Source organism: Streptomyces sp. NPDC021356 (assembly GCF_040641015.1).
Taxonomy (GTDB): domain Bacteria; phylum Actinomycetota; class Actinomycetes; order Streptomycetales; family Streptomycetaceae; genus Streptomyces.
In genome coordinates, this window is record NZ_JBFACU010000032.1 from 57,672 (window position 1) to 104,014 (window position 46,343).

The following is a 46,343-nucleotide window of genomic DNA, read 5'->3' on the forward strand; positions in this document are numbered from 1 at the left end:
AGGTCCGCGGTGTGGCAGCGGGTGGGTCCGGTCCTGGCGGTGGCGGCCGAGGCCGGGACGGCGGTTGCGGCGGTGCCGGCGACGACGACGGCCGCCAGGGCCACAGCGGTCAGCTTGCTCTTCATGAGTTTCGGTTTCCCCTCGGATGTGAAGCGGCCACGCGAGGTCAGTGCGCGCCTACGCTCCTGAAGATGTGCGATACCCGGGGGTGGTTCGGTGCGCCGGGAACCGTTTTTCGGCGGCCGGGCTCCCGAGGGGCCCTGTACGGAAACTCGTTCGGTGCGGGCCGTTGCGGCGTCGTGGGGAGGAGGAGGCCCGACCCGGGGAGGCGTGGTGCACGCAGCCACACGTGTTCGACGGGCGGCCGTACAGCCCTCTGGCGGCGGCCCGGGACGACCCGCGGAGCAGCACTCGGTCCTCCTCACTCCCCGCCGGGTGCGCCTGCGCGGCCGGCTCGCCGATGAGGCCGTTGGGCAGAATGGGGGCGGCGGTTGACAGACGGTGAGGCGGGAGACGGGTATGGCGGCGACGGCGGTCCTGTGACACTGCGCGGGATCGCGGAAAGGCTGGGACTGCACGTATCGACGGTCTCCCGAGTCCTCAACGGGCCTACCGGCGAACAGGGCCGCGCGGCATCGGGCGAGACGGCGCGACGGATCCGGGAGCTGGCCGAGGAACTCGGCTATCGGCCCAACCCGCACGCCACGAGCCTGCGCACGCGGCGCAGCAATCTGATCGGAGTGCTCTTCCCCCGGCTGTCGGAGATCGTGGTGGCCACCATCTACGAGGGGGTGGAGGAGGAGGCGGCCCTGCGGGGCCTGTCCGCTTTCGTCACCAATACCCATGACGACCCCGCCACGCAACGCCGGCGCATCGGGATGGTGCTGGAACGCCGGGTGGACGGCCTCATCATCGGCGACGCGCACCCGGACGGCTCCGCGCTGGCCGATCCGGCCCTGGACGGCACGTCCTTCGTGCTGGTCGCCGCCGCTGACCGAGCAGGCGCGGGCCCTCGTCGCGGAACACACCGCCCTGCCGGCGACGCGGCACTTCCGGACGCTCGCCTACACCCGGACTCCCGACCTCGAAGCCACCGCACGGGAGCGTCGCAGGGCGGAACGGGCAACCGATCCTGGCTGCCCACCCTGACCGCTCCGCGCGTGGCCGCGTCCGTCGCCACGCCGGTCCGAGTACGGCCGCGTGGGTGCCCTCGGGGTGGTGCTCCGTCGGCGCGCGGGAGCGTGGTCCGCATGGCCTGTCTGTTCTGTCAGCACGGAAGACGTGCACGTTTCACCGCACCGCAGGTCGAGGCGGCGGAGGAACCCGCGTCGTTCCGAGGTGTCCCCGGCGCTGCGCCGTCCGGGGGACGCCTCGGCATCAGCCTGTGCGCTCGGTGGTAGGCCTGGCCGGTGTCCGGACGCGTCAGCGTGGGTCCCCGGTCACTCAGCCGACGATCAGGAGCGCAGAATGCCCTCAGTCCCCGCGTCCCGGCCCTCCCACAGCCACCGGCGCCTCCGTCTGCGGGAACGCTGGCACAGGGCGCTGTACGACCACACCGTGCCCACCCAGCGCTCGCTCATGGCGGCCTGGCTCGGCTTCGGCTGCACCTTCGGCGCGGCACGGCTGATCACCCACGGCATCCGGGGCGGCTGGCTGCCCTGGGGGAACGTCTCCGCCGGCCAGACGCACCTGCACCACTACAACTTCGGTATCGCCACACTCGCGGGCGTCGGGCTGGTGGCTGTCCGCGGCGACCAGCCCTACGTCGGCCACCCTGGGATCGGCGCCCTGTACGGCGCGGGTTCGGCACTGGTCGCCGACGAGTTCGCCCTGCTGCTCGATCTCAAGGACGTGTACTGGGCCAAACAGGGACGCGTGAGCGTGGACGTCTCCCTGGGCATCCTGAGCGCACTGGGCCTCTACCTGACCGCCGTGCCGTTCTGGCACGAGATCACCAAGGCCACCCGAGATCACCTCCGCGAGCGCCCCGCCGCTGCGGCCTGACGCGGACGACCGACCCAGAAGGGAAGTCGCAACCCGCGACGACGTCACGCCTGCGGAGCGCGCGGGGCGGCGGTCTCCAGTTCGGCGACGCTGCCCGACATGATCGTCCGCACATGCTCGGTGATGTGCTCCGCGGGCCAGTCCCACCAGGCCACCGCCAGCAACCGGGCGACGTCCCGGGCCTCGTAGCGGGTGCGGATGAGGCGGGCCGGGTTGCCGCCGACGATGCCGTAGTCGGGTACGTCGGCGGTGACCACGGCGCCGGCGCCGATGATCGCGCCGTGTCCGATCCGTACGCCCGGCATGACCGTCGCACCGTGACCGAACCAGACGTCGTTGCCGACGACGGTGTCCCCTCGGCTCGGCAGGCCGGTGAGCAGGTCGAAGTGTGCGGCCCAGGAGCCGCCCATGGTGGGGAAGGGGAAGGTCGAGGGGCCGTCCATCCGGTGGTTGGCGCCGTTCATGAGGAACTTCACGCCCGTGCCCAGCGCGCAGAACTTGCCGATGACCAGCTTCTCCGGCCCGTAATGGTAAAGAACGTTGCGGGTCTCGAACGCGGTGGCGTCCTCCGGGTCGTCGTAGTAGGAGTACTCCCCGACCTCGATCAGCGGTGACTTCACCAACGGCTTGAGCAGCACCACCCGGGGCTGCTCGGGCATCGGGTGGAGGAGGGTCGGGTCCGCGGGCGCAGGCATGGGATGAATTCCTCGTCGGTGGCGGGTGATCGGGGCCCGTCCATGATCGCGCCGCCGGTGGCTTCAGGACACCCATTTACCAGGGCCCGCGACACAGGGCGGTTCCGGGCAGATATACTTCGGAGCACGATATATGCTCGTCGCATGACACGACAGAAGCCGTCCCTGACGGAGCCGCAGTACTTCATCCTCGCTGCGCTCATGGACGGACCCTTGCACGGTTACGGCATCATCAAGGCTGCCGAGCAGGCCACGGGCGGGCGGCTCCGGATCGCCGTCGGCACGCTCTACGGCGCGCTGGAGCGGTTGGAGCGCGCCGGGATGGTGACCGCCGGCGACGAGGAGATCGTGGACGGACGGGCGCGGCGGTACTACCGGCTCACGACGGACGGCGCCGAGGCGCTCGGCCGGGAGGCGCTGCGGATGCAGCAGGCGGCGGCGCTCGTCATCGGGCGCACGCCGGACGCCGGGGCGGCCCCGGCATGAACCGTCTGCTGCTCGCGGTCTTCCCCGAGCCCTACCGTTCCCGGCACGGCGAGGAGTTGCTGGCCTGCCTGTCCGAGGCGTATCCCGGCCGCTCCTGGCCCCCGCCGAAGGAGGCCGCCGCCTTGGTCCGCGCCGGAGTGCAGACCCGGGCCCGGGCCGTCGCCGACGACCCGGCCCGGCCCTGGTGGCTGGACGGCATTCAGCTGAGCGCCCTCGTCCTCGCCGCGCTGGCGCTGGTTCCGTACCTGCAAGACGTCTGGCACTGGGCGCTGCACATCGATCCCGGTCGGCGCGCCATCGCCTTCCACTTCTCCGGCTGGTATCCCTGGGCGCAGGGCCCGCACACGCAGACGCGGCTGCTGCCCTACGGGCTGCTTCCGCTGGTCTGCCTCATCGCCCTGCTGCGCGGCAGGCCGTGGATCGCGCTGCCGGCCGCGGCCGCCATGATCTACGCCGGTTCCACGTACACCAGCACGACCCTCTTCGGTGACGAGGGCAGGGCGGGCCTGGGCTACTACGGGCTGGGCGCTCCGCTCACAGCTCATGACCTGGTGCTGTCCGGCGTGCTGTGCACCGCGTGTGCCGTGCTGGCGGCATGCCGTCCCGGCCGGCTGCGGCGCCACTCGTACCGGTGGCTGGTCCCCCTCGTGCTCGCCATGTTCATGGCCGGAAGCCTGGACATCGTCTCGACCAGTCCGACCTTCCAGCGCGGCCTGTTCGGCCTCGAAGTCGTCGCGCTGTTCGCCGCGTGGGTGGCGACGGCCGCCACGGGCGACCACCGGTGGCTGATCCCCGTCGCCGCCTTCGCGTTCATCCGCACGCAGGCGATCGTGGCCCACCCGGACGGCTTCCTGCGGTCCCTGCCGGACCTGGTCGTCCTGTTCCTCCTGGTCGCCCCCCTCCCGGCCCTGGCGATCACCGCCCAGCACCGGCAGAACCGGGCGCTCCCCGGATAGGAGCGGGTGACCGGCGGACCGACCGGACCCGCCGGCCCACCGCCTGCCCTGGACGGCGGGCCACCGCACCGTTCCCCACGAACACCACGAACACCACGAAGACAGCGAAGACAGCGAAGACAGCGAGAAGACGATGACACGGCAAGACCGCTCGTCCCTGCCCACGCGCCCGGATCCCGGCAAGCTCCTGGGAACTACGGTCGAACCCAGCCACGCGCGGACGGTACGACCGCTGGTCCCGGCTCTGCTGTGCCTGCTGGGGTTCCTGGCGGTCTACCTGATCGCCGTCTGCACCCCGTTCGGGCAACGGGCGGAGAACTCCCTGATCTTCGAGAACGCCAGCGCGAAACCGGCGTGGGCCTACGCCTGGTCGGGGGTGGCCTACGGCTCGTCGGCCATGCCGCCCCTGGACCGGACCGCCATGCCCACCGTGTTCGTGGGCCTCGTGGTCATAGCGGCTGTCACCGTGGTGCGCAGGTGCTGGTGGCACGGCTTGGCGGCGGCCGGGATCGTCGTCGCCACGCTCGGCAGCAAGGTGCTGACCAGGGGCCTGCCCCGCCCCGACCTGGTGGGCGCCCGGGACTCCCTCCTCGAAGCCAGCTTCCCCAGCGGACACACGGCCATCCCCGCCGGGCTGGCCCTCGGCGCCGTCCTCGTCAGTTGCCCCCGCTCCCGTCCCTACGTCACCGCGGCCGGCATGCTCTGGCTCACCGTCACCGCGGCCGCCGTCCAGGCCACCTACCAGCATCGGCCCAGCGACGTACTGGGCGCCACACTGCTGGCCTGCGCCTGCTACGGCCTCGCGACCCGGTTGCTGCCACCGGCCGGCGCCCCAGGCGTCACGCGGCACCCTCGTGCGCTGCCCGCGGCCGCCCTGGCCCTGTCAGCGGCCGGGGCCCTCGTCGCCGGCGCGCGCGACGACTCCGTCACGCAATCACTGGTCTTCGCGGCCTCTGCCTTCCTGTGCTCGGTGCTGTTCTGGTTCACCACAGCGCAGCGGCCGGAGCGCATCCCGCGCCGCGCAGAGGGCTGACCACCCGGCCGACACCTGACGGCGTCGCCCCAGATCGCAGGCCGCCCACGAGCCGGACGGCGCGGTCCGTCCGGCCCGTGCCGTGTCTCGACCGACCCTGGTCGGGACGCGCTCGGGTTCTGCGCGCCGTGTACGGCGCGTGACCCCGCCTCCGCCGGAGGCCCCGGCTCACGCGGTGGAGAGGTGGTACCGGTGACTGCCGGCGACGCCTCACGCGCCTCCGCGTACGCTCTGGTGATCGCCTTTCGCAGCGCATGAGACTGACAGCCGTGGTTCAAGGAACACCACGGTGGACCCAGTGGAAAGGGAACAACTCCTATGCGCCGTGTCAGTTCGATCGCCATCGCCGCACTCGCCTTCGCAGCAGCCCTCGGCACAGCCCCCGCCGCCTCCGCTGCCGCTTCGGCCCCGGCCGCTCCGGAAGTAGCTGCCGCCGCCGCGGCCTTCCACTGCGACCCGGGGCACTTCTGCATCTACAGCGGCTGGGACGGTGGCGGCAGCCGCTGCCAGTGGACGGCGGAGAAGGTCGCGAACACCGCCGACCAGTGCTCCTTCATCCGCAACGGCAAGAAGGTGCTGTCCCTGTGGAACGGCACCGGCCACCGCGTTCAGTACTACACCCAGACCAACTACCATGCGCGCGTCGGCTCGACAGCCGCCGGCCACGGGGGCAACCTCCAGGGCAGCTACCAGATCCGCTCCTTCAAGAAGCAGTAGCAGGCCCGGAAGCGAGGAGCCGGCCGCAGGACCGTGAGCCCGGCAGACGGGTGGCGATCACGACGGCGACCGCGGGTGCGCGAGGCCATCAACCGCGACCGAGCCGGGATCTGCGGCCGACTGCGCGAAAGACGCCGTGGCGCGGGCAAAGGCTTCCGGATTGTCCAGCATGATGTCGTGACCGCAGTCCGGGATCGGCACCGCCTTCGCCCCCGCCTCGGTGAGCGCCTGGGCGCCCGGGAGCGGACCGTCGGCCTCGGGCACCAGGCAGGTGCCCGGAATCTCCAAGTCCAGCGGGAGTTCACGCATGGTGGGCACGGTGCCGCGGGTGAGGTGGACGGCGCTGCGGTGCAGGGCCTCGCGGCCGGCCGACGGCACCGCCGCCCGCACACCCGCCACGGCTACGGACAGGCCGACGCGAGGAGTGGCTCCGCCGGCGCGGGCAGTGCTCAGGCTCCGGACGCGCCGCCCGTGCACCAATGCGCATACAGTCTCAGAATGGACAAAACGTCCGGCGAACCTGCGGAGGCTCGGTGATGCGCGACAGCGCCGAGGACGATGAAGGTCACCCCGAGGAGCACGGCGTGCGCGACGGTGAACCCGAAGCCGGCGAGGGCGACGGCGAGTACGCCCGGTCCGGGGCGTACGACGACGAGGAGCCGGAGCATGAGGACCCGGAGGACCCGGAGGACCCGGAGTATGAGGAGGACCGGCTGGACGGTTACCCCGAACAGCCCGCCCTCCCCGGGGAGGGCCGTTCTGCCGACGCCGAGCCCGACGTGTACCTCGATGTCCCGCTGCTCAAGGTCGACGAGATCGACCTGGACGTCGAGGACCTGCGGGCCCACGTCTCCCTCCAGGCCGAGGTGCTGGACCTCCTGAAGCTGAACGTCGGCGCCGACGTCGCACTGGGCCGGGTACACCTGGGCATCTCGGGAGTGGAGGCCCAGGCCCGGCTCGAAGTGCGTCTTGACAACGTGGCGGTGATCATCAACCGGGTCCTCACCACGCTCGACCGCAATCCGCAGATCCTGGAGGACCTGACCCGAGGGGTCGGTTCGGCCGTGCAGGACGTCGGAGGCGGGGCGCGGCAGGCCCTCGGTGAGCTGGGCGCGGGCACGGGGCGAGCGGTCGGCGACATCGGCCGGGGAGCCGGCGCCGCCGTGCGGGACGTGGGGCGCGGTGCGGGCGAGGGGGTACGGGACGTGGGACGCGGGGCCGGCCGAGGGGTCGAGGGTGCGGGCCGCGGGGCCGGACAGGCGGTGGAGGGCGTGGGCCGCGGGGCCGGCACGGCGGTGGGGGATGTCGGGCGGGGCGCCGGGGGTGCCGTCGGTGATGTGGGGCGTGGCGCGGGACGCACCGTGGAGGACCCCGCGGGCGCGGTGAGCGGGGTCGTCGCCGACACCGGCGAGGCGGCCGGTGACGTCCCCGCGAGCGCGGCCGGGCAAGCCGCGCGTGCAGGCGGCGACATGACGGAGGGTACGGCGGGCCGAGGCGCCGGAGCCGTGGAGGACGTACCGGAGGCCACCGACGTGTCGGACGACGCGGATGTCACCGAGGTCGCGGACGTACCGGATGTGCCGGATCCGGCGGCCGGTACCGTCCGCCGGGCCGCGCCGCCCCGGCGGAGCGGGGCGCAAGGGCCCGACGACGAGCACCGTGACCCGGCCGTCCGAGGTCACGGCGGCACGCGGGGACGCCGAGTGCGCGGCGAGGACGGGAAGCTGCCGCCCCGGTCCCGTCGCCGCCGCGCGGCCGGCGAGGCTGACGAGCCGCCATGAACGGCCTGCGGTCCGGCTCCGGACGACGCCATCCGGCACGCGGCGGAGCCGCACCCGGCCTCCGGCACGCACCCGGACATCGCGTTCTGGGTCACCGTCCGTTCCGGCCGTCTCCGTTTCGAGGAGGACCCGCTGACAGACGTCCGCTTCCCCGGCACCGGGAAGCGGACGTCGATGTCCCGCAGCGAGCGCACGAACCTCCCCGACGTGGTCGTCGCCGGTGAGGAGTACCGCGACACCACGGTCACCTACCGCCTCGCGACCCGGCTCACCGGGCGACCGGAGGACGGCCGGGACGGCGAGGGCCACAGGAACGCGCAGACGGGTGCGGCGCGTCCCGATCCGCCCTGATCGCCGGCAGGCGGGGCGTGCTCATCGTCTGCCGGCGACCTGACGGCCGGGCCCTACTTCAGGTGGCGGGCGAAGAACCGGGCCGCGGGGTCCCCCTCGAACTGCGGGACGCCGGTGTGCCCGCCCATGTTGGCGTGCAGCGTCTTCTCCTTGGAGCCGAAGGCGTCGAACAGGTCCAGGGCCGCCTGCCGGTCGTTGCCTTCGTCGTCCCACTGCAGCAGGACGTGCAGCGGGATGGTGACCTGGCGGGCCTCCTCCAACAGGGCGGCGGGCACTAGACTCCCGGCGAACAGGACGGCGGCCGCGATGCGCGGCTCGACCGCCGCGAGCCGGATGCCGATGGAGATCACACCCCCCGAGTACCCGACCGGGCCGTCGATCTCGGGCAGCGACAGGAGGGCGTCCAGGGCGGCCTGCCATTCCGGGACCGACTTCTCGACCAGCGGGAGGACGAGGGCGTCGATGATCTCGTCATCGACCGGCTCGCCGGCCTCCATCACCCGGCGCAGGTCGGCGCGGGCCTGCTCGACGGCGGCCCAACGGGGCCGGTCACCGCTCCCGGGGAGTTCGATGGTGGCCGCGGCGAAACCGTCCGCTGCGACGTGCCGGGCCCGTCCCACCAGCCGGGGGTACATCCTGCGCAGCCCGAGCGAAGGGTGTCCGAGGAGGATCAGCGGCGCCGGTGCGGATGCGGAAGCGGACGCGGGAGTCCACAGGATGCCGGGGATCTCGCCGAGGGTGAATTCGCGTTCGAGGACGGCGTCGTCGAGACGCTGTTCAGAAGTGAAGTGCACAGTCGTGCCTTTCGGGAGTGCTCGTGAACGGCGCTCCCGGACGACCTATCGCCCGACCGTGACCCCGGAGGGGAGCACCCATGTCGATACGTTCACGGGTACCACCTCCTCGCTCTCCAGCACGGCCTCCGGAAACCTAGCAGTGGCCGCGGTGATCCGCCAAACGGTTATTTGCGCGGGCTCCGTGGCCGGATGCCGAGGAGCCGGACACCGCAGAGCTGCTTGCGCCGCAGCGGATCGTCGAGTGGAATTCGACGGTCCGCAACCCCGAGCGGTCTTCGACGCGTTCACCGAGTCCGCCGGCACCGCGCTCGCCGGTTACGAACGCGGCCGAGGCGACCACCACATGGACTTGATGCTGCCGTGGGTCAGTCCCCTGTACGAGGCCAACCGCGAACTCCTGGACGCCGGTCACTGGAAGCACGGCCTGCGGGCGGACAGGAGGACCATCGACGCCTTCCCGCGCTACGCGTTCGAGCAGGTCACCGACCGCCGGTACGCCTGCGAGGACCTGTTCCCCGACGAACTCCTCGACACGTGAGCACCTCGGCACACCCGTACGGCGTACGAGGGAGGCGCGGGCGCAGTGAAGGCCGCCAGGACCGGCTGATGCCGCGTGTCAGGCCGACGGCCTGCTCGCGCTCGGCAACGGCCAGGAATGGATCGCGCACCAGCTTTCCCCGAACGCCCACGTGCAGCCGCGTGACGTCCTGTGGCGCTGCAAGGGGGACGTGCCCTGCTGATCCGCCGCAGCGTGCGGCCGCGGACCAGGTGCGGGCAGTGAGCCGTGCTCCCCGTCATGGCAACCGTCCCACGCCCTCGCGAAGACGGCTCACGGCAAAAGGCCTCCACCAGGGCCGCGTTGAAGGCGGCCGTCCCGCTCCGTCCCCCCTCCCCCGCGCCGGGCTCGCGGTCGCCCTTCGGCGTCGCCGTGCTCCCAGCGCCTCCGTCAAATGGGGGGTGAGACACGGCGGTCGGCCGACCGCTGGGTCGCCCGCCTCGCGATCGGCCGCCTTCGGGAGTCCTTCCTACCCCTTGACGCCCTGGCGGAACAGCTCCCACACTAGCGACCAAATCGATTTGGCCCCTCGGTTTGGCTGCCGTCCACGGCTGAATCGCGGCCTGTGCCGGAGCGAGCCGACAGGAGCTCGAACGTGTCCAGATTCCGCAGCGCCCCCTCCCGGGGCGCGTCAACCGCACCCGCCTCCCCCTCCCCCGGGCCCCATCCCGTGGACCAGCGCCGCCCACTGAGCAGGATCGTGCTGTTCGGCGTGCAGCACGTCCTCGTCATGGCCGCCACCCCCATCTCGGCGATCTTCCTGATGAGCGCCACCCTCCGCCTCGATGGCCACCTCACCGTCGACCTGCTCTCCGCGGCCTTCGTGCTCTCCGGGATCGGCTCGCTGATCCAGTCCCTCGGACCCTGGAAGTTCGGGCCCAGGCTGCCGTTCGTCATGCTGCCCGGCGGCGCGCCCCTGGTCCTCTTCCTCGCCATCGCCCAGCAGCACGGTCTGCCCACCGCCGCCGGAGCCGTACTCCTCACGGCGGTCTTCACCTTCCTCGTGCTGCCCGTCTTCGCACGTCTGCTCAGGTTCTTCCCGCCCCTGGTCATCGGCACGATGATCGTCATCGTCGGCGTCAACCTGGTCAAGGTCGGAGCCCAACTGGTCACCGGCCCGTCCGGCGCCCCGGGTTTCGCCTCGCCCGTCCGGCTGGGCCTCGCCTTCGCCACGATCGGCTTCACCGTCGCCTTCTACTGGCTGTTCACCGGCGTACTGCGCCAACTCGCCGTGATGCTCGGCCTGCTCGCCGGCACCCTGCTCGCCCTCGCCCTCGGCCAGGTGGATCTCGGCCGGGCCGCGGGGGGAGGACTGCTGAGCCTGCCGCAGCCGCTGCCCTTCGGCGCGCCCGTGTTCGACCTGCTCGCCGCGCTGCCGCTGATGCTCTACAGCCTGGCGTCCATGGCGGAGGCCACCGGCCAGACCGTCATCAACGCCGAGGCCGTCGGCAAGGAGATCGACCCACGGCGCGAGGTGCCCCGCACCGTCCGTGGCGACGCCGCCACCTCGCTGCTCGGCGGCCTCTTCGGACTGCCCCTGATGGTGACCAGCGGGGAGAACATCGGCATCGTGCGCATCACCGGCGTACGCAGCCGCTTCGTGACCGCCGCGGCGGGGGCGGTGCTCGTCGTCCTCGGTTTCCTCGCCCCGGTCACCCGGGCGATCGGCGCGGTGCCGTCCCCCGTCGTCGGCGGCACCGCTCTCGTGGTCTTCGCCGTGGTCACCGTGCTCGGCATGCAGATGCTCTCGCGGGCCGACCTCGAACGGCATTCGCACACGATCGTCTGCGCGGTGGCCCTCGCGGTCGGCCTGCTGCCGATCCTCGTACCGGACATCTACCGCGGCTTCCCCTCCGGCGTGCGCATCCTGCTGGGCAGCGGCGTCGCCGTCGGCGCCTTCGCCGCGGCCCTGCTCAACGTGCTCTTCCACCACGTACGCCCGCGCCTGACGCGCACCGCGGCCGCGGCCCCCACCGCCGAACAGCCCGAACCCGGGCCGGCCCGAGCATTCTGACGGCCCGTCAACGCCGCTTGTCCGCGACCGTCAAGTCTGCGGCCGCCTCCCGGCACACCCCGCCGCCGCCCACAACTCCGCACGACCGCACGACCCCACCCACCAGGCCGCACCGATGGCCGTACCGAAAGGGAACCATGAACCACCTGACCCCGGACCAGCTCGGCGCCGAGGCGCTGCTGCTGGTTCCGGACGTGACCTTCACCCCCGACGGGCCCCGGGACCAGGACGCGGTGGTGGTGCGCCACGGCGCCTTCCACGACGTCGGGCCTCTCGAGCGACTGGCCCGCGCCCATCCGGACCTGACCCCGGTGCCGCTGCCGGGGCAGGCCCTGATGCCGGGCTTCGTGGACGTCCACCACCACCTGACCCAGAGCTTCGGGGCCGCGCTGGCCTTCGGCGAACCGTCGGAGATCTTCCGCCGGGTGTGGGTACCACTGGAAGGCGCGCTCGACGAGGAGTCGGCGTACGTGGCGGCCAAGCTCGCCGCGCTGGAATCGCTGCGCGGCGGTTTCACCACCGTGGCCGACGCCGGCACCCGCGCCACCGTCGACGTCGAGGTGGTGGCGGCAGCCGCCCGCGACGCCGGACTGCGCTGCGTCCTCGGGCTCGTCTGCAACGACCTCGGCCCCGCCGAGGAGGCCGCCGGGAACGACACGGACACGGTCCTGGCCCGCGCCGAGAAGCACCTCGCCCGCTACGCGGGCGACCCCCTCATCCACCCCTCGCTCGCCGTCTCGGTGCCCGAGGCGGCCACCGCGCGCACCCTGCACAACACCGCCGGACTCGCGGCGGAGGCGTCCGCCGTGGTCCAGATCCATGTCAACGAGCACCTCGCGGGCGTCGAGCGCGTCCTCGTCCAGCACGGAATGCGCCCCCTGGAGTACCTGCACCACACGGGCGCGCTCGGGCCGCAACTGCTCGCCGCGCACGCCACTCTGCTCACCCCCGCGGAGATCACCCTGCTCGCGGACACCGGCGCGGCGGCCGGCTACAACCCGGTCGCCAGCGCCTGGAAGGGCAACGCCGTCGCACCCGCGACCAGTTGGGCCGAGCGCGGGATCCGCTTCGGGCTCGGCACGGACGGCACCCGCGGTGACGGGTTCCGGCTGCTCGACGCCGCCGAGTTCGCGCAGCGCCTCGCCTACGGCCTGACCTGCGGCGACTCCTCGTGCGGCGCGGGATGGACCTGGCTGGAGCACGCCACGGCGGGCGGCGCCGACGCGGTCGGCCTCGGCGCCGTCACCGGCCGCGTCGCTCCCGGCCACGCGGCCGACTTCCTGCTGGTGGACCTGACGAACCCGGAGATGCACCCCTCGTGGGACCTGCCCTGGGAACTCGTACGGCGTGGCAATCGCGACCAGATCACCGCGGTTTTCGTGGCCGGCCGGCTGAGACTGTGGCAGGGCCGGCCCACCGAGTTCGACGGTGCCGCCCTGGTGCGCCGGGCCGCCGAACTCGGCGCCGAGGTGGTGGCCCGCGCGCCCGTCACGCGAGTGCACCCCACGTCCGCGGCCGCCCGGATGCGGAGTGCGGCGCGATGAACGGCGAGACGCTCACGATCCTGTCCCTGGTGGTGGCCGTCGCCGCCTTCGTGCAGGGCACCAGCGGTCTCGGCTTCGCGCTGATCGTCGCCCCCGTCGCAGGCCTGCTGGCACCCTCGCTGCTCCCGGTCTTCGTCCTGACGGCGATGATCCCGCTCAACCTGTACGTGGCATGGCGCGAGCGGCACAGCCTCGACCTGCGCGGAGCCCGCTGGATCACAGCGGCCCGGCTGCTGGCCACGCCCGGGGGGCTGCTGCTGCTGTGGGCGATCCCCGTCGGCAGCCTGGGCCTGGTGGTAGGGGTGTCGACGGTGCTCGCGGCGCTGGTCAGCCTGGCCGCCCCGGCGTTCACACCGGGGCGCGGGGCCTACCTCGGAGCCGGCATGATCACGGGTCTCACGGAGACGGCGACCGGTGTCGGCGGGCCACCGCTCGCCCTCGTCTACCAGCACCGGCCGCCCGGCGAACTGCGCTCGACGGTGGCCGTGTGCTTCCTCGTCGGCGAAGTCGCCTCCCTCGCCCTGCTGTTCGCCACCGGCCAGGGGCACCCGGCGCAGCTCGGCTGGGCCCTGCTGTCCCTGCCCGCGCTGATCGCCGGAGCGTGGCTGAGCCGGCTGGTGCACCAGCGGATCGACGCGACACGGATGCGGCTGTTCGTGCTGGCGTTCGCCCTGGTCTCCGGGGTGGTGCTCATGCTGGGTCCCTGACCGGCCGGTGCTGTGGGCGAGGGCCGACTCCCGCCGCGGGGCCGGCCGGCGGGGCGGTGGGCCGCTCGCCCGGGTCAGGGTCGCCGGGGCCGGCGCAGCGACGACGCGCGGACGACGACCCGGGGCTCACCGGTGTCCTCGGCCGCGGGCCGCTGCGCGCCCTCGCCCACGGGGCTGGTTCGGGCGTCGCCGGCTGCCGCGCCCGCCACGCCCATCCGGGCCAGCAGCAGCACCACGGCGTCCGCGGTGGCGCGGTCCAGGTGCAGGTCCACGGCGGTGAGCGGCGGATCGCAGGTACGGGCGCGCAGACCGTCGTAGCGGGTCACCACCATGACGTCCTCGGGTATGCGGCGGCCGGACTCGCGGATCGCGCGGACCGCGCCGACGGCGAATGCGTCCACCAGGACGCAGACGGCGTCGGTGGAAGGGTGCTCGGCGAGCAGCCCGGCACACTGTTCGTACCCCGCCTGCTCGCCGCCCTCCTCCGGCGCGGTCACGACGACCGGCTCCCAGCCGTGGGCGGCGGCGGCCCGTTCGTAGGCGGCCAGGGCGTCGACGGTGGAGTGCCGGGTGCCGGCCCCGACGAAGAGAGCGGGGTGCCGGGCGCCCTGCTCCCGCAGGTGGTCCAGGAGCAGCTCGGCGACGCGTCCACCGTGCAGGTCGACGTGGGGGGCGTCGTCCTGCGGGTCCGTGGGCCGGCCGAGGGTGACGTAGGGCAGTTGCCGCTCGCGCAGCTGCGCGACGGCCGGGTCCTGCGCCTCGGGCTCGACCACGATCGCCCCGTCGATGTCGACCGAGTACAGGGCGGAACCCGACCGGGCGGGCGGCAGCAGTACGAGTGCGTAGCCGTGGACGAGGGCGCACTCGGCGGCAGCGGCGGCGACCTCCATGTAGAAGCCGAGACGGGACGGGCCTCCCGCCACCGCGAACGGCATGGAGGAGGCCAGGGCGATCGCCTGGGACCGGCCCCGGCGCAGCCGCTGGGCGCGCAGGTTGGGGCGGTAGCCGAGGTCCGCGGCCACCTTCTTGATGCGCTCGCGGGTGCGCGGATCGACCTTGCCGATCCCGTTGAGGGCGTGCGAGACAGTCGTCCGCGACACGCCGGCGGCCTGGGCCACATCGGCGATGGTCGGCGGCCGGGGGCCGGAACGGGAGGTAGGCATGACGGTATCTTGACCGACCCGGCGGGCGGATCTCCAGCCCCGGCCGCCGGCCGAACGGACCGTACGCGCCGCCCTCTGCCCCGATCGGGAGGACGTCGTCCCCTGTCACCCGGCCGCCGCCCGGGAGGCGTCGTTGGCGCAACGGAAGCCGAGGTTGCCGGAGGAGGACTCCGGGGTGTTGGAGGAACGGGCCGCGACCCGGTAGCGGTTGCAGTAGGACTCGTGGCACAGGTAGGAGCCGCCGCGCATGACGCGTACGGTCCCGGTGTCCGGGCCGTGTGGGTCGTCCACGGGTGCCTGGGCGTAGTAGGAGGGCGAGAACCAGTCGGAGCACCATTCCCACACGTTGCCGGCGGTGTTCCACAGGCCGAAGCCGTTGGGGCGGTAGGACTTGACGGGTGCGGTGGTCAGGTGGCCGTCCTCCGCCGTGTTGGTGTGGGGGAAGCGTCCCTGCCAGATGTTGCAGCGCCACCGGCCGTCCGGGGTCAGCTCGTCGCCCCAGGCGTAGCGGCGGCCGGCCAGGCCGCCGCGTGCGGCGTACTCCCACTCCGCCTCGGTGGGCAGGCGCTTGCCGGCCCACTGCGCGTAGGCGGTCGCGTCGTTCCAGGAGACGTGGACCACGGGGTGGTTCTGGCGGCCGGTGATGTCGGAGCGGGCCCCCTCGGGGAGGCGCCAGTGGGCGCCCCGGACGTTGATCCACCAGGGGGCTCCGGCTGCGTTGCCGAGGACGTCGGCCGAGGGGGCGGCGACCGCGAGGTGGAAGACCGCCGAGGAGCCGTGGCGTTCGGCGTCGGTGACGTGGCCGGTGGCCTTGACGAAGGTGGCGAACTGGGCGTTGGTGACAGTGGTCTCGTCGATGTGGAAGGACTGCAGACGTACCGTGTGGACGGGTGTCTCGCCGTCGGCCGGGTAGCCCTCGTCGAAGGCGTCGCCCATCGCGAAGTCGCCGCCCGGCAGGCGGACCTGTCCGCGGGTCGAGCGCCTGCGGGTGGCGGGGCCCGGCGCCGGCGGGGCGGCCGGAGGAGAGACGGCGACGGCGCCCGGGGTGCAGCAGGGGTGGTGCTCGCTGGTCATGGTCGAAGTCCTCGCTTGCGGGGCCGGTGTCCGGGGCAGGGGGCGCCCGCGGGGCGGGGCGCCGGGCCGCGGGCCGGACTGCTCGGGCCGGGGGGTGCCGAGGCCGGTCCGGTCGGCGGGGTGGGGGCGCGGGCACCGCGGGCATCGCCGAGGCGCGCGGGAGGCGCGCGCCGAGCGGGGCCCGCGCGTGCCGGCCGGCTTGGCTACTTACGGTAGGTGGACTCGTCGAGGCCGCTCAGGGTCGGGTCGTGTGCCACCTCGCCGACGTCGTACATGGACGTCATCCAGTGGTAGAAGTTGTCGCCGCGTTCCCGCAGGACGTCGTACAGGCGGCGCATCATCCGCGAGCGGACCTCCGCCTGTTCGGGGTGGTCGTAGACGTTCAGCAGCTCGTCCGGGTCGGCCCGCAGGTCGTAGAGCTCGTTGACCGAGTCGGGGTTGACCACGAGTTTGTACCGGTCCTCGCGCAGCATGCGCTGCGGGTACGGGAAGTGGTGGCCGTGGAACTCGCAGACGATGTCCTCCTCCCACTCCACCGTCTCGCCGCGGACCAGCGGCAGCAGGCTGCGCGAGTCGACGGCGGGCTTCGGGTCGATGCCCGCCAGTTCGAGGATGGTCGCGGTGCAGTCGAGCAGGCTGACGAACTCGGTCCGCACGGTGCCGCCCGGGGCGCCGGGGACGCGGAGCAGGCCGGGTGTGCGGTAGATGTCCTCGTACATGGCGGGGCCCTTGTCGTGCAGCCGGTGGGCGCCGGTGAACTCACCGTGGTCGCAGGTGAAGAACACGGCGGTGTCGTCCACCAGCCTGAGCCGCTGCATCGCGTCCATGACCCGGCCGATCTGTCTGTCGATCAACGCCACGTAGCCCCAGTAGACGGCGATCAGCTTGCGGGTCGTCTCGACGGGCATGGTGTCGAAGGTCCAGTGCGCGCTGTAGTTGCGCTGGACCGGGGGTTTGCCGTGGAAGGTCTCCGCGACGGAACGCGGCAGTTCCACGTCGGCCGGGTCGACCAGGTCGAAGTACTCGTCGGGGAGGATGTAGGGCAGGTGGGGTCCGAAGAAGTGCAGGGCGAGGAAGAACGGTTGCTCGCGCTCGCGGTGGTCGGCCGCGTACCGTTCGAGCTGCTCGATGGCCCGGGTGGCCAGGTAGTGCTCGAAGGTGGCCTCGACCGGCTGGTGCAGCCGGGCGGCGAGGAGGTTCCCGGGGCCGCCGTTGGGCAGGGTGCCGCGGATGCGGTCGCTGATCTCGTAGGGCGGCAGGCGGTGTTCGGCGAGGTGGGCGAGGTAGTCAGGGTGGTCCACCGGGTTGTGCCAGCCGGGTAGCTCGGGACCGTCGAAGCCGTAGTCGGCCGCCGTGCGCCGGGTGCCCGCGTGCCACTTGCCGATGAGGCCGCAGTTGTAGCCGTGCTCGCGCAGGGCCCGGGAGAAGGTGAACCGGTCCTCGGCGAGGTCTTCCAGGTAGCCGACGTTGCGCTCGTGGTTGGCGAGCAGTTTGTGCCGGAAGGGCGCCTGGCCGGTCAGCAGGCTGGCCCGGGCCGGGGTGCAGATCGCGGTGGGCGTGTACCAGCGGTCGAAACGGGTTCCGGTGGCGGCGAGTTCGTCGAGGACGGGGGTGTGTGCCAGCGGGTTGCCGTAGGCGCCGAGGGTGTCCACCCGGTGCTGGTCGGTCATGAGGAAGAGGATGTTCTTCCCGCGCGCGGCGGACGTGCCGGGCGCGCTCACTTGCCCGCTCCGGTGAAGAGGGCGCCGGTGTAGTACGTCTCCGGGTCGACCGGGTGCTGGAGTTTGCCCGCCTGGACGAAGTAGTCGTTCATGCCCTTCAGCCATTTGTCGACGGTGCCGTTCTCGGTGAGCGTGTCCAGCTCGCCGACGGTCAGCAGCTTGTTGTTGGCGGCGTCCGCCTTCACCTGCCCCTCGGGGATGCCGAGTTTCGCGGCGGTGAGCTTGACGGCCTCGCCGGTGTGCGCGGCGCGGAACGCGATCGCGTCCCGCAGCACGGCGAGGACCTTCTTCACCTTCGCCGGCTGCTTGGCGACGAGGTCGTCGGCGGCGACGAAGGCGGTCGGGAAGGAGACCTCGTCGGCGAAGTCGGAGTTCTTCGCCAGTTCGGTCATGCCCGGCACCTGCTTCCTGATGGTCGCGGCTGCGGGGTACCAGAACCCGGCGGCGTCGACCTTCTTCGAGGAGAACGCCGAGACGATGGTCGACGGGTCCATCGGTACGGTCTTGACGTCGCTCCTCTTCATCCCCGCCCGCTGCAGGGCGAGGGTGAGGATCATGTCGCCGGAGGTGCCCTCGGGTACGGCTACGGTCTTGCCCTTGAGCTGCCGCATCGAGGTGATGCCGGGCTGCGCGATGACGCGGTCGGAGTTGCCGAGGGTGTTGATCGCGACGACCTTGGCCTTGCCGGAGGCCGGCAGCCACATCGCGCCGGGACCGATGTAGCCGAGGTCGAGGTTGCCGGTGCCCAGGGCCTGGATCTGCAACGGGCCGTTGGTGAAGACCTTGCTCTCGGCGGTGAGGCCGTGCTTGGCCCACAGCCCCTCGGCATCGGCGACGGCGATCAGGCTGGTGCCGTTGAAGTCGCCGATGTAGCCGATGCGCACCTTCTCACCGCCTTTGCCGGAGGAGGAGTCGGCGCCACAGGCGGTCAGCAGGGAGGCGGCGGCCAGGGCCGCGACCGTAGCGGTGAAACCTCTGCGGGAGGTCGTGAGCGGCATGGAGGGGGACGTCCTTCCGGTCAGACCGTCGTCGACGGCCGGGGGGCGGCCGCAGGGCCGTCCTGGTGGTAGACGGAGTGCCACACGCGGTTGCGCAGGGCGGCGAACTCCGGGCTGAGGCGGAAACGCTCGTCGCGCGCGGCGCTCCAGTCGACGTCGATGACGTCGTACAGGCGCCCCGGCCGGGCGGCCATCACGATCACGCGGTTCGCCAGGAAGACGGCCTCGTCGACGTCGTGCGTGATGAAAAGGACGGTTCGCTTGTCCTTGCTCCAGGTCTCCAGGAGTTGCTCCTGGAGCTTGACCCGGGTGAGCGCGTCGAGCGCGCCGAACGGTTCGTCCATCAGCAGGATCGAGGGGTCGACGGCGTAGGCGCGGGCGATGGCGCAGCGCTGACGCATGCCGCCGGAGAGCGTCTTCGGGAGCGCGTCGGCGAACTGTTCGAGCCCCACCAGGGCGATGAAGTGCTCGGCGCGCCTGCGGCGTTCGGCCTTGGGTACGCCTGCGGTCCGCAGGCCGAACTCGACGTTCTGCCGGACGGTGAGCCAGGGGAAGAGGGCGTACTGCTGGAAGATCACACCGCGCTCGGGTCCCGGCCCGGACACCGGTACGCCGTCGACCAGGGCCCGGCCCGCGGTCGGCTCCTCCAGTCCGGCGAGGATGTTCAGCAGGGTGCTCTTGCCGCAGCCCGAGGGGCCGACGACGGTGACGAACTCGTTGTCCGCGATGTCGAGCGAGAGGTCGTCGAGAGCGGTGAACGTGTCACGTCCCAGGGCGAAGGTCTTGGTGACGCCTTGGACGGATATCTTGGCGGCGGTGGTGGTCATCGGCGTTCCTGCCATCCGGTGAGCTTGCGTTCGGCGAGGAGGAGGATGCGGTCCATGAGCAGGCCGAGGATCCCGATCGAGATGAGGCCGACGAAGATCGTCGGCAGGTCGTAGTAGAGCTCGGCGTTCTGCATCCGGTAGCCGAGGCCCTCCTGGGCCGCCACGAGTTCGGCGGCGACCAGGGTCGCCCACGCCGAGCCGAGGCCCACTCGCATGCCGACGAGGATGAACGGCGTGGAGGCGGGCACCACGACGCGGGCGAAGATGACCAGGTCCCGGGCACCGAGCACCCGGGCGGCGCTGATCAGCGTGCGGTCGACGTCGACCACGCCCTGGAACGTCGAGATGACGCACGCGAGGAACGCGGCCAGGAAGATGACGAAGATCTTCGGTGTCTCGTCGATCCCCAGGACGACGATGGCCAGCGGGATGATCGCCAGGGGCGGGATGGTCCGGAAGAACTGGATCCACGGCTCGATCAGGCTGCGCAGCACGCCGTACCAGCCCATGAGGAAGCCGACCGGGACGGCCACGGCCGTGCCGAGCGCGAAGCCGATGAGCACGCGGGTCAGGCTCGCGACCGCGTCCTTGCCGAGCGTCCCGTTGCCGATCAGCGTCCCGGCCCGCGCGACGACCTCCGGCGGTGCCGGCACCTTGAAGCCCGCGGACGCCAGGGCCCACCAGAGCACGATGCCCAGCGCGACGGACACCGCGTTGAGGAGGAGGGACAGCCCGCGCCGGCCCGAGCGTGAACGCCGGGGTGCGGTCGTGGGGCCGTCCAGGGTGGCGGGGGCGGGAGGTGTGCCGGGCGTCTCCTCGGGTCCGGGGTCTCGCCGGCCGGCGCCCTGCTTGTCAAGGACGGACATGGGCGGCTCCTTCAGTGGTGGAGTCGGGTGCGTGGGAGGCGCCCTTCACCTCGGTGGTCTGCGGATATCTCGACAGGAGAGGGGAGCTGTGGAAGACCGCCGCGAGAGCGCCGATGGCGCCGTCGTCGTCCGACAGCCGCGCCGCCTCGACGACGGGACCGGCCGACGTGATCGGGAACAGCTCGCCCGCGAGGGTGTTGGCGACCTGTTCCACGATGACGGGTGCCAGCCGGGTGATCTCGCCGCCGATGACGACCTTCGCCGGGTTGAGGGTCATCGTCGCCGCTCCGACGACGCGTCCCAGCGCCGCGGCCGCCTCCCGCAGCACCCGGTCGGCGACGGGGTGCGCGCCGGCCACGGCCGCCGTCAGGTCCTGGAGGTTCTCCAGGCGGAGGCCGAACTCCCAGCAGGTGGCGAGGATGCCGGGGACCGAGGCGACGGTCTCCAGGCAGCCGCGTTTGCCGCACCGGCACGGCCTGCCCGCCGGCTCGACGGTGACGTGCCCCAGTTCGCCGGCCAGTCCGGCCGAGCCGGTGACCAGTTGGCCGCCGACGACGAGCCCGCCGCCGACACCGTCGGACAGGCGGACGTACACCAGGTCGGCGACGCTGTCGGCTCCGCTGATCGCCTCGGCGAGGGCGGCCAGGCGGGTGTTGTTGTCGACGATCACCGGAGCGTCGAAGCGCTCGGCGAAGGCCACGTCGACGCCTTCCGGGGCCGGGCGGAGCACCGTCGTCCCCGAGGCCGCGCGGGGCCAGGCGGTCCCGTCAGGTGCCGGATACGGGCCCGGCACGCCGATTCCGATGCCCTGGAGCGCCCCGAAATGGACGCCCGCCCTCTCGGTCAACCGGTCGACCAACGCGAGTGCCAGCTCGGTGCGCGCCTGCCAGGACGCCGTGTCGTCGTAGCGGACGGAGCCCGAGGCCATGATCTCGTGCGAGGCGTCGGCGATGACCACGTGTACGCGCCGGTGGCCGAAGTCGACGCCGATGAACTGCGCCGACGCCGGGTCGAGCGCCAGCCGCTCGGCCGGTCGTCCGCTGCCCTCGCGCCTGGAGGCATCGGTGTCCACGACGACGATGGCGCCTCGCTGGAGGAGACTGCCGGTGATCTCGGAGAGGGTGGTGCGGGACAGGCCGACGATCCGGGCGATCTCGCCGCGGCTCATGGCGCCGTTCTCCTGTAGGGCACGCATCACGCGTTCCTCATGGGTGCGCCTGACCAGTGCGTGCACTCCGGTGGGCATCTGCATGCCGGTCAAGGTAGGGAGGCCGGAAAATTCCGTCAACACTCCGACAGAAAAAAGGGATGACGCTTCCTCCACGCACCCGGCAGCCGCGCAGGGGTCACCGCCGTCCGGCGGGAGCGCCATACACGGGGCGCGGACGGCTCGGCCCTGGCCGGCCGCGGGCGCACCTCCCCGTTATCCGATCGTGACCTGGGCGCGGGCGGATGGTCGACTTCTCGCCAGAGCTGCGCAAACGCACCGGCGTACGCGGGTGGTGAAGTGCCGGGCGTCCCGGATTTTTCGTCCGGCCTGTTGACGGAAATGAACCGCCCTTCACATGCTGTGCGATGCCGGCCCCGTGATCGCCGGCAGCTCCGACTCCGCCCGGCCCAGGCGCGGTCGTGCGGCAGCCGAGCCGAACACCTGCCTCGGGGCTGGGGCGGGCGATCGACCTCGCCCGCCGCTCCACCGCGCCGGCCGCGGCCCACGGTGGGGCGCGAAGTCGCCGACACGGCGTACGAGAAGCAGCGGGCACCGGCACCCCGGGCGGTCCTTCCGGGCAGGGCACCGGCATCCCCGACGACGACATCCCGGACGACGACATCCCGGACGACGAAGGAGAACGTGACTGATGACCAGCACCGAGAACGGGTTCCGCCGACGGGCGCTCTTGGCCGGTGTCGCCGGCCTCGGAACGGCGGCCGCGCTGCCCACCGCCACCGCGCAGGCGGCGTCCGGGCCGGCACAGGCGGCGTCCGGGCCGGCACAAGCGGCGTCCGAACCCGCACAGGCGGCGTCGAGGGGACGCCACCCGTCGAACTGGCCCGACCCCGAGCCCTACGGCCTCGCCGACGCCAGGCCCGACCTGTGGCCACGCGAGGACAACTCCTTCGTCCTCCCGCTCGAACTGCGCCCCCGGGACGAGGAACAGGGCCGGATCTGGATGCGGGACACCTACGTCAACTGCTTCGTCGTCGACGGCCGCCCGGTCTACGTCGCCACGGGCACCACGCGCGTTCCCGGACTGAGCGCGGCCGCCCCGTGGAACGACGGCATCTTCGTATGGGTGGCCCACTCCCTCGACGGGCCGTGGAAGCTGGCCGACACGACCGGCATCCGGCCCGGTGCCGAGCGGGGCAAGGTGTGGTCGCCCGAGTTCGCCGGTGAGAACCGGCCCGGACGCGTGGTCGTCGCCCCTTGGCAGGAGTACTGGCACGACGACCAGTTCGGCAAGCGAGGCGAGGTCTGGGCGCCGGAGCTCCACTACTTCCGCGGGACGTGGTACATAGTCGCCTGCATGGGCGACCACTCCCGCAAGGTCGGTTCCTTCCTGCTCATCAGCGAGGGCGGCGTCGAGGGACCGTACCGGCTCGCCGAGGGCAACCACGACAAGCCCTTCGGCGACCCGTTCATCGGAGGGCCGAAGTTCATCGAGCCCGGTGCCTACCACCACATCGACGGCAGCCTCTACTCCGAGGGCGACGACGCGTGGCTCGTGCTCCACAACGACCTGTACGCGAAGTTCCGCCACGACATGGAGGACATCGTCCCGACCACCGACCTCCCGAAGTTCCAGCAGGCGCCCTACTCCCCCGACCCGTACCGCGAAGGCGTGTACGTGTTCAAGTACGGGGGCAAGTACTACCTCGTCCAGACCGCGTGGGACTGGACGTCGATCAACCCCGACGGCAGTCCGCGGTACGCCTACGACACCGGCGGACCGGGCCGCACGCAGTACCAGTACGACGCGGTCGTCGCCGTCGCGGACGCGCTCGAGGGCCCCTACTCCGAGCGGTGGACCGCGGGTGTGGGCATCGGCCACAACAACTTCTTCGCGGACCACCACGGCGGCCTGTGGTCGACGTTCTTCCGCAACCCGAACTTCGGCTACTGGTCGAATCCGGCACGCGTCGACCAGGCCGCCGTGCCCGGTGTCGTACGGCTGGAATGGACCGGACCGGCGAACCACCGGCTGTACGTCGAGCGCCAGGGCCGCGGTCGCACGATCGACGGGTGACCACGCCCCCTGTCCCGGCCGCGTGTTGCTCGTGCGAACCGGATGGCGGTCGCCACCGGCCCGGCCGCCGTCTGGACGCGGGGCCGGCCCGGGCGGTGGTGACCGGGTCGGCCGGGGAGCCGGGCCGTCTTCGGTGAAAAGGCTGCGCCGTCTCGGCTGCGTGTCGCACTATGGCTGCGATCGGATGATCCGTTGTGTTCCACCGGGCGGCCCGGGCTCGGCCGGCGGTCCGTCGCCGACGATCCGGGGGTGTGATGGGACGGACGTGGGGCCGGCAGGACGTCGTCCTGCTGGCGCGGTGCGCGCTGGAGGCGGTGGCTCCCGAGGAGCTCTGGCTGCTGGAGCCGACGGCCGCGGCGTACTTTCGGCGGCCGCGGCGGGGCCGGCGGAACCGCAGGACCGACGACATGCTGGGCTTCGGCCTGGGCGAGTCGGTGTCGGCGCTGACCATGACCGCCCTGGGAACGACCCAGGCCGTCGTGACCTTCCTGGCCGCGCAGACGGTCCAGGCGGCCCGCGAGGAGTCGTCGGGAGTGCTGAGCGAGTGGGTGAAACGCGTGTTCGCGAGGCTGCGCCCCGCTCGGCGCGCCCAGGACGACGGGGCGGCGGGCGACGGGGCTGCCCGTACCGGGGCGGCGGGTGCCGGTGCGGCGGGTGGCGAAGCGGCCGGTGGTCTCCCTACCGACGAAGTGCCGCTGGGCCAGACGGTGTTGCGTGAGATCCACAGTGTCGCTTACCACGAGGCAAAGAGGCTGGGTGTCCGGCACAGTCAGGCGGAAGTGATGGCGGCGGCCATCGTGGGCCGGCTCGCGATGGGCGAACAGGTGCCGGAGTGAGGCGGCGGCCGGCCGCGGCCGCCGATCCGTTCGCGGTGCCCCCGGCGCTCTGGCCGCGCTTCCTGCTGATGGCCGTCTCCGTCGTGGCGGCCGCCGCCGACCTCGCCGCCCTGCTCGCCGAGACGGTGCCGCCGAGCCCGCTCATGACGTCGAGCCGCTGCACGGCGATGCTCCTCACCGCCGTACGGGGGCCGGAGGCGAACAGCAAACTGGCCGAACTCATGGCGTACCACGACGAGTGCTTCATACCGCCCAACCCGCTGCCGGTCCCGCCGGAGCTGGCCGTCCTCCTCGTGGTCGGGACCGGATGCCTGCTCGCGTACTGGCTCACGCCCTACGCGATCGTCCTGCGCCGCGGCCTCGTCCGGATCGACCGTATGCCGGAACTGGGCCCGGAACTCGCGGACCTGGCGCGGACCGCCGGCATCCGGGTGCGGTTTCTCGGCGACCCGCTCAACCCCGGGGTCGGCGGCCTCGCTTTCGGACACGTGGGCGGGCGCCGCGTCGTGCTCAACCGCGGACTGATGGCGCTCGCCCTGACCGACCGGCCCGCGTTCCGTGCCATCGTGCTCCACGAGCTCGCCCATGTCCGCGGCGGCGACCTCGACGTCAGCTACCTCACGGTGACCCTCTGGCGCGTGTTCGTGGGTGTGCTGCTGCTGCCCCTGCTGGTCCTGTTCCACCGTCAGATCGACGGCGTGGACCGGTCGCCGCTGGGCGGGGCCGGCTTCTGGGGGCAGCTGATCGCCCTCGCGGTCGTGGTCCTCCTCAACCACAACGCCGTCCTGCGCGAACGGGAGTTGTTCGCCGATGTCCGGGCGGCGCACTGGAACGGCGGCGGGAAGCCGCTGCGCGCGGTGCTCGTGGCCGCCGGGGCGGCGCGGGACCGTACCGGCCCCGGGACGCCCGCACGCCGGAGGCGGTGGTGGCGGCCGAGGGTGCGGGGTCTGTTCGCGTTCCATCCGCCGCCGGCCTCACGCCTGCGGGCGATCGCCGATCCCGCCGTGGCGCTCGCCCCCAGCGTGTGGCAGTGCTTCGCCGTCGGTCTCACCATCGGCCTCACCTGGGCCCCGGTGCTCAAGAAGGTCTCGCTGGGCCTGGCGCACCTCGGAGTGCCTCCCAGCATGCGGTCGTACCCCCTGGAGGCCATGACGTCCCTGCCCGTGACCGCCGTTCCCGCAGGTGCCGTGGTGGCGCTGGCCGTGTGGCGGACGCTCCTCGCGGGGTACGGCCCGCGACCGCTGGCCAGGTCCCAGCTGTTCGGTGTCGCCGCGGGCGCGGGCATGACGGCCGCGGGCCTCCTCACCGACCAGGACGCCTTCCTGGGGCCGGGCATCTTCGGCCTGGGTCTGCCGACGCGCGCCGTGTGGTGGGGCCTGTTGACCCTGCTGAGCTGGGCGTGCGTGCTCTGGATGTCGCTGGCCGCCCTGGCGTGGCGGTCCGTGCCGCGGGGCTCCCGCTCGACACGGACCGTGTCCCTGCTCGGCTCCTCGCTGGGCGCGACGGTGTTCGGGCTGGTGCTGTCCTGGGCGTTCAGCCTCCGGGTCGACGTGGAGACGCTGGGCCTGCCCCCGCGAGAGTTCCTGCGGCAGTCCTTCCACGGCGCCGCGCACCTGCTGTCCCTCTTCCCCGGCCGCCCCGTGACGGTCACGCTCCTCGCACTGCTGATCGCCTTTCCGCTCGCCGGTCTCGCCTCCACCGCGGTGGTCCGCGTTCGCGGCCGTGACGGGGTCGGCTGAGGGGCGCCGCTCCGCCGGGCTGCCCGGAAACCCGCGCCGGGTCCGCACCGGCCGATGCCCGCCGCCCTGCCCTAGGGGGGGCGGTGCGGCGGGGGCGGGGCCGGCGGAACCGACTTCACCCGGTGACCCGTCTTGGGCAGCAAGATCAAGCAGCGCGGGAGGCCATGGTGGAGGGAGAGGCAGCGAAGTCCCGGTGGGCGCCATGGCGGTACGGGCCGCGGGCAGCGGACGGTCGCACGCGGCGGGGCCCGTGGTGCCGGCCGGCCCGGCGACGGGGGCGGGTGCCCGCCGGGCTCGCGGTGCTGACGGCCGGACTCATGGCCTTCCATCGGGCCGTGCCCAACTCCGTGGGCCGTGCGGGCAGTGCGCTGGAAACCTTCCTCCCGTGGCTCGGCCTGGTGGTCGTGGTGCTGCTCGCCGTGGCGCTGCTGCGCCGTTCGGCGACAGCGCTGGTGGCGCTGCTGCTGCCGGTGGCGGCCTGGACCCACCTCTTCGGCGGGCTGCTCGGGGCGGACCAGGACCCGCCCGACCTGGTCGTGGTGCAGCACAACGTCAGCGACGAGAACACCGACCCGGCGGGCACGGCCCGCGCCCTGGCCGGCGCCGAGCCCGATCTCATCGCGCTGGAGGAGCTGGTGCCACCGGCGCTGGCGATGTACGCGCGGACCCTCGCCCCCCGCTACCCTTACCACGCCGTCCGAGGCACTGTCGGGCTCTGGTCGAAGCATCCGCTCACCGGTGCCCGGACGGTGGACATAAGACCTCGGCAGATCCAGGAGCCCTGGAGCCGTGGGCTGCGCACCGCGGTCCACACACCGCACGGCGATGTCGCGGTGTACGTCGCGCACCTGCCCTCGGTCCGCGTCCGGGCGAGCGGCCTCGCCTCCTCACGGCGCGACGAGAGTGCCGGCCTGCTGGGCAGGGCCATCGCCGCCGAGAAGCTCGAGACAGTCCTCCTGCTCGGCGATCTCAACGGCACCGTCGACGATCGTGGACTGGCCCCGCTGACCTCCCGATTGAACACAGCGGAGCGGGGTTTCGCCCTCAGCTTCCCCACCGCCCTTCCGCTGGCCCGGATCGACCAGGTCATGGCCCGCTCGGCGACCGTCGGCCACATCCGCGCCCTGGCACCCACCGGCAGCGACCACCTACCGGTGGCCGCTCGGATCACACTGGACCGAAGCAGTGCTCCCGAAGAACACCGCTGAGTACCGGTGAGCGCCTGAGTACCGAACTGAGGAGGGCCGCTCAGGCCGGCGTCCGGCCGCGCGCCAAAAGCCGGGGCCATGACGACACCGCCCTCCGCCGCCTGCCCGCGGCCCCCGGCGCCGACGCCTCCGCTCCCCTCCGGGCAGCGGCGCACCCGGCGCGCATGGATCAGCGGCGCCGTCGGCGCGCTGATTCTGGTGCTTCTGGCCGGGGCGACGGCGTGGTGGCTGACGCAGGACGACGACAGCTCCCCGCCGGCGGGACGACCGCGGGTGACGGACACGGACACCGTGGCCGGCCTTTCGTACGCCGTACCCGAGGGCTGGAAGCGCAACGACGGCAAGGACCTCATCCACGCCTTCACGTCCTCCATCACCACGGCGGGACCCGACGGCCACGGCGGAGCCGCCGTGCTCGCCGGGCGGGGCGGGCCCGTCGACGTGTCCGCGCTGCGGCAACGGACGGAGACGGCGGCGCGGTCCAACGCGGAGTTCTTCCACCCGGACGGCAAGTCGACCGTGGAGGAGTCCCGGGCTGCGTCGGTGAGCGGCCGTTTCGCGTACACGGTGGTGCTGAGCGTGCACGACGAAAGCGGGAAGGCGGCCCGGATGCGTCTCACCGTCGTCGCGCGGAGCAGTGACCGATCGGCCTTCCTCCTCGGCATCACCGCGTCGCCCGAACCGACCGCCGACCGCGAGGTCGACGCCGTCCTGGCCGGCGCCACGGCGCGGTAGCAGCCAGTGCGCCGCGCCGACGCCGCCTGCCGGGGTCTTCCCGCGGCCGCCGCGGGCGGTGGGGCGGCTCGTGCGGCAGGCCTCCCGGCGCAGTGCGAAGGACCTCTTCAAGGGCCTCTTCAAGGGCCTCTTCAAGGTCCCTTCGGGGACCTCTTCGAGGAGCGGCGGGGCCGCTTCCATGTGCGGGCGGAGGCAGCAGCCGACATGCTGGAGGCGGCGCGGTCCGCTTGTGTTCGGGAGGACATGATGATGACGGCCAAGCAAAGCTCCGCCGGGAAGAAGGACCCGGCCAAGGGTGACGAAGTCGCCTGGCGCAGCCACGGCAGCCAGACCACGGGGCGGGTGGAGAAGAAGATCACCGAACGGACCGAGGCCGCCGGCCGCACAGTGGACGCCTCCCCGGAGGGGCCCCGGTACGAAGTCCGCAGTGACAAGACCGGGCGGTCGGCCGTCCACAAGCCGTCGGCCCTGAAGAGGAAGAAGTAGCCGCGGTGCCGGTCGGAGACCGACGCGAGACGTGGGACGCGTTCCGGGAACTGGTCAACATGACACCATCCGCGCTGCAGGAGTGGCTGGCGACCGAGGAGTCCCGGGCGGCCGGTCAGCACACGGACGGTGGCGAGTCGACCGGCCACGCCTCAGGGCGCCGCATCGTGTCCATCCTGCGCAAGAAGAAGGGGGAGCTGTCGCAGACGGACTACGAGCACATGCGCAAGGTGGTCGGCTACATCCGACGTCACCTCGCGCAGCGTCCGTCCGGTGACGTGCGCGGATCACGCTGGCGGCACTCCCTGATGAACTGGGGCCATGACCCGCTGAAGTAGTCCGGTCCGCCTCCACGTGGCCAGGGCTCTGAGGAGCGCACTCCTCCCCCGGTCCGGCACGGTCCACAGCGTCTGCCCCCGCACTCCCCACTGTTCCAGCAGGGAGTTGGCCGCGAGGAAGCCGCTCGTCGCCGCCCGCTCCATGAGCGCCACCGGCAGGCCGGTACGGACCATGTCGCCGGCCACCGCCAGTCGGGGGTGGGGGGTACGGACAGGGGGGCGGTCGGCGTAGCCGCCCACCGGGAAGAGGGGGCAGTCCTCGTGCCACTCGTGGCGGGCGTCGAGGACCGTGGCCGGGCCGGTCTCCGGGTAGACGCGGTGCAGTTGGCCGAGGAGACGCTTCTGCTCGACGTCCCGGGCGGCTCCGGGGGGTACGGCGTAGGCGTGCAGTTCGACGACGGAGCCGCCGGTGCGCGCGCTCCACCGGGCCGCCTCGTCCTCGTAACGGTCCAGCACGCTGATGTTGTCCAGGGTGCCGAAGCCGCTGGTGCCGAGGAAGCCGGGCCGGTCGGCTGCGACGGGCCGGTCCAGCCACAGCCGGCTGACCAGGAAGGGCGGGGCGGTGCGCAGGCGTCCGATCCGCTCGCGCCAGGGCGCGTCGCCCAACCGCCCGCACCGTGCGACCAGCGAGCGCAGCCCCGCGCTGTCCAAGGCCAGGACGACCCCGTCGTAGCGGCTCTCGTCCCGGTCGGAGGCGACCACGAGATCGCCGCGCGGGGTGGGCTCGACGTGCTCGACGGCCGTGCCGGTACGCACCTCGGCGTGGTGCCGGTCCAGATAGCCGGCGAGCGGGTCCCACAGAGCGGTCGGGAAGGGGCCGACGGGCACGTCGAAGAGAAGTCCCTCGGCGGAGCCGAGGAAGTAGATGTGGAACATCAGCGCCATCTCGGCCGCCGACAGTTCCCGCGGGTCGGCGAAGAAGCTGCGGGAGAACACCTCGAAGGCGAGGTGACGGGCGTTCTCGGGGAAGCGTACGGCGTCGAGGAAGGCGTGGGCGCTGGTTGCGTCCAGACGGTCGTACACCTGCGGCACGCGCACGTCGAGCAGCGGAAGGGCCGCCACCGGGTTCAAGGCGCGCAGGTCCGTGAGCCGGAAGGAGGGGCTGAGCGCCACGAAGCCGAGCGCACTGAGCGGCGGGGTGCGTGGAAGGCGGCGGAAGCTGTCGTGCAGGCCGTCGGCGTTGAGCAGCGGGTAGTCCGGCAGGCCGGTGAGCCGCTCCAGGCCGGGGTCGGTCCGGCGCAGCAGTCCGCGCAGGTTGTAGTACTGGCGGAAGAACGCGTGGAAGCCACGGCTCATGGTCACCGTGGCGCCGTCGCGCAGTGCGGTCGGCCAGCCGCCGACCCGCCCGCCGAGATACGGCCGCTTCTCGTACAGGGTGACGGCCACTCCCCGCTCGGCCAGTGCGGTGGCGGCGGACAGGCCGGCGATGCCCGCGCCGACCACCGCCACCGACGGCGGGGTCCCCTCCACCCGGGCCGCGCCGGGCCGGGCGGGCAGGAGCCGGGCCTGCCGGTCACGCCCCCGGGGCGGGGTGCTCCGGGGCGGGGTGCTCCGGCGTGGGGTGTCCCGAGGTGGGGTGTCCCGAGGCGGGGTCCTCATGCGCCCTCCCGCCGGTCGTGCGCCCGGCAGGCGACGAAGGTGTGGGTGATGCCCGTCTGCCAGCCCGGCAGCGGCAGGACGCGGACCTGCTCGAAGACGGCCTCGCCCAGCCGCCGCGCGAAGCGCCCGGCGGTGTCGAACTCCAGGACGCTGCGCCACAGGTGCCGGTACAGCGGGCCGTCCCCCAGCAGGGTCGCGACGGGCTGTACGAGCCCCCGGCACACCAGCGTCCACACCGCACGGTCGGCGCGCCGCCCGCGGAGGGTGTACTCGTGCACGCCGAGCCGGCCGCCCGGCCGCAGCAGTTGGCGCACGGCGGTGAGGACGGCGTCGGGGTCGGTGACGTTGCGGAAGAGGTAGGCCGCGAACACCGCGTCGAAGGGGCCGTGCACCCCGGCCTCGGACAGCCGCTCGGCGGAGGCGTGCACGAAGGTCACCCGGTCCGCCCACGGCTTGGCCGCGGCCCGCCGAAGCATGCCGGCCGAGGCGTCCGCGGCCGTGATGTCGGCGGCGGGCAGAACGGACCGCAGCGCCGCGGTCGAGGCGCCGGTGCCGCAGCCGAGGTCGAGGAGGCGCAGTCCCCGCCCCCGTCCGGGCAGGCCGAGCCGGCGTACCGAGCGGCGCAGGTGGGCGTGGTATCCGGGGTTGGCGGCCACGAGGGTGTCGTAGCTGCGGGAGGCGTGGTCGAAGGCGGCGGCGAGGTGCTCGTCGCGCAGCAGTGTCATGCGGGCTCCGTCGGGGGCAGGGGTGGGGCGGACGAGCCCGGCGCGGGGGGCGAGGGGGTGGCGGCGCGGGACGGCGGACCGGACGGCGCGGGAGGCGACGGAGACGCGGCACGGGACGGCGGACCAGAGGGCTCGGGAGACGACGGAGACGCGGCACGGGACGGCAGACCAGAGGGCTCGGGAGACGACGGAGACACGGCGCAGGCCGGCAGACCAGGGGGCTCGGGCAGTTCGAAGGGACGGCGGGGCAGGCGGGGCAGCTCCAGGGCGGAGCGCAGCATCGGCCCGACGGGCATCCGCAGGCCGATGGACAGATCCTCGGACAGGCGGGTGTCTCCATCGAGGAAGCGCAGCAGCCGGGCCGTGGGCACCCGTGCGAACAGGCGGCTGAACAGTTTCGGGCCGTCGACCCGGCCGCTGTCCAGGGCGCGCAGCAGGACGGCGTCCATCGCCCGGGAGCGCGGCGAGTGGGCGGCGGGCGGCACCGGGCGGCGACCGCGGCGCAGGGCGTCGGCGACGGCCCGGGTCTGGCGCTGCAGTCCGGCGAAGGTGTAGCCGGTGGCGGGCCGGGTCGCTCCGCCGGCGGCGCCGATACGGAAGACCGAGGCGCCTGTCTGCCGGGGGATCGGCGCGTCGGTCATCGGGATGACGCCGGTCTCGGTGGCCAGGACCTGCCGTTCGCCGAGCCGCAGCACGTCGTCGGCGTAGTGCCGTACGGCGGCCTCGTAGTGGTCGGGCTTGAGGACACGCGGGGAGAACTCGGTGTACTCCACGAGCGCCTCGCACGGCCCGGTGGGCAGCAGATAGCCGAAGGACAGGCCGTGGGCGGGCTGCGGGGTACGGAAGTCCATCAGCTCCACGGTGTCCGGGTCGAAGGCCGGGCGGGCGGTCCGCACGAACCAGCCGTGGAAGTGCTGGAGCAGGGTGGTACGAGCGGCCGGCAGGCTGCCCGGCGGGCGGGAGTCGAGCACCCAGCGGGCACTGAGCACTCGTACCCGGCCGTCGGCGTCCTTCAGGTGGACGTGCGCGCCGCCGGGCACGTCCTCGACCGCTTCGACGGTCGCCTCCAGGCGCCGGACGTTGGGGCTGCGGGCCAGGTCCCGGGAGACCAGGCGCTCGAAGTCGGGCGAGCGGATCATGCGGTAGCGCAGCGGGGCGGTGTCCCCCTCGACCGGGGAGCCGGTGCGCGGGCGTACCCTCATGCGCCGCCACTCGGCCCGCACCGCCGCGTCGAACCGGCCGGGTCCCGCAGCCCAGTAGCACCAGGTCCGCGGTGGTGGCCGCAGCGGACCGGGCGGCGCGTCCACCAGCACCACGGACGGCGTCCGCAGGCCGCGGACGCGCCCGGCGAGCCGGTGGGCGAGCGACAGCCCGGCGGCACCCGCCCCCACCACCGCGACGTCCGTCTCCGGCACAGCGTCTCCCTTCCCCGGTCTGCTTCCGGCGTGCGGAAGCCCGGACGGTCCCACCCGGGGACGTCCCCGCCACGCCTCGGCGTTGCGGCATGCGGCACCCTCTCCCGGACTTCCCTGACCGCCTTTCCCTCATGTCCGACTTTCCGCAATGTGTACACCGGCGGGCGCAAAGCCTCCCTCGGCCGCAGGCGGCCGCGCGCCCGAGAGGGCACCGTGGAGGGTGCGGACTCCGGCGGTCGCCGCGATCGCGCGGGGCGTCCGCGCATCGGTCCGCGTCTCCCGCACCGGTGCGAACGGGTGACGGGAGGGCCGGACACGACGGAGGGAACCGGGATGCGTCCTAGCTGCCGCGTCGGCATGGCGTCCCAGCCGCACGACGACGAACACCGCCCCGGCACGGCGCCCCATCCCGACCACGGCGGTGACCACGGCGGTGACGGCGGGGGTGACGGGGGCGGTGACGGTGGCCTCCGGGAGGGCGAGCCGACCTGTCCGGTCGCTCTCGCCCGTGCGCGAGCCGGGGCCGCCCGAGGCGGCGCCGCGATCGCCGTGCTGGAGCGGTCGCTCGGTGACGCGGCGCGCGCCGAGCGCCGCCTGGAGGAGGTGCGGGACGTACTGATCGCGACAGGGGCGCGCGCCACCGCGGAGTACGGGAGCGACCGGCTCACCGCGCAGGTGCCGCAGTGCCTCGGCAACACCACCCCGCTCGGCTTCGAGGGCGCCGCGCCTCCGCGCGGTCCGCTGCTCGCGGCGGCCGGGGCGCCGCCGGACGGCGACGCCGCCGTACGCCCGCGGTCCGCCGCCGGTCCGTGGGCCGGTCCGTGCGCCGCCCGGGCCCTCCGCAGGGCGGGGGCCGGCCGGTGATCCGCGCCCTGCCCGGCCCCACCGACCACGTGGTGGTCGTCGGCGCCGGACTCGCCGGGCTTTCGGCGGCGCTGCACCTGCTGGGCGCCGGCCGTCGCGTCACCGTCGTCGAACGCGAGGACCGGCCCGGCGGCCGGGCCGGGCGCCTCGACCTGGCCGGCTACCGGATCGACACCGGGCCCACCGTGCTGACCATGCCGGAGCTGGCGGACGAGGCGTTCGCCGCCGTCGGCGACAGCCTGTACGAGCGGGTCGGCCTGATTCCCCTGCACCCGGCCTACCGCGCCTGCTTCGCGGACGGCAGCAGCCTCGACGTGCACACCGGCGCGGACGCCATGGCCGCGGAGGTCGAGCGGTTCGCGGGAGCGGCCGAGGCCGCGGGCTACCTGCGGCTGCGCGACTGGCTCCAGCGGCTGTACCGGGTTCAGCTGCGCCGGTTCATCGACGCCAACTTCGACTCGCCGCTCGGTCTGCTCAACGCCGACCTCGCCCGGCTGGCGGCCCTCGGCGGCTTCGGCCGCCTGGACGCCCGGATCGGCGGTTTCCTGGGCGACGAGCGGCTGCGCCGGGTGTTCTCCTTCCAGGCCCTGTACGCGGGTGTGCCCCCGGCGCGCGCACTGGCCGCCTACGCGGTCATCGCCTACATGGACACGGTCGCCGGTGTGTACTTCCCGCGGGGTGGCATGCACGCCCTGCCGCGGGCCATGGCGGGGGCAGCCGCCGATGCGGGCGCCGAGCTGCGGTTCGGGGAGCGGGTGACCCGCCTGGAGCGGTCGGGCGGGCGGATCACGGCCGTGGTCACCGGTACCGGCCGCATTCCGTGCGACGCGGTCGTCCTCACCCCGGACCTGCCCGTCGCCTACCGGCTGCTCGGCCGCCGGCCGCGCAGACCGCTCGGGCTGCGCCACTCCCCCTCCGCGGTCGTGCTGCACATCGGCACGGACCGTACCTGGTCCCGGCTCGCCCACCACACGCTGTCGTTCGGTGCGGCGTGGCGCACCACCTTCGACGAACTCACCCGTACCGGACGGCTGATGAGCGACCCGTCGCTGCTCGTCACCCGCCCCACCGCCACCGACCCCGGTCTGGCGCCGCCGGGCCGCCACCTGCACTACATCCTCGCCCCCTGCCCCAACACCGACATCGGCCCTGACGCGGTGGCCTGGTCCGGCCTCGGGCCGCGTTACCGGGACACGCTGCTGCGGGAGCTGGAGCGGCGCGGGCTGGACGGCGTCGAGGCCGCCATCGAGGAGGAGTGCCTGGTCACCCCGGCCCACTGGGGTGCGCAGGGGCATGCCGCGGGGACTCCCTTCTCGGCCGCCCACACCTTCGCGCAGACCGGCCCGTTCCGGCCGCGCAACCTGGTGCACGGCACGGAGAACGCGGTTCTGGCCGGCTGCGGCACCACGCCCGGTGTCGGCGTGCCGACGGTACTGCTGTCGGGGAAGCTGGCCGCGGCCCGCGTCACCGGCGTACCCGGGCGCAGGAGCACCCGTTCGCGCGCGCCGGCGACCACCGCCCGCCCGGCGCGGACCGACACCCCGGCCCCCACGGGCTTCCACGCCCCAGCCGCGTCCCGAACCGCCGGACCGTCCGTGTTCACCAACGCCGGGCCGTCCACGTCCAGGACCACCGGGCCGTCCACGTTCGGGACCCCGGGGCCGTCCACGTTCGGGACCCCCGGGCCGTCCACGTTCGGGACCCCCGGGCGGGCGGCGACGGCCCTCCCGCGCACGTACGAGGCACCTCGCCCCTGCCCCGCCGGCGAGCAGGAGCCGTCGGCCGCCTCCTCCCCGAACCCGCACCCCCCGGCCGCCGCACGCCGGTCTCCCCTGCCGGACGGCCTCCCGGAATGCCTGCCGGACGGCCCCCCGCACGGTCCGCCGGACGGTCCGCCGGACGGCGCCACCGCCCCCACGCCGCCGCGACGGAAGGCAGGACAGGATGACTGATCGAGAGCTGGGCGCGGCGGGGATCACCGATCCGGCGCTGTGCGCCGCCTACCGCCACTGCCGCGCCCTCAACGCCCGGCACGGCAGGACGTACTTCCTCGCCACCCGGCTGCTGCCCGTCGAGCACCGGCCCGCCGTGCACGCCCTGTACGGCTTCGCCCGCTGGGCCGACGACATCGTCGACCGCCTCGACGCCGGCGCCGGAGCGGACGTGCGGGTGCGGGCGCGGGCGCTGACCCGGCTCCAGGAGGAGCTGGAGGAAGGCCTGCGGCGGGACGGCAGCGGCGAGCCGGTGGTGCGCGCGCTCGCCGACACCGCGCGCCGCTACGGCATCGAGCACGCCCACTTCCGGGACTTCATGTGCGCGATGCGCTCCGACCTGGTCGTGACGTCCTACGCCACCTACGCGGACCTGCGCGTGTACATGCACGGCTCGGCCGCCGTGATCGGTTTGCAGATGCTGCCGGTGCTGGGCACGGTGGTGCCGCGGGAGGAGGCCGCACCGTACGCCGCGGCGCTCGGCGTCGCCTTCCAGATGAGCAACTTCCTGCGGGACGTCGGCGAGGACCTGGACCGCGGGCGGGTCTACCTGCCCGCCGACCTGCTCGCCGCTCACGGCGTGGACCGGGAGCTGCTGGTCCACAGCCGCGCGACGGGCCGGCCGGACCGCCGGATCACCGCCGCGCTCAGGGAGTTCGAGGCGCTGACCCGCGGCGTGTACGGGACGGCGGTGACCGGCATCGAACTGCTCGACCCGGTGGCGCGGCCCTGCATCCGCACCGCGGCCGTCCTGTACGGCGGCATCCTGGACGCCGTGGCCCGCGACGGCTACGCGGTGCTGCGCCGGCGGTCGGTGGTGCCGCGGCGGCGCAGGGCGGTGGTCGCCGCCGACGGGCTGGCCCGGGTGGCGGCGGCCCGGCTGCGCTCGCGGACCGGCCCCGGGCACCGGCCGCCCGTTCGCGCCCGCCCAGTGCCCGAGACCGCGCTCCCCTGGACGGCGGCGGCCGCGCGCCCTGTCGAGGAGGCCGCGCGCTCCGCCGAGGAGGCCGTGTGAACCGCCGACGCCCACCGCTGTCGCTGCGCCGCTCCGCCGTGTCCTGGGAGCGTCAGCGGCCCACCTGGCAAGAGGCGCGGCCCGCGGTCATCGCCCGCGCGCTGAAGCGGGCGCAGGCCCTCCCGTCGGGGAACTGGTACGTCGTCGGCGCCTCCCGCGCCGTGCGGGGGGACGGCAAGCTGGCGCGGACCGTGGCGGGGCGGGAGATCGTGGTCTGGCGCGGTCCCGGCGGGCGCCTCGTCGGCGGACCGGGCAGCTGCCCGCACCTGGGTGCGCCGCTGCGCGACAGCCCCGTGCGCTGCGGCACGCTGGTGTGCCACTGGCACGGACTGGCCCTGGACGGCAGCCCGTACGGGGGCTGGTCGCCACTGCCGGTCCACGACGACGGGGTACTGGTGTGGGCGCGCCTGGACGCGGTGGGCGGAGAGGAGCCGATGGACGAACCGGTCGTACCACGGCGGCCCGATCCCGCGCGCGCCCTGACGGCCGTCCATACGGCGGTGGGTGTCTGTGACCCCGAGGACGTCGTGGCCAACCGGCTCGACCCGTGGCACGGGGCGTGGCTCCACCCCTACTCGTTCGCCGACCTCACGGTGGTGGACGCGCCCGGCGCTCCGGACGGCGCGGTGGACGGCGCCGGTAACGAGCTGACCGTCGACGTGTCCTTCAAGGTGGCGGGCCGACTGGTCGTGCCGGTCCGCGCCGTCTTCACCGCGCCCGGACCCCGTACGGTCGTCATGCGCATCACCGAGGGCGAGGGCGCGGGTTCCGTCGTGGAGACCCATGCCACGCCGCTCGGCGCCGACGCGGCCGGCCGGCCGCGCACCGCCGTGGTCGAGGCAGTGGTCGCCGCCTCGGACCGCCCGGGTTTCGCCGCCGTGCGCCGGGCCGCGCCGCTGCTGCGTCCTCTGGTCCGTGCCGCGGCCGCAAGGCTGTGGCGGGACGACCTGTCCTACGCCGAGCGGCGCTGGCGGCTGCGTTCCACGGGCCGCTTCCCGGGCTGAGCGGCGCACGGGGCGGCCGCGGGCCGTTCCGGGCCCGGCGATCCGTTCGGCCCCGTCCGGCTGCCAGGTGGGCCGGCCGGCTGAACTTCGTGCGGGCCGGCGCGGCCCCCCTCGGGGTGTCCAGCCCGCCGGCCGGTCCCCGGGCCATAACGTGAGCGCATGGCTCAAGACGTATCGATCGTTCGGCCGGGCGAAGGCGAGGTCATCGAGCTGGGCCCGATCCGGATCCGCGTCCTGGAGGACGGCAGCAGGACCGGGCATCGGCTCGCCCTGTGCGAGGCGACCATCGCCCCCCGCAGCAGCGGCCCGCCGCTGCACCGTCACGCCGGGCACGACGAAGGTTTCTACGTCCTGTCCGGCACGGTGCGCTTCACCACCGGCGAGCGCACGTGGGACGCGCCGCCGGGGACCCTGGTCCTCGCACCCACCGAGGCGCCGCACACCTTCGCCAACCCCGCGGACGAACCGGCCACCTTCCTGGCCACCTTCAGCCCGGACATGTTCGTGCAGTACTTCCGCGACCTGCGCGACGCCCTCGCCGACGGGCAGGAACTCGACGAGCACCTCGACCGGCAGATCTCCAGCCGCTACGCCACCACCCCCGTCCACGACGCCGCCCCAGGGGACAGGTAGGCGCACTTCTTCCGCCGGCGCCCGGAGCGGGGAAAGGCGGTGGCGATCTCGGGACGGCCAGGCGCGGTTTCTGGACGGATATTTCGGAACAAGCCAATCTCAGTTCGGGGATGCACAGACGTTCGGGTGAGGCCATGGCCCCTGGTATGTTCCTGACGCACTGTCACTGACCATGACGGAGCACCGACAAGAGGGGACCTTCCTGTGAGTACGCTGACGCGCCGCCTGGCCTCCGGGGCCGCAATCCTTGCTCTGTCCGCCGCACTCGGAATGGCCACAGTCGGGCCCGCCGCGGCCGACACCAATCCCACACCGGGTCTGAGCAGCCAGGAGCAGCAACTCCTGAAATCGGACACGCCGAAGACGGTCGAGATCGACCCCGCGACCGGACAGATCCTCTCGGTCGAGAAGGGGAGCACCGTCCGGCCGGCGATCAGCAACCACAACATCTGCAACACCGGCGACGGCTGTTACTACAGCGGCCGGATCCCCTACGCGCACCAGGGCTTCTACGGCAGCGCGGGAACGTTCACCGGCAACTGGCCCTACCGCAGTGGCTGGTTCACCGGCAACTACACCGCCCGGGCGTGCTGGACGGCAGCCTGCAGCCAGGCGGCGCTGCCCCCCAACACCACGGCGACGTTCAGCGGTGCCCTCGTCACCGGGACGTCCTTCCGCATCTACTGATCAACCGCCGGGACCACCCGCGGGGCTGCGGTCCCAAGGGCCCGTCGCACCAGCGGCGGGCCCTTGGGCGTGTCAGCCTCCGCGGCACGGCGGAGGGCCGCCGCGGCCCGGGCGGGAGGCTGCCTTCAGGGCCGGGCGGCGGCCGGCCGGGGTGGGGGCAGGGGCGGGAGGGGTTTGTCGTAGAGCCAGGTGTGCAGGAGCGGCTCGGGGGTCTGGGGTGTGTACCGGGCGGCGTGGGCGAGGAAGGCGGGGGTGTCGGCGCTGCGGCCCCGGTGGGCGTGGTGCCAGGCGCGCAGCAGGGTGAAGAAGCGCTCGTCGCCCGTGGTCAGGCGCAGGGCGTGCAGGGCGCAGGCGCCGCGGGTGTAGACGCGGTCGTCGAAGATGCGGTCCTGGCCGGGGTCGCCGAGCCGGAGGTTCTGCGGGCCGCGGTGCAGCCTGGCCCATTCCCGCCGGGCGATCGCGTCGGCCGGGTCCTCGCCTGTGTGCTCGGACCACAGCCACTCGCCGTAGGTGGCGAAGCCCTCGTTGAGCCAGATGTCGCGCCAGTCGCGCAGGCTCACGCTGTTGCCGTACCACTGGTGCGCGAGTTCGTGCGCGACGAGGGTCTCCCAGGTCCGTTCGCCGTCGATGTGGTTGCGTCCGAAGACCGGGAGGGTCTGGTTCTCCACGGGCTCGTCCAGGTCGGCGTCGACGACGACGGCGCCGTACGTCTCGAAGGGGTACGGGCCGAACCAGCCGGTGAACGCCTCGATCATGGCCGGCTGGCGGCCGAGGTCGTGGCGGGCGCGGTGGGACAGGCGGACGGGGTAGGCGTTGCGTCCGGTGATGGACCGGCCGGTCGCGGTGTCGCGGGCCTGCCAGGTGTCGTTGCCGAAGCGGCCGGTGTAGAGGGCGGCGAGGTAGGGGGCCATGGGGCCGCTGTGGTGGTACGTCCAGGACTCGGTGGCGCCGTCGTCGCTGTGTTCCGTCAGCGTCCCGTTGGCGAGCACGTGGTGCCCGTGGGGCACGGTGACGCGGAAGACGAACTCGGCCTTGTCGTCCGGGCGGTCGTTGCAGGGGAACCAGGAGGGGGCGCCGAGCGGCTGGGCGGCGACGAGGGTTCCGCCGTGCGCGTCGCCGGTGCGGTCCCAGCCGATCGCCCCGAACGGCGTGCGTACGGGGCCCGGCCGGCCACCGTAGGAGATGTCCAGGGTGAAGGGGGCTCCCTCGGCGAGCGGGCGGGCAGTGGTCAGGAGCAGCTTGTGGCGCTTGGTCCTGGTGCGGACCTCGATGTCGTCGACGCGGGCGCTGCGCACCGCGAGCCGGGCGAGGTCGAGTTCCACCTCGCGCAGGGGCCGGGCGGCCACGGCTCGGATGCGGGCCCGGCCCCGGAGGGTGCCGGCGGCCGGGTCGTAGGCGAGGCGCAGGTCGTAGGAGGTGGTGTGGTGGCCGTACGATCCGTGGCCCGGGAAGTAGCGCTCGGCGGCGGGCCCCGTGAGGCGGTCCGCGGCGGTCGCGGCGAGCGGGGCGAGGGCGGCGCCGCGGATCAGGGCGCGCCGGGTGCACCGGGTCATGCCGCCTCCCCTCCGGTGAGCGCCGCGCCGGCGTCGGGTGCGCGGACGCCCGCGATGGGGTTGCCGGCCCAGCGGGTGCCGTCGGGCACGGTTTCGCCGCGCATCACGAGCGAGGACGCGGCGATCGAGGCCCCGGCGCCGATCGTGGTGCCGGGCAGGGCGATGCTGTGCGGGCCCAGGGACGCTCCGGCGGCCACGTGCACGGTGTCCATCCGCATGATCCGATCGTGGAAGAGGTGGGTCTGCAGCACGCATCCGCGGTTGACGCTGACCCCGTCGCCGAGGCTGATCAGATCGGTCTCGGGCAGCCAGTACGTCTCGCACCACACCCCGCGTCCGATGCGTGCGCCGAGGCTGCGCAGCCACCAGTTGAGCACGGGGGTGCCGAGGTGGGCGCCGGCACCCCAGGGCACGGCCAGCACCTCCACGAAGGTGTCGAACAGCTCATTGCGCCACACGAACGACGACCACAGGGGGCGTTCACCTGGCTGGAACCGGCCCACGAGCAGCCACTTGGCGCCGGTGGTCAGCAGGCAGGCCGTCAGGCCCGCGGCCAGCAGGAGCGGGGCGCCGACGAGCGCCGCCGCCGGCAGTCCGCCCGCGACCAGCGCGTCCTGCTCGCCCAGCAGCACGCACTCGGCCAGCAGCGTGCCCAGGACGACGGGCACCAGGCGGCAGGCCTCCACGGCCGCGCGGGCGGCCACCAGCCGCCGGAGCGGGGCGAACGTGCGGGCCGGGTCGGTGTTGTCGGGGACGCGGGGCAGCGGCATCGCCGGCCGGCCGATCCAGGACGTGCCCGGCCTGCCGTCGGCCGGTGCGTCGGACAGCACGCCGACCAGCGCGCGGTCGGGGACGTCACGGCCGGGCCCGACGATGCCGGAGTTGCCGACGAACGCGCGCGTCCCGATGCGCACGGGCCCCAACCGCATCCATCCGCCGCGCAGTTCGTACGGTGCGACGAGCGTGTCGTCGGCGAGGAACGCCCCGTCCGCCACGTCCAGCAGGGACGGCAGCGGCAGTACGGTCGAGATCTCGGCGTTCCGGCCGACGCGGGCGCCGAGCAGGCGCAGCCAGTACGGGGTGGCGAGGCTCGCGTAGAGGGGGAACAGGCCGGCGCGGGCGCCGTCCAGGAGCCGGGTGACCAGCCAGGCCCGCCAGGCCACGGCTCCGTCCGCGCGGTGCAGACCGGGTGTGAGGGTGCGGCTGAGCAGGCGTACGGCGAGGGCGGTGATCAGCATGCCGCACACCGTCGTCGTGACCGCGAACAGGGGGGCTGCGGCGAGCAGGCGCAGTGCCGCCTGCGACAGGGCGGGTGTGTGGCGCACCAGCAGCCAGGTCGCGAACAGGGCGGGTGCGAAGGCCAGCAGTGACAGCAGGGGCAGGGCGGCGAGGGACAGCGCGTAGGCCAGGTGGCGGCGGCCGCGCCGTCCGGTGGGCGGTGCGGGCCATCCGGTGCCCGCCACGCGTTCGGCCCCCTCGGCGGGCCGGGCGGGGGAACCGGTCCACACCTGCCCGTCGGGGACACGGGCGTCCAGGCAGCTTCCGGCGGTGAGTTCCGCGCCGCGTCCCACGGCGGCGCCCGGCAGCAGCATGCTGCGGTGTCCCACCCGTGCGCCGGCGCCCACGGTGACCCGTCCGATGTGCAGGGTGTCGCCGTCGAGCCACCAGCCCGAGATGTCCGCCTCGGGCTCGACGCTGCATCCGTCGCCCAGGTCGGCCAGGCCCGTCACCGGGGGCATGGTGTGCAACCGGACGTCCCGGCCCGTCGTGCAGCCCAGGACCCGGGCGTACAGGGCGGCCCACGGGGTGCCGAGCAGGGACGGCACGCCGAAGGCCGCCACCGCCCGCTCGGCGCTCCACAGCCGCAGGTGGACGCTTCCGCCCCGCGGATGGGCGCCGCTGGTGATCGAGCCGGTCAGTGTGCGGGCGAGGGCCGCTCCGATCAGGCACCGCGCCGGTGCGCTGAACAGCACCAGCCAGCCCAGGAGGACCAGCCACCACGACGTGTGCGGTGTCCAGTCGTGCGGGGCGACCCGGCCGAGCACGTCGTCGGCCGCCGCCAGGCCGACCAGCCCGCGCAGTCCGGCGATGCCGTAGCCGGCCGTCTGGACGCAGAACTGGATCACCGAGGTACGCCTCGGGACCGGCCGGGCGGGCCGTACGGCGGCCGTGGTGCCGGCCAGGGAGTCGAGGTGGTCCGCCATGTGCCGCAGCACGGAGTGCCGGTAGACGTCGGCGACCGAGAGGCCCGGGTACTGCTCCCTGAGCATCGACGCCATCCGGGCCGCCGTCAGGCTGGTGCCGCCCAGGGCCGTGAAGTCGCTGTCCGGGCCGGGCCGCAGGCCGAGCAGCCGCTCCCAGAGGTCGGCCAGCCGCGCGGCCGTCCCGTGCAGCGCGTGCTCCGGGCCGTCGGTGCCGCCCGCGTCGCCGGCGAGGGGCACGGGCCACGGCAGGGCCTTGCGGTCGGCCTTTCCGGAGGCGCGTACGGGCAGGTCGGCCACCTCGGCCAGGACCGGTACGAGCGCTGCGGGCAGCCGCTCCCCCAGCAGCGCCCTGGCCCCGGCCGCGTCGAAGTCCGGCGCGCCCCCGGCGGACGGTGCGGGAACGACGTAGCCGACGAGCAGGTCCGTGCCGGCCGCCGTCGTCCGTACGGCCGCGGCCGCCGCCCGTACGCCGGGCAGGGCGAGGAGCGCCGCGTCGATCTCCCCGAGTTCGACGCGTCGGCCACCGAGTTTGACCTGGTCGTCGGCGCGTCCCACGAACACGAGACCTTCGGGGTCGGCGCGCACCAGGTCGCCCGAGCGGTAGGCGCGCGGCGTGTCGAGGGCGGGGCAGGGCCAAAACCGTTCGGCGTCCTTGACCGGGTCGAGGTAACGCCCGGTGCCCGCGCCGGCGATGACCAGCTCGCCCTCCTCCCCGTACGCCACCGGCTCCCCGCTCTCGTCGACGACGGCCAGCTGCCATCCTTGGAGCGGCAGTCCGATCCGTACGGTGCGGCCGGGCCCGAGGAGTGCGGCGCAGGCCACGACGGTGGTCTCGGTGGGGCCGTAGGTGTTCCACATCTGGCGCCCCGGCGCGGCGAACCGGTCGACGAGGCCGGGCGGGCAGGCCTCACCGCCCAGGATCAGCAACCGCACGCGCCGCAGCGCCTGTTCGGGCCACATCGCCAGCAGCGTCGGCACGGTGGAGACGACGGTGATGCCCCGCTCGTCGAGCCAGGGGCCCAGCTCGTGGCCTGCGCGGACCAGGGCGCGTCCGGCGGGGACGAGGCAGGCGCCGGACCGCCATGCCAGCCACATCTCCTCGCAGGAGGCGTCGAAGGCTACGGAGAGTCCCGCCAGGACCCGGTCTCCCGGTCCCGGCGGACGCTCCTGGAGGAAGAGGCGTGCCTCGGCGTCGACGAAGGCCGCGGCGGACCGGTGGGTGACGGCGACGCCTTTGGGTGCGCCGGTCGAACCGGACGTGAAGATGATCCACGCGTCGTCCTCGGGCGCGGGCGCGAACGGTTCGCCCGCCGTCGCGCCGGTGGGCCGCGCCAGGTCCGCCGGTTGCGGGCCGGGGCCCAGGACGGCGCACACCCCGGCCTCGCGGAAGACGGTGGCGGCCCGTTCGTCGGGGTCGTCGGCGTCGACCGGTACGTAGGCCGCCCCGCAGCTGAGCACCGCGAGGATCGAGAGGTACAGCTCCGCGGTGCCGGACGGCACCCGCACGCCCACCCTGTCGCCGGGGCCGATGCCCTGGCCGGCGAGGCGCCGGGCGCGGTCGAGGACCTCGGCGCACAGGTCGCCGTAGGAGAGCACGTCGCCGCCCGTGTCCAGGGCGGGCGCCTGCGGATGCGCCGCGGCGGTGGCGCGCAGGACGTCGATCAGGGTACGCGGGGGTGGCGCGTCCCCGCTGCGGAAGAGAGCCCGGTCGCCGGGCGGCATGTGCGGTCGGCCGAGCGGCTCGAGTACGGGCGAAGACATCGTGGTGCCTCTGTCTGTGGTGCCAGGTGGGCGTGATGGCCCTTGTCGGTCGGTCAGACGCCGGGGTGCGCGGGGTGGTGCACCAAATCACGGCAAGTGATTCCGGACCGGTTCATGGGGAGGAATTGAGGAACCACAGGGGCTGTTTTCACCCGCGTTCGAATACACGTGACCTCGTGAACGCGGTTTCGGGAACCCGGAAAGAAAGCGGCGAGAAAAAGGCCGGTACTTCTTTCCGGGTAAGAAATGCTGCGGATCACTGTGTGCGGCGCTTGCCTGTCAGGAGCTGCGCGCCGAGCGGGAGAACCGTGCGAGAGGGGACCGGCGGTACGCCTACGCCGCCGGCCGCCGATGCGCTCTCTCAGGAACCTGACAGGCGAACCTGACAAGCGCATCCGACAAGCGAATCCGACAAGTCAATATGATAGTCGGTCAGAGTCGCTCGATTATGGTGACGTTGGCCTGGCCGCCGCCCTCGCACATCGTCTGCAGGCCGAACCGGCCGCCGGTGCGCTCCAGTTCGTGCAGCAGCGTGGTCGTCAGCTTGGTGCCGGTGGCGCCCAGCGGATGCCCCAGCGCGATGGCGCCGCCGTTGACGTTGACCTTCTCCGGGTCGGCGCCGGTCTCCTTCAGCCAGGCCAGGACGACCGGGGCGAACGCCTCGTTGATCTCGACCAGGTCGATGTCGTCGATGGCCATGCCGGCCTTCTTCAGCGCGTACGCCGTGGCCGGGATCGGCGCCGACAGCATCCGGATCGGGTCCTCACCGCGCACCGAGAGGTGGTGCACCCGGGCGCGCGGGGTGAGCCCGTGTTCGCGTACCGCCCGCTCGGAGGCGAGGAGGATCGCGGAGGCGCCGTCGGAGACCTGCGAGGAGACCGCCGCCGTGAGCCGGCCGCCCTCGACGAGCGGGGTGAGCGCGGCCATCTTCTCCAGACTGGTGTCCCGGCGCGGCCCCTCGTCGGCGCTCACGTCCCCGAAGGCGACGATCTCGCGGTCGAAGCGGCCCTCGTCGGCCGCGCGGACGGCCCGCCGGTGCGAACGCAGTGCGAACTCCTCCATCTCGCGCCGGGTGATGCCCCACTTCCCGGCGATCAGCTCCGCGCCGTGGAACTGGTTGACCGGCTGGTCGCCGTAGCGGGCGCGCCAGCCCGCGGAGCCGGCGTAGGGGCCCTGGGTGAGTCCGAGCGGTTCGGCGGCCTGCCGGCCGGCGAAGGCGATGGGGACCTGCGACATGTTCTGCACGCCACCCGCGACCACCAGGTCCTGGGTACCGGACAGCACGCCCTGGGCGGCGAAGTGCAGCGCCTGCTGGGACGATCCGCACTGCCGGTCCACGGTCACACCGGGCACCTCCTGCGGCAGCCCGGCCGCCAGCCAGCAGGTGCGGGCGATGTCGCCGGCCTGCGGCCCCACCGTGTCCAGACAGCCGAAGACCACGTCCTCCACCGCGGCCGGGTCCACCCCGGAGCGCGCCACCAGCGCCTTCAGCACATGGGCGCCCAGGTCGGCCGGGTGCACTGCGGACAGCCCGCCGCCCCGGCGGCCGACGGGGGTGCGGACCGCTTCGACGATGTATGCCTCGGCCATACCTGTGCTCCTTCAGAGACTGTGACGTGTCGTGTCGTGCGTGGTGTCAGTCGCGGGCGGCGATGCCCTCCAGCACCATCGACAGGTACTGGCGGGCGATCTCCTCCGCGCTGTGCTGTCCGCCCGGCCGGTACCACGACGCGGCGACCCACACGGTGTCGCGCACGAAGCGGTAGGTCAGCCGGACGTCCAGGTCCGCGCGGAAGGCCCCGGTGGCCACACCGCGCTCCAACGTCCCCAGCCACGCCTTCTCGAACCGCTGCTGGGAGCCGGCGAGATACCCGAAACGCGGCAGGGACCGCAGGTGCTTGGACTCCTTCTGGTAGATGGCGACGGCGGCACGGTGCCGGTCGATCTCCCGGAAGGACTCGGTGACGAGAGCCTCGATGGTCTCCCGCGGCCCCAGACCGGAGGCCAGGACGGCG

Annotated in this window: 40 protein-coding genes and 4 pseudogenes (1 of these 44 only partly in view); 26 read left to right on the forward strand and 18 right to left on the reverse strand. The window is 73.5% G+C overall.

Features of this window, described 5'->3' with window-relative positions:
- Nucleotides 1-125, reverse strand: the beginning of a protein-coding gene (locus AB0G56_RS32575; protein ID WP_360976598.1) for a DUF4232 domain-containing protein. Its footprint begins 418 nt before the window's first position; the window shows 125 of its 543 coding nt (coding positions 1-125); the start codon lies at nt 123-125; its stop codon lies off the left edge, out of view.
- Nucleotides 126-539: 414 nt separating this feature from the next.
- On the opposite strand from AB0G56_RS32575, the gene AB0G56_RS32580 reads away from it, so the two are divergent.
- Complete coding sequence (locus tag AB0G56_RS32580; RefSeq protein ID WP_360976601.1) at nt 540-1,400, forward strand: LacI family DNA-binding transcriptional regulator; 861 nt, start codon at nt 540-542, stop codon at nt 1,398-1,400.
- Nucleotides 1,401-1,467: 67 nt separating this feature from the next.
- Nucleotides 1,468-2,004 carry a hypothetical protein gene (locus AB0G56_RS32585; RefSeq protein ID WP_360976604.1) on the forward strand — a complete coding sequence of 179 codons (537 nt, stop codon included), beginning with the start codon at nt 1,468-1,470 and terminating at the stop codon, nt 2,002-2,004.
- Nucleotides 2,005-2,048: 44 nt separating this feature from the next.
- On the opposite strand, the gene AB0G56_RS32590 is transcribed toward AB0G56_RS32585, so the two are convergent.
- Nucleotides 2,049-2,699, reverse strand: a complete 651-nt coding sequence (locus tag AB0G56_RS32590) for a CatB-related O-acetyltransferase (RefSeq protein ID WP_360976607.1) — start codon at nt 2,697-2,699, stop codon at nt 2,049-2,051.
- Nucleotides 2,700-2,843: 144 nt separating this feature from the next.
- On the opposite strand from AB0G56_RS32590, the gene AB0G56_RS32595 reads away from it, so the two are divergent.
- The 4 genes from AB0G56_RS32595 to AB0G56_RS32610 all read left to right on the forward strand — a co-directional run bounded on the left by AB0G56_RS32595 (nt 2,844) and on the right by AB0G56_RS32610 (nt 5,891).
- Nucleotides 2,844-3,185 (forward strand): PadR family transcriptional regulator, encoded by a 342-nt coding sequence (locus AB0G56_RS32595; protein ID WP_360976610.1) that lies wholly within the window; start codon nt 2,844-2,846, stop codon nt 3,183-3,185.
- Nucleotides 3,182-4,141 carry a hypothetical protein gene (locus AB0G56_RS32600; protein ID WP_360976613.1) on the forward strand — a complete coding sequence of 320 codons (960 nt, stop codon included), beginning with the start codon at nt 3,182-3,184 and terminating at the stop codon, nt 4,139-4,141. Before AB0G56_RS32595 ends, AB0G56_RS32600 begins: the two co-directional genes overlap by 4 nt.
- 133 nt (nt 4,142-4,274) lie before the next feature.
- A complete protein-coding gene (locus AB0G56_RS32605) occupies nt 4,275-5,174 on the forward strand; it encodes a phosphatase PAP2 family protein (RefSeq protein ID WP_360976616.1) in 900 nt (299 codons plus the stop codon).
- A 318-nt stretch (nt 5,175-5,492) separates the two neighbouring features.
- Nucleotides 5,493-5,891 carry a peptidase inhibitor family I36 protein gene (locus AB0G56_RS32610; protein WP_360976619.1) on the forward strand — a complete coding sequence of 133 codons (399 nt, stop codon included), beginning with the start codon at nt 5,493-5,495 and terminating at the stop codon, nt 5,889-5,891.
- A 57-nt stretch (nt 5,892-5,948) separates the two neighbouring features.
- On the opposite strand, the pseudogene AB0G56_RS32615 reads toward AB0G56_RS32610, so the two are convergent.
- Nucleotides 5,949-6,260: pseudogene (locus tag AB0G56_RS32615) on the reverse strand (alpha/beta hydrolase); the annotation flags it as partial.
- 167 nt (nt 6,261-6,427) lie between these two features.
- On the opposite strand from AB0G56_RS32615, the gene AB0G56_RS32620 reads away from it, so the two are divergent.
- Nucleotides 6,428-7,672, forward strand: a complete 1,245-nt coding sequence (locus AB0G56_RS32620; RefSeq protein WP_360976622.1) for a hypothetical protein — start codon at nt 6,428-6,430, stop codon at nt 7,670-7,672.
- Nucleotides 7,673-7,846: 174 nt separating this feature from the next.
- Nucleotides 7,847-8,023, forward strand: coding sequence for a hypothetical protein (locus AB0G56_RS32625; RefSeq protein ID WP_360976625.1), 177 nt, complete (start codon nt 7,847-7,849; stop codon nt 8,021-8,023).
- A gap of 53 nt (nt 8,024-8,076) precedes the next feature.
- Here the strand turns inward: AB0G56_RS32625 and AB0G56_RS32630 are convergent, their stop codons facing one another.
- Nucleotides 8,077-8,817: an alpha/beta hydrolase gene (locus tag AB0G56_RS32630; protein ID WP_360976628.1), complete on the reverse strand. Its 741-nt coding sequence runs from the start codon at nt 8,815-8,817 to the stop codon at nt 8,077-8,079.
- A 244-nt stretch (nt 8,818-9,061) separates the two neighbouring features.
- On the opposite strand from AB0G56_RS32630, the gene AB0G56_RS32635 reads away from it, so the two are divergent.
- The 4 genes from AB0G56_RS32635 (at nt 9,062) to AB0G56_RS32650 (ending at nt 13,641) form a co-directional block, all read left to right on the forward strand.
- A complete protein-coding gene (locus AB0G56_RS32635) occupies nt 9,062-9,358 on the forward strand; it encodes a hypothetical protein (RefSeq protein ID WP_360976631.1) in 297 nt (98 codons plus the stop codon).
- A gap of 613 nt (nt 9,359-9,971) precedes the next feature.
- The gene (locus AB0G56_RS32640) at nt 9,972-11,390 is read left to right on the forward strand and encodes a solute carrier family 23 protein (protein ID WP_360976634.1); all 1,419 of its coding nucleotides are present in this window, start codon (nt 9,972-9,974) and stop codon (nt 11,388-11,390) included.
- Between the two features lie 137 nt (nt 11,391-11,527).
- Nucleotides 11,528-12,934 (forward strand): amidohydrolase family protein, encoded by a 1,407-nt coding sequence (locus AB0G56_RS32645; RefSeq protein WP_360976637.1) that lies wholly within the window; start codon nt 11,528-11,530, stop codon nt 12,932-12,934.
- Nucleotides 12,931-13,641 (forward strand): sulfite exporter TauE/SafE family protein, encoded by a 711-nt coding sequence (locus AB0G56_RS32650; protein ID WP_360976640.1) that lies wholly within the window; start codon nt 12,931-12,933, stop codon nt 13,639-13,641. The genes AB0G56_RS32645 and AB0G56_RS32650 overlap by 4 nt, the downstream gene beginning before the upstream one ends.
- 74 nt (nt 13,642-13,715) lie before the next feature.
- On the opposite strand, the gene AB0G56_RS32655 is transcribed toward AB0G56_RS32650, so the two are convergent.
- The 7 genes from AB0G56_RS32655 to AB0G56_RS32685 all read right to left on the reverse strand — a co-directional run bounded on the left by AB0G56_RS32655 (nt 13,716) and on the right by AB0G56_RS32685 (nt 21,542).
- On the reverse strand, nt 13,716-14,804 hold the full coding sequence (locus tag AB0G56_RS32655; protein WP_360976643.1) for a LacI family DNA-binding transcriptional regulator: 1,089 nt from the start codon (nt 14,802-14,804) through the stop codon (nt 13,716-13,718).
- A 105-nt stretch (nt 14,805-14,909) separates the two neighbouring features.
- Complete coding sequence (locus tag AB0G56_RS32660) at nt 14,910-15,878, reverse strand: formylglycine-generating enzyme family protein (RefSeq protein ID WP_360976646.1); 969 nt, start codon at nt 15,876-15,878, stop codon at nt 14,910-14,912.
- 203 nt (nt 15,879-16,081) lie between these two features.
- Entirely contained in the window at nt 16,082-17,599 is a 1,518-nt protein-coding gene (locus tag AB0G56_RS32665) for a sulfatase-like hydrolase/transferase (protein WP_360976649.1), read from the reverse strand.
- Nucleotides 17,596-18,597, reverse strand: coding sequence for an aliphatic sulfonate ABC transporter substrate-binding protein (locus AB0G56_RS32670; protein WP_360976652.1), 1,002 nt, complete (start codon nt 18,595-18,597; stop codon nt 17,596-17,598). The genes AB0G56_RS32665 and AB0G56_RS32670 overlap by 4 nt, the downstream gene beginning before the upstream one ends.
- Before the next feature lie 20 nt (nt 18,598-18,617).
- Nucleotides 18,618-19,424: an ABC transporter ATP-binding protein gene (locus AB0G56_RS32675; RefSeq protein WP_360976655.1), complete on the reverse strand. Its 807-nt coding sequence runs from the start codon at nt 19,422-19,424 to the stop codon at nt 18,618-18,620.
- A complete protein-coding gene (locus AB0G56_RS32680; protein ID WP_360976658.1) occupies nt 19,421-20,290 on the reverse strand; it encodes an ABC transporter permease in 870 nt (289 codons plus the stop codon). The genes AB0G56_RS32675 and AB0G56_RS32680 overlap by 4 nt, the downstream gene beginning before the upstream one ends.
- Nucleotides 20,277-21,542, reverse strand: coding sequence for an ROK family transcriptional regulator (locus tag AB0G56_RS32685; RefSeq protein WP_360976661.1), 1,266 nt, complete (start codon nt 21,540-21,542; stop codon nt 20,277-20,279). The genes AB0G56_RS32680 and AB0G56_RS32685 overlap by 14 nt, the downstream gene beginning before the upstream one ends.
- A gap of 377 nt (nt 21,543-21,919) precedes the next feature.
- Between AB0G56_RS32685 and AB0G56_RS32690 the strand changes: the two genes are divergently transcribed.
- From AB0G56_RS32690 to AB0G56_RS32725, 8 genes are all read left to right on the forward strand, one after another.
- A complete protein-coding gene (locus tag AB0G56_RS32690) occupies nt 21,920-22,150 on the forward strand; it encodes a hypothetical protein (RefSeq protein WP_360976664.1) in 231 nt (76 codons plus the stop codon).
- Complete coding sequence (locus tag AB0G56_RS32695) at nt 22,150-23,535, forward strand: family 43 glycosylhydrolase (protein ID WP_360976667.1); 1,386 nt, start codon at nt 22,150-22,152, stop codon at nt 23,533-23,535. Before AB0G56_RS32690 ends, AB0G56_RS32695 begins: the two co-directional genes overlap by 1 nt.
- A gap of 254 nt (nt 23,536-23,789) precedes the next feature.
- The gene (locus AB0G56_RS32700; RefSeq protein WP_360976670.1) at nt 23,790-24,371 is read left to right on the forward strand and encodes a hypothetical protein; all 582 of its coding nucleotides are present in this window, start codon (nt 23,790-23,792) and stop codon (nt 24,369-24,371) included.
- Nucleotides 24,368-26,110: a M48 family metalloprotease gene (locus AB0G56_RS32705; protein WP_360976673.1), complete on the forward strand. Its 1,743-nt coding sequence runs from the start codon at nt 24,368-24,370 to the stop codon at nt 26,108-26,110. The genes AB0G56_RS32700 and AB0G56_RS32705 overlap by 4 nt, the downstream gene beginning before the upstream one ends.
- Nucleotides 26,111-26,391: 281 nt before the next feature.
- Nucleotides 26,392-27,318, forward strand: coding sequence for an endonuclease/exonuclease/phosphatase family protein (locus AB0G56_RS32710; protein ID WP_360976676.1), 927 nt, complete (start codon nt 26,392-26,394; stop codon nt 27,316-27,318).
- A gap of 78 nt (nt 27,319-27,396) precedes the next feature.
- Nucleotides 27,397-28,053, forward strand: a complete 657-nt coding sequence (locus AB0G56_RS32715) for a hypothetical protein (RefSeq protein ID WP_360976679.1) — start codon at nt 27,397-27,399, stop codon at nt 28,051-28,053.
- 246 nt (nt 28,054-28,299) lie between these two features.
- Complete coding sequence (locus AB0G56_RS32720) at nt 28,300-28,539, forward strand: DUF2945 domain-containing protein (RefSeq protein WP_360976721.1); 240 nt, start codon at nt 28,300-28,302, stop codon at nt 28,537-28,539.
- A gap of 5 nt (nt 28,540-28,544) precedes the next feature.
- Nucleotides 28,545-28,877 (forward strand): DUF3140 domain-containing protein, encoded by a 333-nt coding sequence (locus AB0G56_RS32725; protein WP_360976682.1) that lies wholly within the window; start codon nt 28,545-28,547, stop codon nt 28,875-28,877.
- Here AB0G56_RS32725 and AB0G56_RS32730 read toward each other — a convergent pair.
- The 3 genes and pseudogenes from AB0G56_RS32730 to AB0G56_RS32740 all read right to left on the reverse strand — a co-directional run.
- Nucleotides 28,827-30,476, reverse strand: coding sequence for an FAD-dependent oxidoreductase (locus AB0G56_RS32730; protein ID WP_360976685.1), 1,650 nt, complete (start codon nt 30,474-30,476; stop codon nt 28,827-28,829). The two genes, AB0G56_RS32725 and AB0G56_RS32730, sit on opposite strands and share 51 nt — an antisense overlap.
- Nucleotides 30,473-31,201 (reverse strand): methyltransferase domain-containing protein, encoded by a 729-nt coding sequence (locus AB0G56_RS32735; RefSeq protein ID WP_360976688.1) that lies wholly within the window; start codon nt 31,199-31,201, stop codon nt 30,473-30,475. Before AB0G56_RS32735 ends, AB0G56_RS32730 begins: the two co-directional genes overlap by 4 nt.
- A gap of 224 nt (nt 31,202-31,425) precedes the next feature.
- Nucleotides 31,426-32,616: pseudogene (locus AB0G56_RS32740) on the reverse strand (lycopene cyclase family protein); the annotation flags it as partial.
- 333 nt (nt 32,617-32,949) lie between these two features.
- On the opposite strand from AB0G56_RS32740, the gene AB0G56_RS32745 reads away from it, so the two are divergent.
- From AB0G56_RS32745 to AB0G56_RS32770, 6 genes and pseudogenes are all read left to right on the forward strand, one after another.
- A complete protein-coding gene (locus tag AB0G56_RS32745) occupies nt 32,950-33,480 on the forward strand; it encodes a hypothetical protein (protein ID WP_360976691.1) in 531 nt (176 codons plus the stop codon).
- Nucleotides 33,477-34,952 (forward strand): annotated as a pseudogene (crtI, locus tag AB0G56_RS32750) (phytoene desaturase family protein); the annotation flags it as partial. The gene AB0G56_RS32745 and the pseudogene crtI, both read left to right, overlap by 4 nt.
- A gap of 472 nt (nt 34,953-35,424) precedes the next feature.
- Nucleotides 35,425-36,486, forward strand: coding sequence for a phytoene/squalene synthase family protein (locus tag AB0G56_RS32755; protein ID WP_360976694.1), 1,062 nt, complete (start codon nt 35,425-35,427; stop codon nt 36,484-36,486).
- Complete coding sequence (locus tag AB0G56_RS32760; protein ID WP_360976697.1) at nt 36,483-37,490, forward strand: DUF5914 domain-containing protein; 1,008 nt, start codon at nt 36,483-36,485, stop codon at nt 37,488-37,490. Before AB0G56_RS32755 ends, AB0G56_RS32760 begins: the two co-directional genes overlap by 4 nt.
- Before the next feature lie 159 nt (nt 37,491-37,649).
- Complete coding sequence (locus AB0G56_RS32765; protein WP_360976700.1) at nt 37,650-38,123, forward strand: cupin domain-containing protein; 474 nt, start codon at nt 37,650-37,652, stop codon at nt 38,121-38,123.
- A 204-nt stretch (nt 38,124-38,327) separates the two neighbouring features.
- Nucleotides 38,328-38,810, forward strand: a complete 483-nt coding sequence (locus AB0G56_RS32770) for a hypothetical protein (RefSeq protein WP_360976703.1) — start codon at nt 38,328-38,330, stop codon at nt 38,808-38,810.
- Between the two features lie 125 nt (nt 38,811-38,935).
- Here the strand turns inward: AB0G56_RS32770 and AB0G56_RS32775 are convergent, their stop codons facing one another.
- The 4 genes and pseudogenes from AB0G56_RS32775 to AB0G56_RS32790 all read right to left on the reverse strand — a co-directional run.
- Nucleotides 38,936-40,363 carry a M1 family metallopeptidase gene (locus tag AB0G56_RS32775; RefSeq protein WP_360976706.1) on the reverse strand — a complete coding sequence of 476 codons (1,428 nt, stop codon included), beginning with the start codon at nt 40,361-40,363 and terminating at the stop codon, nt 38,936-38,938.
- Nucleotides 40,360-44,328, reverse strand: a complete 3,969-nt coding sequence (locus tag AB0G56_RS32780; RefSeq protein ID WP_360976709.1) for a Pls/PosA family non-ribosomal peptide synthetase — start codon at nt 44,326-44,328, stop codon at nt 40,360-40,362. Before AB0G56_RS32780 ends, AB0G56_RS32775 begins: the two co-directional genes overlap by 4 nt.
- 432 nt (nt 44,329-44,760) lie before the next feature.
- Nucleotides 44,761-45,918, reverse strand: coding sequence for an acetyl-CoA C-acetyltransferase (locus AB0G56_RS32785; protein WP_360976712.1), 1,158 nt, complete (start codon nt 45,916-45,918; stop codon nt 44,761-44,763).
- 46 nt (nt 45,919-45,964) lie between these two features.
- Nucleotides 45,965-46,343 (reverse strand): annotated as a pseudogene (locus AB0G56_RS32790) (TetR family transcriptional regulator); the annotation flags it as partial.

Bases quoted from the DNA above. Each gene is read 5' to 3' on its own strand.
- AB0G56_RS32610 (WP_360976619.1), top strand. From the start codon at position 5,493: ATGCGCCGTGTCAGTTCGATCGCCATCGCCGCACTCGCCTTCGCAGCA.
- AB0G56_RS32655 (WP_360976643.1), bottom strand. From the start codon at position 14,804: ATGCCTACCTCCCGTTCCGGCCCCCGGCCGCCGACCATCGCCGATGTG.
- AB0G56_RS32735 (WP_360976688.1), bottom strand. From the start codon at position 31,201: ATGACACTGCTGCGCGACGAGCACCTCGCCGCCGCCTTCGACCACGCC.
- AB0G56_RS32765 (WP_360976700.1), top strand. From the start codon at position 37,650: ATGGCTCAAGACGTATCGATCGTTCGGCCGGGCGAAGGCGAGGTCATC.
- AB0G56_RS32695 (WP_360976667.1), top strand. From the start codon at position 22,150: ATGACCAGCACCGAGAACGGGTTCCGCCGACGGGCGCTCTTGGCCGGT.
- AB0G56_RS32700 (WP_360976670.1), top strand. From the start codon at position 23,790: ATGGGACGGACGTGGGGCCGGCAGGACGTCGTCCTGCTGGCGCGGTGC.
- AB0G56_RS32745 (WP_360976691.1), top strand. From the start codon at position 32,950: ATGCGTCCTAGCTGCCGCGTCGGCATGGCGTCCCAGCCGCACGACGAC.
- AB0G56_RS32590 (WP_360976607.1), bottom strand. From the start codon at position 2,699: ATGCCTGCGCCCGCGGACCCGACCCTCCTCCACCCGATGCCCGAGCAG.
- AB0G56_RS32775 (WP_360976706.1), bottom strand. From the start codon at position 40,363: ATGACCCGGTGCACCCGGCGCGCCCTGATCCGCGGCGCCGCCCTCGCC.
- AB0G56_RS32670 (WP_360976652.1), bottom strand. From the start codon at position 18,597: ATGCCGCTCACGACCTCCCGCAGAGGTTTCACCGCTACGGTCGCGGCC.
- AB0G56_RS32645 (WP_360976637.1), top strand. From the start codon at position 11,528: ATGAACCACCTGACCCCGGACCAGCTCGGCGCCGAGGCGCTGCTGCTG.
- AB0G56_RS32780 (WP_360976709.1), bottom strand. From the start codon at position 44,328: ATGTCTTCGCCCGTACTCGAGCCGCTCGGCCGACCGCACATGCCGCCC.
- AB0G56_RS32595 (WP_360976610.1), top strand. From the start codon at position 2,844: ATGACACGACAGAAGCCGTCCCTGACGGAGCCGCAGTACTTCATCCTC.
- AB0G56_RS32730 (WP_360976685.1), bottom strand. From the start codon at position 30,476: ATGAGGACCCCGCCTCGGGACACCCCACCTCGGGACACCCCACGCCGG.
- AB0G56_RS32650 (WP_360976640.1), top strand. From the start codon at position 12,931: ATGAACGGCGAGACGCTCACGATCCTGTCCCTGGTGGTGGCCGTCGCC.
- AB0G56_RS32680 (WP_360976658.1), bottom strand. From the start codon at position 20,290: ATGTCCGTCCTTGACAAGCAGGGCGCCGGCCGGCGAGACCCCGGACCC.
- AB0G56_RS32675 (WP_360976655.1), bottom strand. From the start codon at position 19,424: ATGACCACCACCGCCGCCAAGATATCCGTCCAAGGCGTCACCAAGACC.
- AB0G56_RS32660 (WP_360976646.1), bottom strand. From the start codon at position 15,878: ATGACCAGCGAGCACCACCCCTGCTGCACCCCGGGCGCCGTCGCCGTC.
- AB0G56_RS32720 (WP_360976721.1), top strand. From the start codon at position 28,300: ATGATGACGGCCAAGCAAAGCTCCGCCGGGAAGAAGGACCCGGCCAAG.
- AB0G56_RS32620 (WP_360976622.1), top strand. From the start codon at position 6,428: ATGCGCGACAGCGCCGAGGACGATGAAGGTCACCCCGAGGAGCACGGC.
- AB0G56_RS32600 (WP_360976613.1), top strand. From the start codon at position 3,182: ATGAACCGTCTGCTGCTCGCGGTCTTCCCCGAGCCCTACCGTTCCCGG.
- AB0G56_RS32715 (WP_360976679.1), top strand. From the start codon at position 27,397: ATGACGACACCGCCCTCCGCCGCCTGCCCGCGGCCCCCGGCGCCGACG.
- AB0G56_RS32785 (WP_360976712.1), bottom strand. From the start codon at position 45,918: ATGGCCGAGGCATACATCGTCGAAGCGGTCCGCACCCCCGTCGGCCGC.
- AB0G56_RS32625 (WP_360976625.1), top strand. From the start codon at position 7,847: ATGTCCCGCAGCGAGCGCACGAACCTCCCCGACGTGGTCGTCGCCGGT.
- AB0G56_RS32755 (WP_360976694.1), top strand. From the start codon at position 35,425: ATGACTGATCGAGAGCTGGGCGCGGCGGGGATCACCGATCCGGCGCTG.
- AB0G56_RS32685 (WP_360976661.1), bottom strand. From the start codon at position 21,542: ATGCAGATGCCCACCGGAGTGCACGCACTGGTCAGGCGCACCCATGAG.
- AB0G56_RS32585 (WP_360976604.1), top strand. From the start codon at position 1,468: ATGCCCTCAGTCCCCGCGTCCCGGCCCTCCCACAGCCACCGGCGCCTC.
- AB0G56_RS32605 (WP_360976616.1), top strand. From the start codon at position 4,275: ATGACACGGCAAGACCGCTCGTCCCTGCCCACGCGCCCGGATCCCGGC.